Here is a 57,671-nt window from a genome sequence, read left to right on the forward strand (position 1 = left end):
ATCCTTACGAGCATGGCGAATGTTACGTAACGGACGATGGTGCTGAGACAGATCTTGACCTGGGACACTACGAGCGTTTTTTGAACGTCAGCACCTCTCAGGCAAACAATGTTACAACGGGTCGGGTTTATCATAATGTTATTACAGCTGAAAGACGTGGTGATTTCCTTGGAAAAACAGTTCAGGTTGTTCCTCACATCACCGACGAGTTGAAAAGAAATATGATGTTGCTGGGTCAAACTGGTGATTATGATATTGTTATTACTGAAATTGGTGGCTGTGTTGGTGATATTGAGTCACTACCTTTTCTGGAAGCTGTTCGTCAGATCAAATTTGAACTGGAACAACACGACACATTAATTATTCATCTGACCCTTATTCCGTATTTGAATTCTGCGGGTGAGTTGAAAACGAAGCCAACGCAGCACTCAGTAAGAATGTTGCAGGAATCGGGTATTCAGCCGGATATTCTCGTTTGCCGTACAGAACATCCTTTGCCGACAGATCTTCGCAAGAAAATTGCTTTATTCTGTAACGTTCAGGTTAATTCGGTTATCGAAGCGATGGATGCTGATACAATTTATGCTGTGCCGTTGTTGATGTTGAAGGAAAGACTGGATCAGCGTGCATTGTATATGCTTGACATTTATAATGATAAAGACGTTGACCTTGATGCCTGGAAAACCTTCCTGTCTCGGCTAAAAAATCCGATTGATGCCATCAAAATTGGTTTGGTTGGAAAATATGTAGAGTTGCATGACGCTTACAAATCTATTGTTGAATCATTCATTCATGCAGGTTCTGCCAATGAGTGTAAAGTGACAATTGAATGGATACATTCTGAAAGCCTTACGCCTGAAAATGTCATAGATAAACTTTCCGGGCTGGATGGTGTATTGGTTGCTCCTGGCTTTGGAGAACGTGGTATTGACGGTAAAATCGAAGCGATTCAATATGTTCGTGAAAATGGAATTCCTTTCTTCGGTATTTGTTTAGGTATGCAAATGGCAGTTATTGAGTATGCCCGTAATGTCATTGGTTTGGAAGGCGCGCATTCTGTAGAAATGGATGCTTCAACAGAACATCCGGTAATCAACCTGATGGAAGATCAGAAAGATGTGGCTAATATGGGCGGAACGATGCGTTTAGGGGCCTATCCATGCCGTTTGAAAAAAGATTCTCTGGCTAACCGTATCTACGGAAAACTGAATATTAAAGAACGTCACCGTCACCGTTACGAATTCAATAACAAATATTTGAAAGCATTCGAAGAGAAAGGACTTATGGCTACTGGGATCAATCCTGACAATAATCTGGTTGAGATGGTGGAACTTCCGGGACATCCTTTTTATATAGGCGTGCAGTTTCACCCTGAATTGAAAAGTACCGTTATGAACCCGCATCCACTGTTCGTAAATTTCGTCAAAGCGGCACTTACATATTCGTTAGAAAAACGTGCGGTTGTCTCCTGATCTGATCTATTCCTCTAATCAGGAAAGCCAATCAGGAAAAACTTATTACCTTTGCCCTCCCGAAGAGGATAATATCTCAATAATTTTTAGTTTAGAATGGATAAAAATTTTGTAATCGGCTTAGTACTTATAATGCTAATGCTGGTCGGCTATCAGTTTCTGGTTCCAAAACCAGTTGAACCCGCTCCGATAGCCCAAGTGAATTCGGACTCTGCCAAGGCTTCCACAGCACAAGCAGCAATTAAAGCAGATACCGCGCGGACAACCGTATCAGGCGATACAGCCGTAGTTGAGATTGCTCCCCAAGACCTGGTTATCGAAACCACAGATTCCCGTATTGTTTTCACAAATAAGGGTGGTGTTTTGAAAGAAGTTATGTTGAAAAAATACAAAACTTATGACAAAAAGCCGCTTTATCTAATTGTTGAAAACCACAATAAATTTCAAATTAACTTCCCAACGCAAACAGGGAATGTAAATTTGGCTGATCAGTTTTTCACGACTTCTTCGAAAGCACAAACACTTTCTGCGAAGGATTCCGCAATAATTACTTACCGTACCGATTTAGGTAAAAATCAATTTGTTGAGCAAACTTACGTGGTTCATGGTGCAGGGTATGTAATTGACTATGGTATCAAATCCAATAGTCTTGTTGCAGGTGATAAGTCAATACAGCTTGACTGGAAAAATGATCTTCTGAAACTTGAAAATGATATGACTGAAAACCGCAAGGCGATAACAGTCAATTATTATACTGACGGACTGAACAGTTTATCACAAAGCCCAACAGCTAACGAAGAAGCCAAAGCGGAAGATCCAGTGAAATGGTTTACCATTAAGCATAAATATTTCCTTGCAGGTTTGATTTCTGAAAAGCACCCGTTTACGAATGTTGATGTTAAAACGGAGGTAAATGTCAATGACACGACGATCGTGAAAACTGCGAATGTGGCTGCATCAATCCCTATGTCGGCCGTTCAGAAGAACGAAGCAAATTTTCACTTCTACATTGGACCAAATGATTATCATATCGTTCAAAAAGTTCAGGCTGAGAATTTTGAAGAAAACGTTTATCTGGGATATGCGTTCCTGAAACCTATCAATAAGTACTTCCTGGTTCCATTATTTAACTTTTTGGAAGGGTTTATTTCTAATTACGGTCTTTTAATCATCTGTCTTGTATTGTTTGTAAAAACGCTGCTAACGCCGCTTACTTACAAATCATACATTAGTATGGCTAAAATGAAGCTTCTTGCTCCTGAGCTGGAAGAACTTAAGGCCAAAAATCCTGACGACGCCGCAAAACAACAGCAGGATCAAATGAAATTGTATCAGGAAGTTGGGGTCAGTCCGCTAAGTGGTTGTATACCAGTGCTTGCGACCATGCCAATTCTGTTCTCGCTCTTTTTCTTATTCCCGAACCTGATCGAGCTAAGGCAGCAATCTTTCCTTTGGGCTGGTGATTTGTCAACCTATGATACTTTTATTAAACTTCCGTTTGCGCTTCCTTTTTATGGAGATCACGTGAGTTTGTTCACGATCATGATGACTATTTCAAGTATCGGGTATGCATATTACAACAACCAGATTACTCCGAACCAGCCTGGTCCGGTTAATATGAAAATGTTGAGTTATATCATGCCGCTGATGTTCATGTTTGTTCTTAACTCGTTCCCTGCTGGTTTGACTTTTTACTATTTCGTTTCCAATGTTGTTACAATCGGACAGCAATTACTGATCAAAAAGTTTGTGAACGAAGATAAAATCAGAAATATTCTTGAAGAAAATCGCAAGAAAAATGCTTCGGGAGAGAAAAAACAAACTAAGTTTCAGAAGTATCTTGAAAAATCGTTACAGGCTGCTGATGAAGCTAAAAAGAAACAAGCTGACTTAGAAAAACGTACAAAACGTAAATAACAAGGCATTTTACCAATAGCGAATGGGCAATGTTTCTTAATGGAAACATTGCCCGTTTCTTTTTCCCTTTAAACGGTTTTCGTAATTTGACCCACCAAATTAATATGCCTGATACGCCGATGAGATTTTCCATTTTGTTAATACTATTCATTCTTACAGGTCTGAGCGACTTTTCAATGGCTCAAACACCCGCTCAAAATGAAACGAAATATAAAGCTGCTGTTTCTGATGTTAAAAAAGGAGCATATAATATAGCCATTGAAAAGCTGGCACCTTTAACCAGCACCAACATTCAGGCTCCGTATTCGCCGTATGCGCATTATTATTACGCCTTATCCGCCTATAATCTTAAACGATATAGAGAAAGTAAACAGATGCTTCTGCAACTGATCAGCCGTTATCCCGCCTGGAACAAGGTAAATGATGCCTACTATCTTCTTGGAGCGAACCATCTGGCGACGGAACAGTACAAGGAAGGCCTGGGATTTTTGCAGCGAATTAAGGATTCTTCATACAATAAAGATGTCCAGGCGCTTAAACAGCATTATTTTGGAGAAATAAAAGACCTTAACAAATTGAAGGAAATTCAGAGACAATTTCCTGATGACCGTGACATTGCAATTGAGTTAATTCAATTTATCGATCGTTCTCCTACGTCAACAAAAACGGATGATTTACAGGCAGAGCAGTTGATAGCCGAATTTAAAGTAAGCAGTAAGGAAAAAAAATCTACGAATGCGGACGGTCCGCAGAAGAGTATCCCGAAAACAGAGGGGCAATGGGAGAAAGGATATTTCAACGTTGCGGTTATGTTGCCTTTTCGGTTGGATGAATTTAGTACTTCTAAAAGACGGACCAACCAATTTGCTTACGATTATTATCTGGGGCTCGTGCAAGCGCAGAAAAAATTGGACACGGAGGGTATCAAAATAAATTTGCTGGCCTATGACGTCACAAACGAGGCAAAATCTATGAATGGAATCATAGGTAATTCTGAATTTCAACAGTCTGACCTGGTTATCGGCCCGTTGTATCCAAGTACTTTTGACGTAGCCGCCGGATATGTAACAAATGCCAATATGTTTATGCTCAATCCTTTGTCAACAGACGCAAGCTTGTTGTCCCGTGGAGAAAATATGTACCTGGCGCATCCTTCGATACAGTTTCAGATTCAAAAAGCTGCGGAATGGATGAAGTCTGTCGCGCCGGGACCTGCGGTAGCCATCTATTACGGAAATAATGCGAAGGATTCTGTGATGGCTTTTTCTTATGCAAACGAGATTAAACTGCGTGGCGGCCGGGTTTTGGAGATATTAAAAATAATTTCTGACCGTGAATGGCTTGAAAATAAAATGTCACAATTTGCGACAACTAAACCTTCACACGTTGCCGTATTTGCTTCCGATGGAAGTTCAGGTGCTACGGTACTTGATGTTTTAAATGCAAGAACATTAACGACAGTTCCCGTGCTGGCTAATTCTGCCAGTTTCAATTTGCAGCAATCCCGTCTGGGTAAATATGGTTCGCGGCTTTATCTGATTGAAACGGATTATATCGATCGTGAGAAGGATCAGGTTCGGGAATTTCAACAGGAGTACTGGGCAGCAACAAATACTTTCCCGTCTTCTTATTCTTATCAGGGATATGATCAGTTGTTATTTTTTGGACGTATGCTCGCCAAGTACAAGGATGGTCTCAAACGCGGTTTGGAGATGAGAAAGTATGATGACGATTACCTTCTATCAGGGTTCGACTATACAAAATCACGTGAAAATCAGATCCAGCCGTTATTAAAATACAGTGGCACAAAATGGGTGCCGGTTAGATAATTAAATTATGAATATTTCAACAAGTCAGGCGTTATTTGAAAAAGCGCAAAATTTTATCCCGGGTGGTGTTAACTCGCCCGTACGTGCCTTTCGCGCGGTTGGCGGTTCTCCTGTTTTTATAAAATCTGCAAAGGGGCCGTACATTTATGATGAAGACGATAATGAATATATCGAATTAATTAATTCCTGGGGCCCGATGATTCTTGGTCATGGCCATGAATTAATTCAAAAGGCCGTTTCTGATGCGATTCAGCATTCTTTTTCCTTTGGCGCGCCGACCAGACGGGAAGTTGAAATGGCTGAGCTGATCACTTCTATGGTTCCGTCGATCGAAAAAGTTCGTATGGTGAATTCTGGTACGGAAGCGACCATGTCGGCTATTCGTGTTGCAAGAGGATTTACAGGTCGTGATAAAATCATCAAATTTGAAGGATGTTACCACGGACACGGGGATAGTTTTTTAATTGCTGCGGGAAGTGGTGCTGTAACTTTTGGAACTCCGGATAGTCCTGGCGTTACAAAAGGTGTCGCAAACGATACGCTAACGGCTCCGTATAATGATCTTGAAGCAGTGCAGAAACTGGTTGATGCCAACAAGGGACATATCGCTGCATTGATCCTTGAACCGGTTGTTGGTAACATGGGTTGCGTTTTGCCCGCCGATGGATTTCTGGAAGGACTACGTAAAATTTGTGACGAAGAAGGGATTGTGTTCATCTTTGATGAAGTAATGACAGGATTTCGTTTGTCAAAAGGTGGTGCGCAGGAGCGTTTCGGAATCAAGCCGGATTTAACCACTTTGGGTAAAATAATCGGGGGAGGTATGCCTGTCGGTGCTTATGGCGGGAAGGCTGAAATTATGAACTGGGTTTCTCCGCTGGGGCCTGTTTATCAGGCAGGTACACTGTCCGGTAATCCGATTGCCATGGCAGCCGGTTTAACGATGCTGAATTATCTGAACGAGCATCCCGAGGTTTATTCACAACTTGAACTATCCGGACATAAACTGGTCAACGGCTTCCGGAATTCGATGAAAAAATTAGGCTTGAATTACACGATCAATAACATCGGTTCGATGTATACTTTATTTTTTACAGAGCAGCAGGTAACCGATTTTCCGTCAGCAAAATCGTCGGATTTACCGCTTTTTGGTAAGTATTTTCATGCGATGCTGGACCGAGGAATATACATGGGCCCGTCACAATTTGAAAGTATGTTCTTGTCAACCGCTTTGGAAGACAGCCATATCGAAAGAATCATTCAAGCGAACGAAGAATCTCTTCGTGAAGTAATCGGCTAAGCGATGCGGAAATATTCTGTCATAATTCCTGTATATAACCGTCCTGACGAATTGCAGGAATTATTGACTTGTCTTTGTACACAATCGTACAAAAATTTTGAGGTAATTATCGTTGAAGACGGTTCTAAAATCAAAGCGGATGATGTTGTCGAATCTTTCAAAAACCGTCTGGACATACATTATTTCTATAAAGAAAACGGTGGACAGGGTTTCGCGCGAAATACCGGTTTTGAGAAAGCATCAGGAGATTATTTCGTTCTCCTGGATTCAGATGCGCTGATTGAGCCGGAGTATTTGTCTATCGTTGATACCAAGTTAAATCTCGTATATGTTGATCTTTTTGGAGGGCCGGATACAGACCATCCGTCTTTTTCTCCCATCCAAAAAGCAATTAGTTATTCCATGACTTCCTTCTTCACAACAGGAGGGATCCGTGGAAAGAAAAATAACATGGGTGGAACATTTCATCCACGAAGTTTCAATATGGGACTTTCACGTGCGGTTTGGGAGCGTACAGGAGGTTTCTTGACCAGCAGGATGGGAGAGGATATTCTGTTTAGTATTGCTGCTTTACGGCTTGGTTTCAAATCTGCACTTATTCCCGAAGCATTTATTTATCACAAACGCCGAACGCAATTTGGTCAGTTTTTCCGCCAGCTGAAATTTTTTGGACGCGCGAGAATCAATATTGCCCGTTTTTATCCGGATGAGCTAAAACTGGTACACACTTTCCCGCTGCTTTTCACTATTGGTGTATGCAGTATACCTTTCTGGTTTTTTATTTTTAAGCCATTTTTTTATCTCGGCCTTGCAGGATTATCGCTCTACGTAATTCTTTTATTCAGTGATGCGCTTAAAGCAACAAAAAGCCTGCATGTGGCAGGTCTGAGTCTGATCGCTGCTTTTGTTCAGCTTTTCGGTTATGGCGTAGGTTTTATACAGGAAGGTTGGACGAGGATTTGGGAGAAAAAATCGCACCGTGAGACTGGTGCAGCCATTGAGTATCCATCATGATATAAAAAAAGAGACAGGATTTAGATTCTGTCTCTTTTCATTTTTAGCTATTTTTGGCAGAAATAAACAATTTCCTGGCTGGGCAGAGAATATTTCTTCACTTCCGCTGGTGTCAATTCATCCATTACGAAACGATCTTCTTTGACAGTGAACCCGCCTTTTTCCAGCTCACGACCGTAATTTCTTCCAAAAAGGCGAAGATGATCATTTTGCAGGAAGTGAATTTCGCGTTCCCTTGGATCAGTGATGGTCGGATCTTCATAGGTAACTTCATATTTCATATCCTGCGGCGATTGGATCAAAGCCCATCCACCAGGTTTCAAAACGCGGTGAAGTTCGCTCATGGCACGGATATAGTCGTCAACATGTTCCATGACGTGATTGCAAAAAGCGACATCGAATGTGTTGTCTGGAAAAGGTATATCATGAATATCCATTTTCACTTTCGCCAATGGGGATTCGATGTCTGCTGTAATATAATCAAGATTTTTCATCTGCTCGAAACGGTCAATGAAACAGTATTCGGGCGCAACGTGCAGCACTTTAAGGTCAGCTGTGAAAAAGTTAGTTTTACGTTTGAGGTAGAGGCCCATCAACCGGTGTCGTTCCAAAGATAAACAATGGGGACACAGCGCGTTATCCCGGCTTGAAGTATTCCGGCCATAAGGTAAAAATTTCTTGTAGTGGCTGTTGCAAACCGGGCATTCTACCTCATTTCCAATATAAAAAATACTCAGAAAACGGGCTACCCAATGGCCCACTAATTGCAGGTATGGACGAGGAATGTAACGTAAAACTAAACTAATGATGGCTTTCATTAAACCAATTGGTTAAAAATTAATAATTTTATGTTCTTATCAGGTAATAATCTCTTAAAATGATTCCAGCAGTTAATCCAAAGCCTCCGGGCAAACAACTTATTAAAAGAATGTCAACGCGCACCAAGTGGCTGATACTGGCTCCTGTGGGACTTGTTTTATTCAGTTGTGGCCTTATGGTACTTAACGAAGCTGTGCATCAGCGTCGCGTCGGAGAACCAACGCAGGTTTGGGTTTTGCTTGGGCTTTACAGTCTTGCATTAATCAACACCGGGCTGATTTTCTTCGGAGAAGCTCTACGATTTCGTATACTACTTGATGTTCGCCGCGAGACGAGAAGGAGCATGCGACAACTATTGCGTAAAGTCAATGCCAAATCGGTTCGTAAGGAGCCGGCACGAAAGAGCAAATCCGACAAAAAAACAAAAAGCCCTACCAAAACAGATTGACAGGGACTTGTTGATAACATAGTATCGGAGAGGCGTTTGATTATTGCTTATTAGCTTCAAACTGTGCTTTGATAGCCTCAACGTCGACATTTCTTACTTCTGGCTTACGCAAAAGGTTTTTGATTGTTGCTGTACGATTATTTGCCACAGCTTTATTTCTACGACTTTTACGTTTTAATTCCGTAACTCCCATTTTAAAATTATTGTTTTGTGAAAGAGCCGCAAAATTAAGGAAATTTGCGTAAATAAAGTAGTAAATAGTCATAAAAATTGCATAACCTCTCTAACTTTACGTTTTTAAATGCTGATTGTATCGCTTTAATTTCCGCTTGATTTCAATTCAAAGTATGGAAACCTCCGATGAAAGTTGAAATGAAGGAACTAAACAGCTGCAACAGCCATTGACTATTTGAAAGATTAAGAATTAAATGAGTAAACCAAGCCTTGCCCGCGGCACCCGTGACTTCGGTCCCGAAAAAATGGTGAAACGCACCTTTATATTTGATACCATTCGTCGCTCTTTTCAACGTTATGGTTTTCAGCCACTGGAAACTCCGGCTTTTGAAAATCTGTCCGTTTTGATGGGGAAGTACGGCGACGAGGGAGACCAGCTTCTTTTCAAACTTTTGAATTCCGGCGATTTCAGCGGGAAACTTACTGATGCCGATTGGAATGCTGGATACAAACCTTTAACAAGCAAAATCTCCGAAAAGGGACTGCGTTATGATTTGACAGTTCCTTTTGCACGTTACGTGGTGATGAACCGAGGAACTTTGGTGATGCCTTTTAAAAGATATCAGATCCAGCCAGTCTGGCGGGCTGATCGTCCGCAGAAGGGAAGGTACCGGGAGTTTTATCAATGTGACGCAGATGTTGTTGGAACGGAATCACTTCTTTGTGAAGCTGAGATTGTCATGTTGCTTCATGATATTTTACCGCAGCTTGGTATTGAAGATTTTACTGTAAAAATTAATAATAGAAAGATTCTGACAGGAATCGCTGATATGATTGGCGCGCATGGGCAGGAGGGAACGCTTTGTGTCGCGATTGATAAGCTTGATAAAATTGGAAAAGAAAAAGTCGTTGACGAATTGCGTGAGCGTAATTTTTCCGAAGAAAGCATAAATTTACTTGATCCTGTTTTTTCTTTGACGGGCGGAGAGAATCCGTTTGCTGATTTGAGAACGTGGCTTGCTTCTTCTGAAATTGGCTTGAAGGGAATAGACGAACTGGAACAGGTTTGGGGCATGGTTGACTCGCTTGGCCTAAAAAATCCGAAGATCCAGTTTGATGTAACCCTTGCCAGAGGTTTGTCTTACTACACCGGGGCCATTTTTGAAGTAAAAGCAAATAATGTCCAGATTGGAAGTATTTGTGGAGGCGGAAGGTATGATAATCTGACAGGCACTTTTGGTGTGCCAGGTATTTCCGGCGTCGGAATTTCCTTTGGAGTCGACCGGATTTATGACGTCATGGAAGAATTAAATCTTTTTCCTGAAAATCAGACGATCAGCACCAAGGTAATGATCTCTAATTTTGATCAGGATGCTTTTAACTATGGCTTATCCGTTTTACCTAAACTACGCGAAGCTGGTCTTAATGCAGAAATGTACCCTGATTCTGTAAAATTGAAAAAACAGCTGGATTATGCCGACCGAAAAAATATTCCATTTGTGATCCTGATCGGGTCGGATGAAATGAATACAGGACAGCTGACTTTGAAAAATATGAAAACCGGAGAGCAGCAAAAGGGATCAATTGAAGCGTTGATTGCCGCTGTCATTTAATTAGTAAATAATCATTAGATTTTAAGCTGACCGTCAAACGCCCCAGCCCATTTTTTAAAAATCATGAATAATATATTACGAATTGCAATTCAAAAGTCAGGAAGGTTAAGTGAAGATTCTTTGAAACTGATCAAGGAATGCGGTATTCGTTTTGATAACGGAGCTGGAAAACTTAAAACTGCTGCAACTAATTTCCCTGCTGAAATTTTATTCCTGCGTGACGACGATATCCCGGGTTATGTGGAAGATGGTGTTGCGCATCTTGGAATCGTTGGCGAAAATGTTTCGGAAGAATCTGATAGAAATGTTGATACAGTTCATAAATTGGGTTTTTCCAAATGCCGCCTTTCGATCGGTGTTTTAAGAGAGCATGATTATGCTGGTGTTCAGGATCTTGAAGGGAAAAGTATTGCTACTTCTTATCCAAAACTTTTAGGTAAATATCTTGCTGAAAATAATGTAACTGCGCAGATTCACGAAATCAGTGGATCAGTGGAAATCGCACCAAGTATTGGTCTGGCTGATGCCGTATGTGATATCGTGAGTTCAGGAAGTACGTTGCTGAGCAATGGTCTGAAAGAAGTTGAAACGATCTTCAAATCGGAAGCGGTAATGATCGCCAGCAAACATCTGACTGCGGAGCAACAGCAGTTATTGGATCAGCTTTTGTTCCGTATTAAATCTGTACAGGTTGCAAAAAACAACAAATATATTCTATTAAACTGCCCGACAAATGCAGTGGATGAAATCACTAAATATCTTCCTGGTATGAAAGCGCCGACGGTGATGCCTTTGGCAACTGAGGGTTGGTGTTCGATTCATTCGGTGATCAATGAAAACGATTTTTGGGAAAATATTGAAAAAATAAGACTGGCAGGTGCCGAGGGAATTTTAGTGATTCCAATTGAGAAAATGATTCTTTAAAAGGCTATTGGCTGTCGGCAATCGGCTTTCGGCCTGGCGATGAATAATAAATCAGTTATGAATATAATTTTTTATCCTGAAAGAAGTGAATGGCCAGCGCTTTTGACGCGGCCGGTTCAGGATTCTCTGGCTATTGAAGGAAAGGTTTTGCCCATTCTTGATTTAGTAAAAACAAAGGGAGATGAAGGTTTGCGTGAACTGGCGAAAAAATTCGATGGGATTGATCTAACAGATTTCGCTTTTTCGCAGGAAGAATTTGATGCTGCGGAAGATCAGCTGGATGAAACTCTGAAAGCAGCGATTCGTCAGGCTTATCAAAATATATATACTTTTCATAAAGCGCAGCTTCAATCAATCGAAAAGATTGAGACGATGCCGGGTGTTACCTGCTGGCGTAAAAGTGTTGGTATTGAGAAAGTTGGGATTTACATACCTGGTGGCACGGCTCCATTATTCAGCACTGTGTTGATGCTTGGTATTCCTGCGCAACTGGCTGGTTGTAAGGAAGTTGTTTTATGTACACCTTCAAATCATCCTGCCATTTTATTCGCTGCAAAACTGGTTGGAGTTACTTCGGCATTCAGAATTGGAGGTGCGCAGGCGGTTGCTGCTATGGCTTATGGTACGGAAAGTGTTCCAAAAGTATACAAGATTTTTGGGCCAGGAAATCAGTATGTAACCACGGCAAAGATGCTGATCAGTAAGGAAGGTATTGCGATTGATATGCCGGCCGGCCCTTCAGAAGTGGCGGTTTATGCGGATGATTCTGCTGTGGCGTCCTTCGTAGCGGCTGATTTATTATCCCAGGCTGAGCACGGAGCGGATAGTCAGGTGCTTTTGGTATCTACGAGTGAAAAGTTTTTAGCAGAAGTAAATGAAGAACTTTCTTCACAGCTGGAACAACTTCCTCGCCGCGACCTTGCATCTCAATCCATCGCAAACAGTAAGGCGATTTTAGTTAACTCGACTTACGAAGCAATTGACATACTGAACGATTACGCGGCGGAACATTTAATTCTGAGTGTGAAGGACGCTGAAACTGTGGCGGACAAAATTTTCAACGCTGGTTCAATTTTTCTTGGTAATTTCACACCTGAATCTTGTGGAGATTATGCATCCGGAACCAATCATACCTTACCAACGAATGGGTATGCGCGTGCATACAGCGGTGTTTCGGTTGATAGTTTCGTGAAAAAGATAACTGTTCAGCACATCACCGAAACAGGGATTCGTAACATCGGCCCGACTGTCGAGGCGATGGCGGAGGCTGAGTCTTTAGATGCCCATAAAAGGGCAGTGAGCATCCGTTTGGCTTCGTTATTGTAAAATATAAAATTCGATATTTATAATAACAGGAAAAATGTCGTATATTTGGAGGACTAATTTCTGGTCTTTTAAATATTGAAAAAGATGACAGCATTTATGGTTAATGAGCGTTTGGGAGGCTATACGGTCCTTAAACATTCAGTGAAAAATGATTTTGATCTTGCATACCTTGCAGAAAACGGTATTCCAAAAGCAGCGATTCAGCATCTTGCTGATTCCGTTGGTCTGGAATTGAAGGATATTATTTTACTTCTTCCCGTAACACCAAGGAATTTGCAGCGCTATAATGATACGGATCTGTTGAGCAATGTGGTCTCCGACCATCTGATTGCTTTGGCAGATCTTTTTTCAGTGGGTACCCGCGTTTTGGGGAGAGAATATTTTCTGGATTGGCTGAATCGTGAGATTTTAGTGCTTGGTAATGAAAAACCGATTCAATTCCTTCGCACGCATGCGGGGATCGAATTGGTAAAGACAGAACTGGGGCGGATTGAACACGGGATTTTTGCATAAATGGAGTTATTCAGGATAACCAGGTCAGAATATCAGAATGACCTGACTGGCATAGGAGCTTATTATCACGGTGGTCGCTGGAATACTCCACAGAATTCGATGCTTTATACATCATCACGCAGGTCTCTGGCTATGCTTGAAATAATTGTGCATTGGCAACAGCCCATACCTCCAAAAGGTTATGTAGTGGTAGTCATATTTGTACCGGATTCTGTATCGATTATAAATCTAACTTATCCGATTCGCGAATGGTATGAGGATCAGCAATGGAGTAGAGAAGTAGGCGATACGTGGCTGCAAGGAAATGAGTCATTGCTGATGAGCGTACCATCTGTGATTGTTCCGGCTGAGAAAAATTACCTGGTAAATCCCGCACATCCTGAGGCCGCTCTGATGAAAGTGATTGATCTGGAACCGTTTCAGTTTGATAAAAGATTGTTTTAATTAATAATGAGATGAAGCCGGAACTGCTGGCAGGAAGCTCTCAAATAGTAGTACTAATGAATAATTCTTTCGACCTGAAATCGGTCATTCGCCCCCACATTTTAACGCTGGCTCCATATTCTTCCGCACGTGACGAATACACGGGGCATGTCGGTATATTTCTGGACGCCAATGAAAATCCTTACGGATCCGTGACGGCTGAACATTATAACCGATATCCTGACCCATATCAGGCTGAGATCAAGGCGAAATTAAGTCCGATAAAAAATATAAGTACCGAAAGGATTTTTCTGGGCAACGGAAGTGACGAACCAATAGATTTGTTAATTCGTGCCACTTGTACGCCTGAAAAAGACCATATCATTATTTTACCGCCGACCTATGGCATGTATGAGGTAAGTGCGTCTATCCATAATGTTCAGATAGATAAAGTTTCTCTAACCTCAGATTACCAAATCGATGTAGAAGCTGTTTTAAAGGCAATCACGCCGGATACTAAAATTATCTGGGTTTGTACACCGAACAACCCGACAGGAAATGTGATGCAGGATAATGCCATTGAAACGCTTTTGACAAATTTCAACGGGCTGGTTGTTGTGGATGAAGCCTACGTGGATTTTACCGATACACCGTCGTGGATAGGACGTTTGGATGAGTTTCCAAATCTTGTCGTTTTACAGACTTTTTCCAAAGCTTGGGGACTTGCCGGCCTGCGTGCGGGTATGTGTTTCGCATCTGCGGAGCTGATCAGGATTCTGAATAAGATCAAGTCGCCCTACAATATCAGTCTTCCGGCGCAAAAAGCGCTTCTGGAAGGTTTGGAAGCGGAAGAAAAGAAAAATGAGATGGTTAAAGAAATTCTGAAAGAAAGGGCTTCTTTACGTACGATGCTGGACAATTTATCGTTGGTGAATAAAGTATTTCCATCCGATGCTAATTTCCTGCTTGTTCACTTCGACGATGCAAAATCTGTCATGGCTTATCTGATCGATGAAACGATTATTGTCCGTGACAGGTCACGCGTTCATCTCTGTGAAGGCTGCCTTCGTATTACCGTCGGTACCGCAGAAGAAAATGAGGTTTTAGTGGAATCTTTAAAAAAATATCAGCAAAATATCGTAATTGCATAAAACACAAAAATTCATCACATCAACTAACAATACCCCGCACCAACTATTTAACTATGAAGAAATTAGCACTTATTCTAACTTTTACACTTTGTTTCGGTTTAGCTCAGGCGCAAGACAACAACTGGGCTGTCGGTTTTAAATTAGGAGAACCAACCGGGGTTAACATTCGAAAATATTTCAATAATATCCACGCGATCGATGTGAATATAGGAACGTACGGTGGCGTCTTTTCAAATGACCGGGATTACAGGAGTGGAAGGTATAAAACGACTGGTTTAGCAATCCAGGTTCATTATTTGTGGACAACGCCACTTTTTAATTCAGAAGCTGTTCGGATTTATTATGGTTTGGGTGGACAGGTTAACAGCCGTAATTATTATCCGGACAACAAAAGACTTATTGCCGCTCCAGGTGACCGTGAAAAAACGATTTCTCTTGGTGGATCAGCGATCGGTGGTGTAGAATACTTCATCCCGAATAACCGGATTTCGGTATTTTTAGAAGGTGGTACTTACATTGAATTATTACCGAGACCATTTTATTTGAGTCCGAATTTATCAGCAGGTATACGCTTCAATTTGTAATCAAGATAATACCGTCATATCGCATAATAAGAGCAGGCATCCGCCTGCTTTTTTTGTAAATTGGTCAAAGCATTTTCAAGTGCTACATTTACTTCTCCAAAAGTATATCCAACGTGTTCAAAGTATATAGCTCCTCGGCGGGTTCTGGTAAGACCTACACACTTACCAAAGAATATCTGAAACTTGCCCTTCATTCCAATTCGGATACATATTTCAGGCAGATTCTTGCTGTCACTTTTACCAATGCCGCAGCAAACGAAATGAAGGAACGCATACTGCTTATGCTGAGAACATTTTCAGATGCGATGACGTCCACAACAGCAGAGCATCCAATGCTCCGTGATGTAGTTACCGAATTATATCCGGTAACCTTGACGGACCCGGCGTTGTATGCAGGAGCAAAAGAGCTGATTTCGGTAAGGGCACAACTTGTTTTCAGGCAGATACTTCATCGTTATTCGGATTTTTCGGTCATGACGATCGATAAATTCACACAACGGCTGATCAGCAGTTTTACGGATGAGCTTGGGATTCCCTTCGTTTTTGAGACCCAACTTGACGGGACTTTGCTGGACGAAGCGGTGGATCGTCTACTTGCCAGGATCGGGCAGGAAGGCGAGGAAGTTTTATCCGATATTGTTGAAAAATATTATCGGGAAAAGGCAGAAGAAGGGAAGAGCTGGGCGTCTTTGCCTGCACAGATACGTGAAACTGCCGGTACGCTGCTAAGCGAACAAAGTTATTTACAAATGCAGCGCGTTTCAAATTTGCAGATGGGCGACTGGGTTGCGATCCGAAATCAAATGCGTGCGTTTGTGAAAGGTAGGGAGGAAGCTATAAAACGTTTGGCAATGAGCGGTTTTGAGCTGATCGTTAATGAGTTTTTGGTAGATAAGGATTTTTACCAGGGAGCGAGAGGAATATATGGTTATTTCAAGGATAGAAGTGAAGGTAAAAATACCTGGACGGCTCCCAACTCCTACGTTAGCGGAAAAACGATTGGGGAAGAAAACTGGTATGGCGCAAAAACTGCTGCCCCGATCAAAGATAAAATTGAATCCATCCGCGCCGAATTGGAGAGATTGTATCATGAAATTGAAAATATAAGAAATGGTGAATCGCAGAAAATAATTTTATATCAACAACTAGAAAGACATCTTTATAATCTGTCGCTGCTGGGAGAAATAAGGAAGGAATTTGATGCACTTTTACGACAAAATAATCAGGTTCATATTTCAGATTTCAACAGAAGAATTCTTGAAATCGTCGCGAAAGAACCTGTTCCCTTTATTTTTGAAAGGCTGGGAGAAAAGTATAATCATATACTGGTTGACGAATTTCAGGATACTTCCAAATTGCAGTTTGCCAATTTGCTTCCATTGATCGAAAACGCTTTGGCAGACGGTTATTTCAATCTGATCGTCGGTGATGCAAAGCAATCAATTTACCGTTTTCGTGGTGGAGATATGGATTTGATTCTTCATCTCGCTCAAAATCAGGTGATGGCGCTCGTCCCGATTTTAGGAAATAATGTTTATAATGAAGAAAGATTATGGAGCATTGACAGCCAGTTGGAAATTGATCATTTGCGAACAAATCGTAGAAGTTATCGGGAAATTACAACCTTCAATAATCAGTTTTTTGGATTTATTTCAGATACAGTTGGTGAGGAATTTCCATTAATCAAGTCGGTTTACGACGAGAATTTCAAACAGGAAATTCCGGATGGAGTAAAGGATGGCGGGCACGTGCAACTCGAATTTTTAGATATGCAGGAGGGTGCGGATGAATTTTCGGAAGTTGAAACGACAAATGACGCGATTGTCAAACGAAGTTTGGAATTGATCACAGAACTCCGGGAAACCGGGTATCAGTGGAGAGATATTGCGATTTTATGCCGGAAAAAGAAAGAAGCAACTTCGCTGGCCAATGCCTTAAAGGAAATTGGTTATCCGCTTATTTCGGATGATGCGTTGTCGCTGGGTTACTCGCGCTCAGTTCATTTTGTAATTTCTTTCATGGAAGTTTTACATACCGATCAGCGTTTGAAGCGGTATGAGGCGGCTTATTTGTTTCATCGGGTTATTAGAAAAGAAAATCCGACTGCGCAGGAACATGAAGCCCTTCGCGAACTTTGTATCTTCAAAGGACTGGATAGTTTTCTTGCTTATTTTGCAAAATATGGCATAGAACTGACAGCTTTCCGGATGCGGCAGCTGACTGTTTTCGAATTAAGTGAGTTGCTCATGCAAACTTTTGGATTGTTTGAAAACAAAACCGAAAATGAATATTTATTCAGGTTCCTCGATGTTGTTCTGGAATTTGGGACGAGGAGAAGTAATCACCTGGGTGACTTTTTGCAACATTGGGAAACTGCAAAAAATAAACTTTCAATCACCATTCCGTCGGATACTGATGCGCTCAGAATCACGACGATCCATAAATCCAAAGGGCTTGAATATCCCGTTGTTATCGTTCCTTATGCAAACTGGAAAGTAACGCCGAACGCAAAATTGGATCGGTTGTGGATTGATCTGGAAGATATTTCCTACGATGAACTAAGTCTCGTTGAAAAAAGTGAGGAGATGACCGCGGGCAAAAAACTGAAAAGTTCGCTGGTTTCCGTTGTCAAAGATCTTGATAATACGCTGGTTGCCGGTCAGTATCAGGACGAGAAAACGCGTACTTTGGTTGAAAATTTAAATCTGCTTTACGTCGCTTTTACCCGCCCGGTGCAACGTCTTTATGTTTTATCAAAACGTGAAAAAAACTGGAACCAATCGTCTCAGGTTAGCAACTGGATGCATGATTTTCTTTCGCAGGAGAATTTTGAGCCAGCTTACAACGAGATTGAAAGCAGGTATGTTCTTTCCCAGGGAGATGGGGATTATTTTCACGCACATGCAAGAAACAATTCAGAAAGTTTTATTATCGATGATATCATCAGCAACGATCGAACAGATTCGTTACGACTTCGGAGAATGGCTGAGCGGATTTTTGACGTTGAAACTTTCGAGCGAAAAAAAGATCATCTTCAAAAAATGCGTCATTTGCTGATCACCATGAATCGTGTCAAGGATTTGGGTGACGCGGCGGGTCAGCTGGTGCGGGATGGTATTGTAACACGTGAAGAAGCGAAAAAACTCTATTTTCAACTGACTGATTTATTTAAAAATGAGTCGTTGAAAGATCTTTACAGCGATGAGGTCAAGATCCAGGTGAACAAAGAGTTGCTGCTACCGGGTGGAAAAATGCTTCATGTAGATCGAATCGTGCAATTGCCGGACGAAAGTTATATATTCATGAGTTTTGTGGCAGGTATCGGAAGTGACCAGTCGCGACAGCATCTAAAAAGACTTGTTAAGGTTTATATGGCTGACGGAAAATCTGCCGCAGCTGTTTTGATTACCCTGGAAAATGACGGAATCGAATGGATTTTGTAAAAATGCTATCTTGAAATGAACATTGAAATAACAGAAATTGATCAGAACGATGATTTCGAATTGGCGTTAATCATCCGGAATACCTTAAAGGAATTTAAGGCTGATAAGCCGGGAACTGTATTTTACGACGAGAGTACCGATCATTTAAGCGATCTCTTTAAGGTTGATAACAGTAAATATTTTGTAGCAAAAAGCGAAGGAAAACTTTTGGGCGGCGCAGGAATTTTTCCAACGGAAGGTTTACCAGAAGATACCCTGGAATTGGTTAAAATGTATCTGATACCGGAAGCCAGGGGGATAGGTTTAGGGAAAACACTGATTGAAAAATGCATTGCAGCAGCGAAAAGTGAGGGATTTACAAGGATTTACCTTGAAACCATGCCAGAACTCGACAAGGCTGTTAAAGCTTACGAAAGGTTGGGTTTTACGTTGCTCGATAGCCCGTTAGGCAATAGCGGACATCATTCATGTGAACTTTGGATGTCCAAAGAAATATAGCGGATCACGGTGTAAACGAATAATTTAAGGTCAGTTGGAATACTTTTGATTCTCCGGAATTAAAAACGGCTTCTCCACGTAAGCCGGCAAGCTCGTTTGTTCCACTTCCGGCAATAACTTTTCTGGTAGAATTAATTACTCCGTTCTCAAAAACGCCTGAGTGTTCCAGCACAAAACTACCACTTTTCCCGGCTAGTGTTCCTGTAAATCTTTCCAACCCATACAGCGTCGCTTTTTTATCATGATGATAATTTCTTAATTCCATTATTACACTCTCTCCGGACAACTCTCCTTCATAAAAAATAAAAAATTTACCGGTGGTTAATTTTTGTCCATTATCAATTTTACTGAAAGATTCTTCGTATCCATCAGTTATATGGAAAACAGCGGAGGCAGATAATGTCATCTTAAATTTTTTTTGGTGTTTCTCAAAAATAGCAGAAATCAGATATAGTTGTTAGAATTTTTTTATAATCAAAATAGCAGAAAAAAAGATATCATAGATAAATTGAATAATTCTAAGATTTCTCATTGTAAAAGCCCTGTCCGTGTAATACAGCTCGATACGTAGAAAGTTTTCTACTGTATATGTAGTGAAAATGAGACAAAAGTTAGTTCAAAGATTTTTTTTTATAGATATTCACAAATATTTTTAAATATCAGGGTTTTCAACGCTTCGTTTCTCACACTCAAATATGCGGTTTTCCTTTCAAAAGCAAGTATTTATTGGTATTGTCGTATCCATATTTCTTGTAATAATCGTAGGTTACACTTCTTATAACGCAATCGTTTTACAACAGGAAAATACAAGCCGTGTAAATCATACCCGAGAGGTGATCGGGTCGTCCATGGAGGTTAGAAATCAGCTTTTAACTGCTGAAACGAGCCTAAGGGGTTTTGCGATTTTAAAAAACAGAAATTTTGAGCGAACCCACCAGATTGCCTGTGAAAATACCTGGGAGCAATTTAAACTGCTCCAAAAACTAGTCGTTGACAATCCAGGTCAGACCGCCCGACTGGACACATTAGCCCCTGTTTTAAAAAGCAGGCTGGACTTGATGGCAAGGCAATTCGAGATGCTGAAAACGGGGAATTATTCTTCAGATTCCCTGACGGCCATGGTCTTAGGGGGGCAGCAATTATCTGCCAGACTTAAACTTTCCTTTGACAAGATTGAAGATATAGAAAATGGCTTACTTGAAATACGTGAGAATCAGTTAGCGCTTAGTTCGACGAAGGCAAAACAGGTAATAGTAGTCGGAACGACCGTTTTTCTGCTTGTAATTTTTGTGTTATTCTATTTCATCCGCAAAACTTATCTCGCTCAGCTCAGTTCTGAAAAGGAGACGATAAGGGCTAATCAGGAGCTTGAAGTCCTGGCAATTGAAGACAGACGGAAAAACTGGATTTTATCGGCAGCTGTCGAAGTTGGTATTGTTATTCGTGGAGAACCGAAGGAGGATGAACTCACGCAAAACTTTCTCAATCGTGTGGCTGAGGTTACTCAGGCTGCGACTGGCGTATTGTACATGGTTAACCGCATCGGAGATACCTGGGATCTGGCGGCAACTTATGCGGTAGATCGCCATATTAATTTGCCCGAATGTATCACGAAGGAAAGCGGGGTTTTGGGACAAATAATACAGGAAAAATTAGCTTTTAAACAACTTGAAGTTGCGCCTGGATATCTGAAAATTAATTCCGGTCTTGGTGGAACGGCTCCGGATACAGTATTGATAAAGACCTTAATGCAGGCCGGGAAAGTTGTCGCGATTCTTGAACTTGGTTATCTGGGAAAACCGGATGACAATGTCAGTAAATTACTTGAACGAATTTCTGATGGCGCTGCCATTGCGTTTACTGCGGCGCGTGAAAGACAGCTGATGACAGAGTTGCTTGAAAAAACCCAAATACAGGCGGAAGAGCTTGAAAGTCAGCAAGAGGAGCAGAGGGTAACAAATGAGGAGCTGATCCGACAAACTTTACTTTTACAGGTTTCAGAAGAGGAACTTCGTGTGCAGCAGGATGAGTTAAAACAGATTAATACGGAGCTTGAAGAGAAAGCCTTCCTATTGGAAGAACAAAAAGATACGATTGAAGAAGCGCGCGACCAAATTCAGCGAAAAGCTGATGAACTCGAAACCACCGGAAGGTTTAAAAGTGAATTTCTGGCAAATATGAGCCACGAGCTCCGGACGCCACTGAACAGTATTCTGATTCTGTCGAGAATCCTGTCAGAGAATAAAGCAGGTCGTCTGAATGAAGAGGAGCAGAAATTTGCATCGGTCATCAATAATTCTGGAAATGACCTGCTGACGCTTATCAACGATATTCTGGATTTGGCAAAAGTTGAAGCCGGTAAGATAGAATTGCATTCAGAGGAAGTTGATACGGGTTATTTGCTTTCTGAAATCAGAAATACTTTCCAAAAAATGGCAGAAAATAAGGGCCTTACTCTGGCCCTTGTTAAAGGCGGAAACTGTCCTGAAAAATTATTTATTGACCAAATAAGGTTGGTGCAGATTCTGAGAAACCTGCTTTCTAACGCAGTTAAATTTACTTCCGCTCCTGGTACCGTTTCTTTGATCGTTTCAAAAGTAAGTGACCACCTAATTTTCGAAGTGTCTGATACGGGAATTGGAATTCCTGAGAACAAACAAAAAGCAATTTTCGAAGCATTCCAGCAGGCTGACGGATCGACGAGCAGGAAATATGGCGGTACCGGACTGGGACTATCAATAAGCCGTGAATTGGCCAATCTGTTCCAGGGTTCTATTTCTTTGAAAAGTGACGTTGGCAAAGGGTCGATCTTCACACTTTCCATCCCGATCCGGAATAATCCCGACAGAGCCGGGCTTACAGATGATATTTTAGAGCCACGGGAATCGGTTGAAATAGTTAAAAATGAGCTGGAAGAGCCAGTTATCAGCATAAGGAGAGAAGGAGGGAATCGGTTACTATTGATCGAAGATGATCCGGTATTTGCTGATGATATGGCTAATAAGGCGCGTGAAAGTGGCTTTGAAATTGTTGTTGCTGAAACGGGTTATGAAGCTTTACGAATTGCTCAGACATTTAAGCCCACAGCGATTATTCTGGATATGCATCTTCCTGATCTTTCCGGAGATGAAGTTTTAAAGGCGTTGAAATCCGACACTGAAACACGGTTAATTCCTGTACACACTGTCTCTGCCGGTGATGAAAGTCTTGCCAAAGTACTGAAAGAAGGCGCAATTGGTTTCATGCAGAAGCCAGTCGACAAACGGTCGGCGGAGGTGATTTTCGATCTATTAAAACTGGAAGGAGCAAATCTGGACAAGAAAAGAATTCTTTTGATCGAAGACGACGCTTTTCAAAGTAAACATTTTGGTGACTTTCTTGAAGACAATAATCTGTTTGTATTATATGCTTATTCTGGTAAAGAGGCGATTTCAATGCTTTCAAGAGAGATTGTTGATGGGATAATCCTTGATATTCGCCTTTCTGATATTAACGGACTAGATCTTCTTGATCAAATCAAAGCAGTTCCAAAATGGGCGACATTACCAGTTGTGGTCAACACGGCCGAAGATCTGTCCCAGGAAGATCTTACGCGCGTCATGAAATATGCTCACCCGGTGGTTATGAAGACGCGGAAATCCAATGATCGTTTGCTGGATGAAGTGAATCTATTTCTAAAAAAAATTCAGCTGAAAGCATCACCCTCCATTCAAAATCCTTCATTCAGTAATCCTGTCGTTCATGCCGAGCGTGTTTTTGTCGGGAAAAAAGTGCTTTTGGCTGACGACGATATGCGGAATATTTTCGCATTGAGTGCGGTTCTGGAGGAGGCTGGTTTTGCGATCACCATTGCAACGAATGGTCGCGAGGCACTGGAAAAACTCTCGCAGGAAAAAGACATTGATCTCGTTTTAATGGATGTGATGATGCCTGAAATGGATGGTATTGAAGCAACGAAGATGATCCGGAAACAAGGAAAATGGAATAATGTTCCGATCATCGCCGTCACTGCAAAAGCGATGCAGGGTGACAGGGAGCTTTGTCTGGCAGCGGGCGCAAATGATTATATTTCTAAACCGGTTGATATAGATAAATTATTGTCGTTAATAAAAGTTTGGCTGCATTCCGCATGAATATAGTTACCCTAGAATATGACGAGCTGGAATCTTTAATAGTGAAGGTCAGAGAAATTTCGGGTTTCGATTTTTCCGGATATGCACGGCCGTCATTGCTGCGCCGGGCGTCCAGATATCTGGCGAAACATACCATGAGCCTCACCGAATTGACCTCGCATATCGAGCTGGGAGGGAAAGCGGTTTATGATTTTATTCAGGAGTTGACGGTAAATTATTCTGAAATGTTTCGGGATGCTGAGTTTTTCATAAAGTTACGATCAGAAGTTTTCAGTTATCTGGAATCTTATCCTACAATTCGGATCTGGGTTGCAGGATGCGCTTCCGGAGAAGAGGCATATTCCCTTGCGATTTTGCTCGAAGAAACGGGAATGTATACTCGTTCATTGATTTATGCGACTGACCTAAGTGAGCGGGTGCTGTGTTCCGCTCGTCAGGGCGTTTTTAGTTTGGGTAACATGCGCACATTTTCAGAAAATTACCTCCTGTCAGAAGGCAAAAAATCTTTATCTGATTATTATCACGTGGCTTATAATCAGGCTGTAATGGTTCCTGATTTAAGAAAAAACATCGTGTTTTCTTTGCATGATTTGACAGGCGACGGCGTTTTTAATGAGTTTCAAATGGTTAGTTGCAGGAATGTGATGATATACTTTAATCTTGAACAAAGGCAAAAAGTTTTCAAACTTTTATACGAAAGTATGGCCATGTTTGGTTTTTTATGCCTTGGAAAGCGGGAGACCTTGCGGTATTCTGGTTTCGAAGAAAATTTCAGGATAATCGATATACATTTGAATATCTATCAGAAAATAAAATGATGCATAAGCAGGATGAGTCATTTAGTTTGGTACTGATTGGAGGCTCGTCGGGAAGTTTTTCAATTTTTGAAGAGATTTTGAGACTATTAGATCGACCATTGCCGTGCTCGGTCGTATTTGTGTTGCACCGGGGGAAGTCGAGTCTGTCTGAATTACCGCAATTGTTCAGGTCCTACACGCCACTTCAAATGGAAGAGCCTCAGCATTTAGATCCCATTGTCAAAAACTGCATCTATTTTGCTGTACCGGATTATCACTTATTAATAGGTCCAGACGGGAGATTTTATTTGGATAGTGATGAAAAAGACTTTTTCTCCCGTCCTTCGATTGACGCCACATTTGTTTCGGCCGCTCAGTCAGGAATCAAAATCAGAGCCGCAATGCTGTTTTCAGGTGCCAGCGAAGATGGTGCTATTGGGATGAAACAAATTGCTGAGAAGGGTTTTAAGACTTATGTGCAGGATCCTTTGACAGCGGAGGTTGCACGAATGCCTGCTGCTGCGATCCGGCTGTTTGGCAAACATTATATTTTGAATGAAAATTTTTTTGAAGAAATCAGCAGTATACTTTACAGTTACTCAACGTAAATATGGAAAATACTAAAATTCTTTTGCTTGATGACAAGGAGGAAAATCTGATTTCTCTAAAAGCGATATTAAATCGCGATGACATAACGATTTTCGCGACAACTTCGCCAAACGAGGCCCTTCGGATTGTCTGGGAAAATGAAATAGCAGTGGCCCTGGTTGATGTCCAAATGCCTGGAATGGATGGTTTTGAGTTTGCGGAAACTTTGGCTTCTAACCTGAAAACCAGAGAGATTCTGATCGTCTTTGTAACGGCTATTTCCAAAGAAACGACCTATGCCGTTCGCGGACTGAAAACCGGTGCAATCGACTATTTATATAAACCGCTTGACCCTTACATAACAAACGCAAAGGTTGATTCGCTGATACGTCTTGCAACCAGTCAGCGGGAAGTTAGGGAAAAGAACAGGCTGCTGGAAAATTATGCCACAATTGTGACGAACTCTCCGGATATTATCTGCACGGTCCAGGCGGATTCTGGCCGGATTTTGTCAATAAATCCATCGGTCAGATCTATTCTTGGGCTTGATCCTGAGAAGTTGATTAATATATCCATGCTCGATCTGCTGGTTGAACCGATGCGGTCAGGTTTACAAAGTGTTTTGATCAATCAGAATTATTTGAGCGGAGATACGATTGTTGTAGAGGATCAGTTTTTTGGAAAATTCCGTCAGCCGGTTTGGCTGGAATTACGGATTATGTATAAAAACAGGTTGCTTTTTATAAATCTGCATGATATAGAAAAACGAAAGGCTCACGAACTCGCGCTGGTCGAAGCAAGGAGTCTTGCAGACAAGTCCAGAAAGGTGAAAGAAGCATTTCTGGCAAATATGAGTCACGAAATCAGGACACCTCTCAACGGAATAATCGGGATAGGGAATCTTCTGGAAGCTACCGAACTTAATAATCAACAGAAGGAATTGCTGGAAATGCTGCTGCATTCTTCTGGTTCGTTACTTAATATTCTGAACGACATTCTTGACATATCCAAAATCGACGAAGGTAAATTCTCTATTCTTCCGACACCAACAAGTTTGACTCAGGTTGGGAAAGGCATTGTTGATCTGATGCGTTTCAAGGCAGATGAAAAAAGACTGCAAATGTCACTTCTGGTTGATGATGAGATTCCTGAAAGTGTACTTATTGACGGAATGCGCCTGAACCAGATTCTAATGAATTTGGTTGGCAACGCTTTAAAGTTCACACATGCAGGATACGTAAAATTGAAAATTGAGCACATAGGTATGTCCGGAGAGTTGCATGAAGTCAGATTCGCAGTGGAAGATTCAGGAATCGGGATCTCGGAAGACAGGATTTCAAGGATTTTTTCGGCTTACGGCCAGGCATCCATCGAAACCACACACCATTACGGAGGAACAGGTCTTGGATTAACGATTTCCCAAAAATTGGTTTTGTTGATGGAAAGCGAGCTAAAAGTAACCAGTCAGTTTCAGAATGGAAGTGAGTTTTACTTCACTTTAATGCTGAAAGACGCAAACCAGAAACAAATAGTAAAAAAGCCGGTTGTATCCTTCAAAAGTCTGGAACCATATTTTGGGAAAAAAGTTTTGGTTGCCGAAGACAACCATATCAATGCAATGCTGATAAATAAATATTTGACGACTTGGCTGATAGATACGACGCTGGTTGTCAATGGAAAAGAAGCTGTTGATGCAGTCCAAAATCAAAATTTTGATTTGATCATTATGGATACACGAATGCCGGAAATGGATGGATTTCAGGCAGCCCGTTATTTGCGTGTCGAAATGAAGGTTTCCACTCCGATTTTGTCACTTTCTGCCACTGTACTTGAAGAGGACCTTCGTCAGGCTATTGAGTCCGGGATGGATGATACTTTATCCAAGCCATTTGAGCCCGTAAAACTGCACGAGAAAATCGGAAAGTTGCTGATGGCTTAGGTATACGGATTAACAAAAACAGCTTCTTCGTTCAAATGAAAAAATATGATTCTCATCCAGATTTTATAAATGCAACGAATTTTCTAAATTATTCGTAATGATCTTAAATTGATTTCGTTTTAATAATTGAAATTCAGTGTATATAAATAGCAAAATGAGAAGTAGAAAAAATAGCTGGTGTCTCATCGCCCTGGCGGTACTGGCGGGATGTAGTTCTTCAAAAACTGTACCGTATGAATCAAAATGGAATGCACCGTTTACTTATGTCGATGAGATAAAGCCGGATCAGAAGGACCAGGCATCAAGGTTAGCCTATGGGATCATCAACGATGAACATTATTTATATCTGACCATGTCGACACGCGATCCGTCCACGATTCAGAAAATTTTGGGTAGTGGTTTGAAAGTATCTTTCATGCCTGAGGGCCAGAAAAAAGATGGATATTCTTTGCTATTTCCGGTCGTTATGAAAGAAGACAGAAAAGCACTTAAAAGAATCGATACCGACCTGCCGAACAGCCTCGGACTAGATCTGCTGATGGATTCTTATAACAAAGAGGCAGTTTGGAAAGATAAGCAAGGTGAGCGTTTTATCAACCTTGTTGAAGCTGACGGAAGCATCAAATCGCATATCGGCATGGACAAAAATGGCGAACTTACTGAACAGATTGCCATTCCTTTCAGCCTTATTTCCATGAATCCAAAGGAGTCGTCAAACCTGGGTATCAGCATTAAAATTGACGGAGCATCTTCGCGATCCGGCTTTTCACCAAGAATCGGAATCGGTCTTGGTGGCGGTATCGGAATGGGTGGTGGCATGGGAGTAGGGATTGGTACTGGCAACGGATCCCGTTATGGAGCAGATGACCGTGGCGTAGATATCAGACTTTCTGTGCAATTGGCACGTGGAAATGGCTGATCTTCTTTAACGTATTGAACAATAAGCCTGCAGGTCTGTATCTGTGGGCTATTTTTTTGTAGACGCCTTGAAATAATATACGTAATACTAAAAACTTGCCAACTACAATCTTTATAGAATATTTTCGGAAATTCACCTCCATGGAGGACGATAATCCCTGAAAAGTACGTTAATTTGGATATAAAAGATTTGGAGTGAAGAACAGAAACATAAAAAAATATTACAGCTTCTTAAAGTTTAGGCGAGACTTTACAAGATTCAGCATCGATAAGGTTAAGAGTTACGAAATTGTAATGTTTTGGCTGAAAAGTATGTTGACCCGTAGCCAGTTTTTGATTTTATCGGGTATTCTGGTGGGATGTACGGCCGGAATTGCCGGGGTGGTTTTGAAATCCCTTGTGCACTATATCCACTACGTAATTACCTATAAAGTTCATTTTGAAGATCAGATTTTATTCTATCTAATCTTTCCATTCCTGGGAATTGTGATCACCACCATTGTTGTCAAGCTCTTTTTTCATGGCCTTGATAAAAAAGGTATTCCGGTTATTCTGCACGAAATTGCGCAGAATTCCAGTAATGTTTCTTCGGTTAAAATGTATTCACAGATCGTCCAGAGTGCCATTACGGTGGGTCTGGGTGGATCCGCTGGTCTGGAAAGCCCCATTGCAGTAACAGGCGCAGCAATAGGTTCTAACTTTGCCAAAACCTATAAACTTGATTATCGGGAACGAACTCTGTTACTCGCCGCCGGTGCAACAGCCGGTATCGCTTCGGCTTTTAATGCGCCTATCGCAGGGATGATGTTCGCATTTGAAATATTACTTACTGGCGTCGTTTTTTCAGATTTCATTCCACTTGTCGTAGCGGCTGTTTGCGGCAGTTTAATTTCCAGGATTCTTTTGAAAGAGGAAGTCCTGTTTCAATTTCATACCCGCGGAGCGTTTGATTATCATAACCTGCCCTTCTATCTGATTCTGGGCATACTTTGTGGATTTTATGCGAGATACTTTCTCGTCATTGCAAGATACATTGAGGAGTTTTTTCATGCATTAAAAATGTCCAAGATCCAAAAGGCCATGACGGGTGGTGCCGTTTTGTCTTTTCTTTGCGTGCTATATCCGCCCTTGTTTGGAGAGGGTTATGATACGATCAAGTCCTTTACCAACGGAGAAATTAAGGATGTAATTCAAAACAGTTTTTTTAGCTTCATTGGTTACCGCGAATGGGTGATTATTGTATTTGTGGCTGTGGTATGTCTGTTGAAGGCATTTGCGTCATCTATCACGATACAAAGCGGAGGAAATGGTGGAAATTTTGCGCCTTCACTGTTTGCCGGCGGATCATTAGGTTATGTTTTTGCATTATTATGTACTCAGGCAGGAATCCCGGATATTCCTGTTACAAATTTGATATTGGTAGGGATGGCCGGCGTAATGAGCGGCGTACTCTATGCACCACTAACTGCGATTTTTCTTATCGCAGAATCAAGCTCCGGATACGATTTATTTATTCCACTAATGATGGTGTCAGTGATCTCGTTTTTAATGGCGAAATGGTTTTCACCCATATCACCGGATCTGGAAAAAATGGCTAGCCAGGGAAAGATCTTCACCAGAGAGCATGACAGGAATCTGTTGTCGCTTTTGCGTACGCTGGATCTACTGGATAAAGATGCACAGGTTATCAATGATAAGGCAACTTTCGATGAGCTTCGTCAAATTCTGGAAAATGGCAAAAGGAACCTTATAGCCGTTTTAAGTGATGATCTAACGCTGGTAGGCATTATAACACTGGATGATCTTCGACCTGTTTTGTTTAGTAAAAACTTTGATGACACGCTTACCGTAGCGACGCTCATGAAAGAACCAAAAGCGGTTATTGTCGAGGATGACTCAGTGGTTGTTGTCGCTAAAAAATTCGATGATACCGGTTTATGGCATCTTCCGGTTGTGAAAAATTCAGGCAGATTTGCAGGATTTATTTCGAAGTCAAGTGTCCTGAACAGTTACCGTCAGCTGCTGCAAGCACATTCTGTTTAGGGGAATATTTAACTGCTGAGGTAAGAACATAATTGGCTTATATTCTATACTGTATATTCATTCCCTTGTTTAATATTTACCATGCTTATCTTTTTCCCTCGGGGCTGAAACAAAAATCCCCGGCAAACGCCAGGGAATTTTACAAATATTTTCTCACCTCAAATACTGATGGTATTTGATAGATTACAAAGGTCACAAATAAAGGTTTCTTAAATAATGACCTTGGTCATGATATGGTTTTCCAGAGTTTTTACCTCGTTCTAGTAAATCAGCTGTTTTTGTATGCCGCAGCAAACTGAATTGCAAATTCCTGCAACGATGTCCGGGTCGTATTTTCAGTAGTTCGAACAAAGTCAGCGAGATAGGCACCTGAATTTAATCCTTCAAAAAGTTTAATGTACCCTTCCGCTATCTGGGGAGGCACACCCGCTGCGATCATCCCGTTTTTTGCATCCTCATCCGGATATTGAATATATTGAAGACCTGGTAAATCTATTGCAGCGCCAAGTATTTCTGCAACCTCATCCATCGTATAGTCCTGTGCGCCTCCCACGAAAGTCTGAGAAAAACCTTTGAAATTCAATTCCAAAAGATGTTTGACCGCCTCATCAGCGATGTCCGTGGTATTTGTAAGCGGAATCTTCAGATCTTTCAACAAAGCGTCTCCAAAAGTGCCAAGCCCCTTGATCTGAGGAATATAAGCGAAAAGGTTTTCCATGAAATATCCCGGTCTGAGTGCCAGAATATTCAGATCCTTAACATTTTGTAGCTGCTTTTCCCACTCACCAAGTCCGCTCACCGGACCTGCTCCAAAGGGAGAAAGCTGTGATCCCATTGAACTGAGAACCACTACATTTTTCACATTGGCATTTTCCAGTGCGTTAGTAATATTAGTGCCGATACGACGCTGAAATACTCGCCACGATTCTTTAATATCCCAAATTGGTGGAATAAGTGCATAGACTGCATCCGCACCTTCAAAAGTTTTAGTCAGAAAATGCTCATCCGACAAATCACCGATTGCTGCTATTGCGCCTTTTTCAACCAACGTGCGGATATTGTCTGGTTTTCTGGCAATGGTTACAACTTCGTGTTTTGCTTCCAGTAACTTTTCTGCTACAATTTTTCCTGTGTGCCCGCTGGCACCCGTAATTACATATTTCATCACATTTGAAGTTTACATACATACAAGTTGGTATGTATATTGGTAAAAAAATTATTGTTTATAAAAATTTAAAACTTGAATGAGTTGTCCGATACAGCTTCTAAAATGTTCATAACTATTGAATGATTTTCCAATGGTGTAACTTCCTTCCAATGAAGCCAATATGAAATAAGCAAGTGTATCAGGATCTGTTACCGGCTTGATCGTTTTATTCTCAATTCCAACTTTCAAGGCAGCCTTAATTAATTTGTGCTCGCTGTCAAGTATTGCAGAAAGGCGCTTACTAAACCCTTCGTCCAACGGCGACATTTCCTGAATAAGATTGTTTAGCGGACAACCCAAATGAATTGTTTCCTGCGTTGAATAGGAAGCAATAGTACTTAAAGTCTCAGCAATGGCATCAATAATGTGTTTATCCTCCTGAATCAGATTGCCCCAGGCCTTGGTATAGTCAGGAGCAATGAGCTCATCGACAATGGCATACCCGACGTTTAGCTTATCCTTGAAATAATGATAAAATGCGCCTTTTGTAATTCCCATTTGAGCAATCACTTTATCTGTCCGCAATCCCTGGAAGCCATGCAGGCGCATTGCTTCGTAATTTTTTTTCAGAATTTCGCTTCGTGTATCTAACATAGTACAAACGTACATACTTGTTGGTATGTATCCAAATTTTCTCTAAATTTTATTTTTTGCGAAAGTAGTAATATTCGATTGTTGTCATCCTTGTATCAAGGATTTGTTAGTCACAGTGTTGCCAGCCGTTGTTTTCCATGTAATTTAAAACATGAGCTATGGAATTAAAAGTTAGTCTTTTACCAGTTATCTTATCTGTAAATCTTTTGGTTGATCTATTTTCATGATCAGCCCGAAATGTTCCTCACCCGACCCCGGAGGCGGACCGTAATTGTTTGCCAGGTCAAAATGAGTAACCCCTTGTCAAAGGCTGTGGTGAGTATGGATCGGTAACTTTCATAGACGCACACGCCACTGAAATTATCCCAAAAACTGCCGAATATGGCCGAAAGTTTTAGCCCGCTTTTGCCACACGTGCGACGAGTCATCTGCTCGTAACGGGTCGTGTTAGCTAAATAAGTCATTGTGTTTTGAGAAAAGGAATTAAAGAGTAAATCGATGTGAAAAGATAGCCGTTTTATTTCAGCCTTTGAAATGGAGTTGGGTACTGGCCTCGTAAACGATCGAAAATGCCCCGATTTTAATACGTTTTAGCCACCAATTCATCGATTTTGTTAGAAAATCCATACATTCTTTATAGATTCACGATTCAATCAGATTTTCGCAAAAAGATTGTTTTTGAAGAACTGACGCAAGTAATTAGCCATCAGCATTTATTTATTGTCCCTTCCCGGTATGGATTTATTTTTAGTAGTTTTTTTTCTGATTCAGTTTATCCGTCAACGACTAAACACACCGCTCCTCCATCACGGGTGGGACAAAAAATTACTGCTTGCCCGATCTATTGCAATAGGTTTGGTAGCAGCATTCTGGATTCTGAATAAGTCTCAAATTGTACAATGGCTATGGTACCCATTAGTGGTTTATATTCTTTATGTGATCTACAAAGAGAAGGACTTTGAGTCCATACGCAGCACCGTTCAATCAATATATCCCTATGTAATCGTTAGTTTTCTGGGAGAGCTTTTTGAGCTTGTAGCAGAAACTCAGTACAAAAATTACCGGAATTACTTCGAAATAGCCAAGGGCTTTTCCTTTTTATGGATGCTCGCGCTTTGGTTTAACTTTCGGAAACAGCAAAAGATTCTGGAAAAAGAACGCGAAGAACAAAAGCGAAGGGATGAAGAGAATGAAGCTAAAAAAGCGTCACTCGAATATCTGGTGGCTGAGCGTACGCAGGAGCTGACAATTCAGACGATGGAACTCCAAAAGGCTTTGGATGAATTGAAGGCTACACAAAACCAACTAATTCAAAGTGAGAAAATGGCATCCTTGGGTGAGTTGACAGCGGGAATTGCCCATGAAATTCAAAATCCTTTAAATTTTGTAAACAACTTCTCGGAAGTATCTGTGGAGCTTTGTCAGGAGTTGGAAGAAGAGATTAACAAGACAGAAATTCCGGATGCGGATAAAGAATATATTGCCGGAATTATCAGCGATTTAAGCCAGAATCAACAAAAAATTACGCATCACGGCAAACGCGCGGACTCGATTGTGAAAGGAATGCTGCAACATTCGCGGACTTCTTCTGGCAAAAAAGAGCCTACGGATATCAACGCGCTGGCCGACGAGTATATGCGTCTGGCATACCACGGGTTGCGGGCGAAAGACAAGGAATTTAACGCGACCTTGACAACTGATTTTGACCCGACGATTGGAAAAATTGAGGTTATGCCCCAGGATTTGGGCCGGGTTTTTCTCAATTTATTTACTAATGCATTTTATGCAGTTGCTGAAAAGAAAAAGCTGAACAAGGATAACCCGGCCTTTGAAAATTATAAACCGGAGGTGAAAATTACGACGAAATTGTTTGGCGGGAAATTGTACATCCGTGTTTCGGACAACGGAACGGGTATGCCGGAAAGTGTTAAATCCAAGATATTTCAACCATTTTTTACAACAAAACCAACCGGCCAAGGAACTGGACTTGGCCTTTCGATGAGTTATGATATTGTTACCAAAACGCATGAAGGAATCCTGGACGTGAGTTCTAAGGCGGGTGAAGGAACGGAGTTTAAGATTACGCTTCCTGTATCCTGAATTATTTATTTTAAGTACAAAATACCTAAAGATGAAAATACTGGTTGTGGACGATGAGCCGGATGTGAAGGCACTTTTCGAACAGCGTTTCAGAAGAGAAATTCGTAATGGAGAATTTCAATTTTCCTTTGCTTTTTCAGGAGAAGATGCAATCCAGTATCTGGAAGGACATGCTTCGGAGATTGTGATGATACTCTCCGATATTAATATGCCCGGGATGAGCGGCATTGAACTTCTGAAAACAATTAGAAAGGATCACCCGATGGCGCCGCCGATTGTGATGATGATCACGGCTTATGGCGACACTGATAATTATGAACAGGCTATGAAATTTGGTGCAGATGACTTTTTGACGAAACCGGTAAATTTCACAGAGCTGAAACAAAAATTACAAGAAAGATATGAAGGCTAAAATCCTGGTGGTTGATGACGAACCTGACTTACAATTACTTATAAAACAAAAATTTCGCAGACAGATCCGGGAGCAGCAGTACGAATTTGTATTTGCTGAAAACGGTGAAGCTGCGTTAAAAATGCTGGCAGAACATCCTGATGTTGATATGGTTCTGAGCGATATCAACATGCCGGAAATGGACGGTTTGACTTTGCTTTTAAAGTTGAGTGAACTAAGCCCTCTGTTAAAATCTGTGATCGTTTCAGCCTACGGCGATATGGAAAATATCCGTACTGCAATGAATAGGGGAGCTTTCGATTTTCTTTGTAAACCTATTGATTTTCAAGATCTTGAAGTTACAATGGAGAAAACTTTGAGATATGTTGAGCAGCTTCGGGATACTTTAAAGGCGGTGCGGGAGAATGATATTTTGCGTATGTATGTAGATTCTTCGGTACTTCAGTTTATGACGCGTGGCGCTTTTGAAAGTTCTCTTACATCAAGTGAAAACATTGAAGCATCCGTTGTTTTTATGGATATGTGCGGGTTCACTTCGATTTCAGAACGGGAGCCGGCTGATCACGTCGTCAGGATGATCAATAAATATTTTGACGTGATGGTGAAGGAAATTCTTGCCCACGGCGGACTGGTTGACAAATTCATGGGAGACGCCGTGATGGCTGTTTTCAAAGGTGAGTATCATCTGGATCGCGCGATTGAGGCTTCTCTTGCAGTCAGAAATCAGATCAATACCTTCAAAGAACAATTGCATAACCAGACGGAATACTTTCCTAATGTGGCCATTGGAATTAATTCAGGGGAAATGGTAAGCGGAAATATCGGCTCGGCTACCTTGCGACGGCTGGATTATACCGTTATTGGTGACGCGGTCAATGTGGCGCAAAGATTACAGTCTGTCGCAGGGCCAGGGCAAATTGTGGTCCCGGATTGGGCTTATGAGAAGATCAAGGAAGCATTTCAATGTCAGCTTATTGGAGAAGTAAATCTAAAAAATAAGCAGAAAGCGATGCAGATCTATGAAGTGCTTGAATAATGATTTGTCTTTTTACTACAATGGAAACTGAAAAGGCTGAAAAATATATTCTCGATTTGTTGGACAAAAACCTTTCTCCAACATTGTATTATCATGGTCTGCATCATACACTGGATGTCGTTAATCAGGTATTGATCTTGGCACATCAAGAAGGTGTGAAAAGCGAGGAATCGCTGCAACTTTTGAAGACGGCAGCATTATTTCATGATTGCGGCTTCGTAAATACCTATAAAGATCATGAAGAAGAAGGATGTCGGATTGCCAGATCCGAACTGCCGTTGTTCTCCTATACAAATGAAGAAATCGATCAAATTTGCAGTATGATCATGGCTACAAAAATACCGCAGTCTCCCAAAAATAAGCTCGAAGATATCCTTTGCGATGCAGACCTTGATTATTTGGGACGCAGTGATTTTGAACCTATCGCTGCGAGCCTTTTTGAAGAATTGAAAAGCAGACAGATTATTGAAGATGAAAAAAGCTGGAACATTGTCCAGGTCAAATTTTTGGAATCACATCATTATCATACCAATTCCGCCCGAAATAAAAGGGATAGATCAAAACAGAAAAGGCTGCAAGAATTGAGGGAACAGATCTAGACCGTCGCTCTCATTTTTTCATTTTGAACCCGGATACGCTGACATAGGATCCTGAGAACGTTGCGTAAGATCTCATCACGTTCCTCCATTAACTCGAAAAAATCTTCCTGATCTACTCGGAATAAAAGGACGTCAGATTCTGCTACGGTTGATGCTGATCTTGGTTCAGTATCAAGCAATGCAAGCTCTCCAAAAATTTCACCTTTATCAAACAAAGCAAGCTGTTTGGGACCATCGTAAATTCCAATTTCGCCGGAGTAAATAATGAACATACTGTCGCCTGCATCACCTTTTGCAAAGATTTCCTGCCCTTCCTGATAAATTACTTCCTTCATGATAGGAGCGATAGAACTTAATACATTTTCCGGAGTTTGAGAAAATAACTTTGTATTTTTTAATACAATAACCCGCTCCATTTCAGATATTTGCTGAGAAGATTCCGTCGTGTGGTTCATATTATTTTCGTGTTGACTGTGATATTTCTGTGATGGAAATTTTAAATAGGCTGCTCTCGCTGCATCTCTTAGCAACCTGACGTGGTGATTCAGGAACACGTCCAAATTTGTTATTTCGGTATCCGGAGTCCAGCGGTCGATGGTGAGCGCTATCGTCCATGTGGTAAAATACTGTTCTTTTTGCGTTAATACGTAATCCACAAAATTCTGAGGATTTTCCTGGACATTCAGGTACTGGCGCAGTGCTTCCATTTTCCTTAGTAACGGAATTTCCTCAAACAGTGCTCGTAAACAGGGATATAATTCTCTCGGAAGCAGGCTTTCCACCATTTCCAGCGAATTTGCCCTTTTTTCCTGCGAAGCATGTCGGATTCCCTTCCAGGCATTTTGTATCGTATCCCTGTCATACAAGACCGAGAACAAATAGAACAACCTTTGATTGACCTGTAACAGCTCGTAATGCAAAGAAGAATTCCAAGTTGGATTTCCGTTTCCGGGATCCATTGCGTTCAAGATCTGATAAGCGTGAAGCAGCTCAATGTCTACAAAATTTCTTACCGTATTTTTCTGATCAGAATCCAGGGCGTAAGACAGCAGGGAACGCAATGCGGCGGTGTGGAGTCTTAACGAAGGCGCATGGGGCTCACCCTTTGATTGGTAAACTTTTGTAATAAATTTAAAAAGGACAGGCAAAAGTTCACTGTTAGGCTGCTTTTCCGCTGACTTCAAAAATGAGTAAATATCTTTTTCAGAAGTCGATTCATTCAGCCATTCCTGTAATATTGCAGCTCCGGATTGACCAGATTTTATCAGTGAAAGACTTGCTGTTTTTGACAATTTTCCTGAAAGAAAAACTGTCAGTTCACTTATCAGATCACTATTACAGCCAGTACCGATGACTTCGATAGCACGCTTTTGAATTTTCTCACTCTTGCTTTTCAGCGAATTCTTAATCTGCAATTTGAAAGCTTCTACATCCATCGCTTCCACGCAGTCGAGGGCAGTCAGCTGCGAATCGATATCACCGGATGCAAACAAATTATGTATAGTCTGGCGCACCAGCGTAGGTGATTTTTCAGTCTGCCTTGCACCAAGCACGGCGCCTCTCACAATATCCAAATCAGAATGTGACAAATATTGAGCGAGTTTGTCGCTTGTCATATTATCAGAAGCGCATGCGATTTGCACGGCGAGCGTCTGGCAGGGTGTGTTTGGCTCATTTTCTATGTAGGAATAAAACGATTCCGTCGGACTGTAAATTCCCGTTTCCACCAAGGCTTCAAGCGTTTTCAGGCGGACAATTTCCGACGGGTTTTTTAATAAAAAATCAACATTCTTATAAAAGGATGAAGGTTTATTCTTCACCAACCAGGCGATCGCGTTAATCACCTCTTCTTTTTTCTCACTTTTAAGATTTTCCTTAATAATGGGCAAAGCTTCTCCGGGAGAAGCCATCTCACCGCTTTTAAGAAATCTTTTACTGATTGCACTCTTTAATTCCAGTACATACTCAGCATAGGCTTTTCTGAAAATGATAAGTGCCGCGAGGGAAAATAACAGGGAAAGATCGAAAGTAAGACTGATATTGGACCACTCCATGGTATAAACAGTCCAGAGCAAAACCCCGGCGAGCAGCATACCCAAGGGTTCGTAAAGCCCTTTGGCAAGTGTATGTCCTTTCAGACGATTTTTTGTAGAAAGTGGCTGGAAAAACACCAGAAAAACCGGATCAAAAAGTGTTCTTCTTATTAATTCAAAAAGCAAATATGCGATGCAGTAATAAACCAGCAGCGAAGGTTCGTCCGTTCTGAAATAGGAAGAAATGATGAGCCCGAGCGATATTAAAACCGTTGTCAAAGGAAGTAGATAGAGTGTTATTTTTACACCGAAACGCTCTACAATTTTTCCGGAAAATAACATTTTTACAAATGTTGAAATAACGTACGTGGCTGTTAAAAGCGAACCAACGAAGATAATGGTGTCGTGCTGGCTGTGAAATTTGTATTTTACGTTAACAAAAAAATGATATTCAATCCATGTCGCCGCTGCTGCTATAGCCACGGTGCCAAGGCAAAGTGCCGTAAGGAGCCTGTTTCCGCCAAAATATTTCTGAACAAATTTTGAATCAGAAAATCCTGATTGTCTTGGTCTTGCGTGATGTGGATTTGGAATATCCGTGTATTTGAATGTCAGTTTTTGAGTATAAAATGCAAGAGCAAAACACAACAACGAGACTGTAAGCAAAATCATTAACACAGATGGCGAATGAATCAATACGGCAAGCACAGCACCCAGTGCTTTCGCAGGCATATCGCCGGAGCCGATTACGCTGAACATTCTCTTGCTTTGTCGTACGTCAAAAACAATCGCAGACAATCCCCAGAATTCAAGATTAATCAGCAAATAAATCACCCTGTATCCGACCATGATCGCGATGGCTGTTGCCACGCCGTGGCCTGCCCACAATAAAACCATGACCACCAGTACCAGAAATAGTGACGACAACATGGTTCCAAGACTTAGCTTTTCAAGTGCGAGGTGATGTTCGTAATGTTCGTAAATCTGCCCTGCTGCCATGACGGCCAGCGCAGCGACGATATAGGCGATCGGAAGGGAATATTCCGGATGATTTTCTAGCAATAAAATATTAGCGGACACATAAACGAGTGTTGTCCCGACATTAATAAAAAAGTTGTGAAAGAAGAAAAGAAGCGTTTGTGGGTTAATCGTACTATTTAATCTACTTTTTTTAATGGCTGATATCATAATTTATCGGAAAGCTAGCGTCACTCATGTAAAATAAACACTAATTATTCCTTTTAAAAACTGAAACCGTTCAGGATATCATGAAATTTGCAGAAATTTGAAAATGCATGCCCAATTTGAATTTTAATTTACCCGACTATGAAGATTGATTTTAAGCGGATTGACCACGTGATGCTCTGTTTTCCGGAAGGAAGAGAAAAGGAAGCAAGACAATTTTATGAAGAGGTTTTAGGTTTGGAAGAAATTATTGATCCGGAACGGCCTCATTTGCGTGGCGCGATTTGGTATCAAATGGGGAATATCCAACTTCATTTAATGACGGATCAGGGAAGTAATGCTTCCGAACGCCATCCGGCTTTTGAGGTGACTAATCTGGAAGAATGTCGCCAGTTATTGGAAGGTCACGGAATTCTGGTTAAAAATCTGACACCGATCATCGGCCGGACACGGTTTTCGTTCAGAGATCCTTTCGAAAATAGGATCGAGTTGCTTCAATACCATAATTAGCTATTGGGTTTTAGCTTTTAGCCGGAGCTGTTTTTGGTTTCGTAAAAATAAAATAAATGCCGTTTGATTTTTGTCAAACGGCATTTGTCATTTTTCATGACTAACTCCAAAGACGATCGTGAGAGCGTTTGTCGTTCCATTGATCGGTTGGCGCGAAGTAGCTTTTGTCTTTTGGAGACAAATGTTTCTTCAATTCTTCATCCACCAGCTCGATTCCCAGTCCGGGCGCTTGTAACGGGACGTTTGCATATCCCTTCTCAATCAGTTTCCTGCCATCTGTCGTTTTAACGATATTTTCCCACCATGGCACATCCACCGAATGGTGTTCCAGAGCGAGGAAGTTTTGAGTCGCAGCCGCACAGTGAACATTGGCCATAAAACTTACCGGCGAACCTGCGAAGTGCATGGCCATCGCAATTCCGTGATCCTCGGCATAATCTCCGATACGTTTGGTTTCGAGAAGTCCGCCGGAGGATGCCAGATCCGGGTGAATAATATCCACCGCCCGCGCTTCGATAAGTGGCTTGAAACCTTCTTTCAGATAAATATCCTCGCCGGTCAATGTTGGTGTTTCAAGAGCTTCCGAAATCTGTTTCCATTGGTCAGTATATTCCCACGGCACCATATCTTCAAGCCAGGCCAGTCTGTATTTGTCCAGCGCTTTTCCCAGACGAATGGCATTATTCAAATCAAAGTGTCCATAATGGTCGGAAGAAATCGGTATCTCGTAACCTACGATGCCGCGAACATCTTCCACTACTTTGGCCATTTGTTCTAAGCCTTGCGGAGTGATCTGGATGGCAGTGAATGGGTGTTTAGTATTTGCATAGGAGTGGTAATCACCAGACCATTGAGAAAATCCTCCGCCCCAAACTTTATTATTAACCACGCCGCCGACAGAATTTTTCAACATCCCGATTGAAATATCCATTTTCAGCCAGGTGTATCCCTGTGTTTCAGTACGGAATTTTATCTTTTCTTTAAATTCGTCCAGATTGTCAGATTCCGGCGTGTCGGCATATAATCTAACTTTATCGCGATAGCGGCCGCCGAGCAATTGCCAGCATGGAACGTTGTAGGCTTTCCCGCAAAGATCCCAAAGTGCCATTTCAATGCCGCAAACGCCACCAGCCTGGCGGCCATGCATACCAAATTGTTTAATGGTTTTGAAGAGCATCTCAACGTTACATGGATTTTCTCCTAAAAGCCTGCTTTTCAGCATTAAAGCATAACGTTCGTCGGCTCCGTCACGCACTTCTCCCAAACCGTAAATTCCCTGGTTGGTATCAATACGGATAATAGGTGTGCGCCCTACGTTTTGGAGTACACAATATCGGATATCGGTAATTTTTAATTCGGATGGTTTTGAAGCACGGTTGACCTTCGAAGTTGCCTGAGCGACTGTGTCTTCGATCGACATGGACATAAAACTGCCCAAGGCAATGCCGCCAACTGCCGATTTTCTCAAAAAGTTACGGCGACTGTCTTTGGTAGCCGGGTTGTTGATTTCTGCCTGTACAGCCAGCTTTTCGGCCTTTTCAACTTCCTTATTTGAGGTAATAATCTGGTTTAAGATACTTTTCATAATTAAGATATTTAGGATTTATTACAATAGGCTGATCGCTGATTACTAACAGCCAGCAGTTGTTTAATAATTACGTTCTTTCAAATAATCGTCAAGCTCTTTTTTTGTCATCGGTAACCGGCCGGGATAGGCATTCACCCATTTCAGGAAATCCTTTGAAATAGCATCTGTCCATTTCGTATCAATTTCGCCCGGTGTATATTTTCCTTCTCTCAGTCGCTGATGACCGAATTCGTCGCGAAGCGCCGTTACCTCTGATGTTATCACCAGATCTTCAACCAAATGGGCGGGAATAAAGATGGTTCCATACTTTTTAGCTAGTACTACGTCACCCGGTAACACAATGGCCCGGCCGATCCGGATTGGATAATTAATACTGGTCAACATCATTTGTTGTATATAAGAAGGATCTGAACCCTTCATCCAGGCGTTGTAACCTTTTATTTCGCTAAGTCCTTCCACGTCGCGAACGGAACCGTAAAAAATTGTCCCCCGTTTTGATTTGGCATAGATCGAATTTCCAAGATTATCGCCGATCAGGGTTCCATCGGCTATTTTTCCATAACCGTCAGCTACGTAAACGTCACCGTTCGTCAACACATCAATCGGCCAGGAATTGGTGCCGCCTGCTGGATTTCGACCCTCTTTCTTTCCGGTTTCTTTAATCAGATCCTGCAAATCGGGACGGAGTGGCATATATTGAGCGGTTACTACCCGCCCGGTCATGGCACTATCCGGATGAATCAAGATCCAGTCGCCCTCATACTGGTTTTGATATCCTTTGTTTCGCAATACGCCCCAGGCCTCTTCGATTGAGATGTTTTTCAGCCTTGCCAGGATCGCATCCGAAACTTTCGGTCTGCCATCTGCCGAACGCTCACCTTTCCAGGTGGAGGTCATGGCTTTAATCTGGTCGACATTGGGAGCGATTGGTTGGGCATTGGACAAAAAGGAGAGCAGCAAAAACGCTGGTAGCAGTTTTGTTTTTTTGAACATAAGAAAATTAGGTTAAGAAGAACGTAGTTGATCAGAATACTGCAAGCGACGGATCAGATCGCTTGCAGTGGTATTTTGGCAAAAGATTTATTTATCCCAAAAGATAGGTGTACCGAGTTCGTCAGGGCCCTGGCGCGCTACGGCAGCATTGTAATTTACTGTGTTAACTGATTTTTCGACAACAGGGTATACCAAACGGCGGATGAAATCTTTAACCGACGGATCAGCTCCGGGATATGGATTTTTTGTCAATCTTGGGAAACCGCTTCGTCTGAAATTCGCCCAGGCTTCTGAACCATTCAGGAATGAAGAAACCCAGTATTGTGTATTGATCTGTTCAAGAGCGGTAGAAGCTGAAAAAGGATTTGCAGCAAGATAGGCATCCTGGCTTGCAGCCGGTATGGCGGCTGACGGATCATATTGCGTCATTTGGTTCATATGTGCCTTCACGCCTGACTCGTATAAAGCCTTTACATCACCCGTGATATAACCTCTTTGTACTGCTTCTGCAAGGAGAAGTTGTGTTTGTGAGTAGGTGATGAAAAATTCCGCTGCATCAATTTTTCCAAGCGTCCGGCGGTTTAGTTGTGAATACTTAAATGCCGCGCCGCTTTTCCCTGGATAGTTTGGTTCGGTCAGAATACTTGATTCGTTATATCCGTATGGAGCTCCTTGCTGACTGGCGGGTTGCGTGTCTTCTTTTCCGGCAGTCGCGAGCGGATTGGCAGGAAGTTCGTATTTCACAGCAATAACTCTGCTGCGTGGATCATTCGTCGTTTTCAGATAATCTACAAATGGTTTTCCCAGATAAACATTTCCACGTTCCGTTCCCTGGAAAAAGTTTGCGTTTGGACTGTTAAATGTACTGTTAAAAGCAATAAGCGCATTGTCAGTATTAGCAGTCATAACACCGCCGTTCGCAGCATCAACTGCTTTCAGTACATAAGTTTTTGCCTTTGTCTCGTCAATTTTAGTATAACGCATCGCAGCTCTCAGCAGCAGGGAGTTGCCCAGTTTTTTCCATTGCGCAATATTTCCCTTGTAGAACAGATCACCGCTTTCAATGTTTTTTGTTGCATCAAGAGCCTTTGTTGCTTCGTCCAGTTCTTTTAGAATATCATCGTAAATCAACTTCTGGTCATCATATTTTGGAAGATTTATTCCATCTGAATAACCTTTGCCAGCGTCAAAATAGGGAACATCGCCATAGGTATCCACCAAAACCATAAATACATAAGCGCGCCAGATGCGGGCCATCTGATAAATATTTGCTCTTAAAGGATTATCCTGTGTTAATCTTAAAACGGTTCCCAAAAGATTCACAGGCCCATTTCCCGTACCTGTTCCCAAATATAGCGCATTGAAATTCGCACTGGTGTTCGGGTCGAAAACGATATTATGATTTCCACCTTCCAACACGCCGGTGTAGGGGGTATTAATTTGCTGGACAATCTCACTCTGGTAATGAAAAGTGGCCAGTGCTGAACTGAACTGTGCATTCGAGAAAAGATAAGCCGGGTCTGTCGTTGTTGCCAGTACCGGGTTTTTATTCACGTCTTCAAAACCGTTGTCGCAGGAGGTCGCTCCAAGGAAAAGGCTTATAACTGTCAGGTATATATGTATCTTTTTCATATCTGTCATTAATAAAAGTTATAGCTTGATATTCAAATTGATTCCATAACTTCTTGTGGTAGGAAGCGTATGCGTTTCGATTCCTTGCAGGTTATCCGATGAAGAAACCTGAGCTTCCGGGTCCAGGTTATCAATATGTTTCCTGATTAGCCAAACATTATTGACCATCGCAGAAATGTTCAAACCTTTGATGAAAGATTTGTTCACATAACGTGACAAATCATAACCAACTGAAAGCGTTCTCCAACGAATGAAGTTGCCGTTGTAGATGAACGGTGTAGCGATGTTGGTGCTGCGGTAAGCTGTGTAAAACTGCTGTGCTTCAACACGTTTGTCGTTAGGGCTGCCATCGGCATTAACTGCATCGAACAAAACACCACCGTCGCGCCCAACCAGGGATGGTTTTGATAAACCTTCACGCAGGAAGTTCAGATTGGAGTTGGACATTATTTTGTAACCCGCTTTGAAATCAACTTGTGTGGATATGCGGAAACCTCTGACATTGATCGTGTTCAGCCACGCACCAACCCATTTTGGAATGGCACTTCCGAAGGTGGTAAGGTTCCCCTGCTGAGGCAGACCGCCGGCAGTAATAATTCTGCCTTGTTCATCTCGTTTGTAATCAAATCCGCGAAGAGATGCCAAAGGCTTACCAACCTCGTGCGAAACAATTCCAAAAAATTCACCTTGTCCCACATCAAAACGCTGCTGTTCCTGAGCAAGCTCAATCACTTTACTGATGTTGTAACTGGCATTGAAACTGGTTTCCCAGGAAATATTTTCAGTTCTAACCGGAACAATCGTTAACAGAAATTCAATTCCTTTATTTTGCAGTTTACCAATGTTAACTTTCGTTCCGGAAAATCCTGACGTATTGGAAACACCTACGTTTAAAATTTCGTCAACCGTGTTTTTGCGGTAAACCGACATATCCAAATTCAGTCTGCTGTCAAACGTCCTGAATTCAAGACCCATTTCTATTTCCTTTACTTTCAATGGACGCAAATTTGCGTTAGGGCTGATGTTACTGGAAATGTTTCCAAGTGCCACACCATTAAATGGATTTGCATTGACTGCATAATAAAGGTTGTTCGAATAAGGATCCGTATCACCTCCAACTTCCGCGTATGCTGCACGAAGTTTACCATAGTTCAACCAGTTTGGCAGTTGCGCAAATGCCTGGCTGAACACAAAACTACCGCTCACAGAAGGATACAAATAACTGTTCGATTCCGGATTCAGTGTTGAGAACCAGTCATTTCTTCCTGTTACATTCAAATACAAGAAGTTTTTGAAGGACAACTCGGCTGAACCGTAAATTGAATTCACCTTCTTTTTGCTGTAATTATAATTCGGGTTTTTCACCTGGCCATTTCCAATCGTGTAAAGATCACGCACGTAGAAGTTGGTTACGGCAGTGGACACATTATCACTTACCTGAAGCAGCTGGTTCCCTCCAAGTGTTACATCAATGCCGAAATCGCCAAAAGTTTTATTTGCTCCGATCAGGAAGTCCAGATTCCGTTCGCGAAAAGTGGATATATCCTGATAGTAATAGCCGTTAAAACCAGTCGCCACCGCGCCGATCGACCGTGTACCGGTAGGACGATTGTAGTTGTATGGTCGGGTAAAATAGTCCTGCCCGATACGCCCCTGAACGTAGAGCCATTTGGTGAATTCGTAACGTACAGAAGTATTTCCGAAAATTCGGTCACGTCTTACATTTTCAAAACGGTCGTAAGCGACCCAGTATGGATTGTTCCTGTTTGTAAACCGGGAAAGAGGCATTTCGTTTCCATTTGCGTCTTTACGGTTTTTCAGCCAGTCGGCATCGATACTGGTCGCCAGTGTATAAATTGTCGTATTGGCATTCATATCCTGAATCCCGATCTGAGGAGGGTTTTTGTTATATTCGTTAGAATAATTTGCGTTAAGCTGAACAGAAAGTTTGTCTGTAAATTTATAATTCAGACCGAGGTTAAAAATCTTTTTATGATAGTCAGAATTTGGTACGATCGCGTTTGCATCCGTATTTGCAAATGACAACCGGAAGTTTCCTTTTTCATTTCCCCCAGAAAGTGCTACAGAATTTGTGAAGCTTGTTCCGGTACGATAAAAATCTTTGATACGGTCTCTGTTTGGCGAATAAGGCTGCATGGAACCGTCGAATTGTGGAGCCAGCGCGCCGTCCATTTTTTCTCCGAAAGCAAATACACCTGAGCTCTGGGCTTCCGCCACCGTTGTCGGGCGCTTGCCAAATTCTCCCTGTCCATATTCGTATTGAAAATTCGTATAGTCAAGTGCCTCCTGGGCCTGAAAGTTTGAATTTATCTCTACACCAATGCCTGCGCTTTTACTGCCAGTTTTTGTGGTAATAATAATCGCTCCATCCTTTGCACGGAATCCATAGAGAGCTGCCGCCGCCGCACCTTTCAGCACAGTCATGGATTCGATATCATCCTGATTGATACTTTGAAGGCCATCTCCCGCATCCGACGAACCACCTGTCGGGTTTCCTGTTCCGTTTCCTGACGAACCACCTGCTGAAACGCTTGTATTATTAATAGGAACTCCGTTTACAATGATAAGAGGGGAATTGTTACCGCCAAATGAAGATTGACCGCGGATACGGATTTTGGTAGATCCGCCAGGACCGCTCGCAGGTGGTGACACATTCAGACCCGCAACTTTTCCCTGTAAGCTATTCCCAAGATTCGTTGTGCGATTGTTAGTGATTTCTTCTGTATTTACCGTTGCGGTTGAATAACCTAGTTTTTTTGCATCACGTTTAATACCCAATGCAGTCACTACTACCACTTCGAGATTTCTAACGTCTGGCTTCAGGGATATGTCAACCGTGGAGCGATTACCAACGGGTACTTCTTCCGGAATATATCCAACATAAGAAAAAATCAAAATCGCATTATCATCAGGAACGCTAAGTTGGTAAGTTCCTTCGGCGTTGGTAGCTGTACCGACTTTGGATGCTTTCAACACAACACTTACACCTGGCAGAGGATCACCTTTTTCATCAGAAACTTTACCTGTTATATTTCTGTCGATGGCTGTATTTCCGGCGGCTTCGCTATTTAAACTGCTTGGCGTATTGACTCCTTTTACCAGAATCACCTGTTTCCCTTCTAGTTTATAACCCAGGTGCATCGGACGTAAAAGCTCATCCAGAACGTCAGAAAGAGGTTTTTCAATGGCTTTGATGGTGACCTTTTTCTGTGTATTGATAATGGCTGAACTGTAAGTAAAACGGATCTGAGTCAACTTGTTCAGCTTGATCAGGACACTTTTCATATCCTGGTTATTTACCTCAATCGTTATTTTCTGATTCAATATTTCCTGAGCATCTACGACCGTTGCGGATGCGATACTTGAAAAGATATAGGCCAGCAATAATTGATAGAATGATATTTTCATAAGTCTACACATAAGCCGAAGCACGTGTCGGTTTTTTTTCATAATTTTGGTTGTTTTGTTCAGTATTCGTAAAAAAAATTGGACAAAAAAATCCCTGAACATCTTTTTACGGATGATGCTGTGGAGCGTAGGGGACGCTTTTGAGTCGGTGGTGGCGCAATCACCACTGGCTCAACATTTCATAAGGTTGTCGAAGTTTAATTCATAGGCACGAGTAGCATTTTGATTATGGAGTACTGGGTTTCAATTTTAAGATTGTTCCTTTTCTAACGTAAACATCCTTTGCTGTTAATGATGATCTGGCCATCGACCACTTCATAAGTCGCACCGATTGCCTGGCATATTGCGTTCATGCGTTGTTTCAGCGTTTCTTCCTTGAAAATGGTACTGATCGGGCAGCCTGCCAGCGTTTCCGTATCAAAGACGATCTCGATTCCGTACATTTCTCCTAGTATCCGCAAAACTTCTGCAACAGGTTGGTCATCAAAAACAAGTTCCTGGCTTGTCGTCGACAGGGTAAGCATATCGGGATTTTCTACGATTCCTTTTTCCAACCGGCTGTCTTTCCTGTTGAAAACAACCTGCTGGTTTGGACTTAAGATAACTCCAGCAACTTCCCGGTCATCTTTGTCTGATAAGGTTGCGTAATCTTTCTCCGGATAAACTGATACTTTACCCGATTTGACTACAACCATAACGGTATTTTCTGAATCCACAGCCTTGATCAAAAAGCTGGTGCCCAGTACCTTGGTCACCGTTTCATTTGCGAATACCAGGAACGGTTTTGTTGGGTTTTTAGCTACATCAAAAAAGGCCTCACCTTTAAGATATACTTTCCGGGAATCCCCCTCGAACTTATTTGGAAATCTTAAACTTCCACCTTTCATCAGGGTAGCCACACTTCCATCACTCAACAGAACAGTTAATTCTTTGTCGAACTTGTTGGTTTTAGTGATCATCTCGACATCGACCATCGCAACTTTTTGATCACGCGACTTTTGAGAATAGAAAAACCAGCTTAAACCTGAGATTAGCAGCAATATCGCCGCAATTTTCCATAGCGGATTAAATATGGAGAGCCGGTTTTTACTCGTTTGTGTTTCGGCCAGTTCTACCAACATACTTATTTCCTGCTCGACTTGCTCATCGGTTAGGTTATGACTATACCGCTCGTAAACAGTCAACAGCAGCACTGTTGCCTGATTGATTGTGCTCACCTTAACCGGGTTTTGTTTCATCCAGTTATCCCAGAATGTGACCATCTCCTCGGAAGGATCAAGAATCCACTGACGGAAATGCTCATCTGCGGCAAATTCTTCGACGGTGTACTTACGATAATCAATCATAAAATCTTAGCAATAAATAATTTTAGGTTCAGGATTTTGCTATTGAAATAATGCAATTCAAAGTTCTCATTGCAATATTTATAATCTTCTCACTATGTAAGTCATAGTTTTGATTCGTGATAACCAAAAAAGTTAAAATATTTTTTGAAATAATGATATTAAGTGTCAGCGCCGCTGATAATCAGTATAGAAAGATTGAAAGAAGTGCCCAGAAGAATTCAGCAGGCATCCATATTTCCTTGATTTCTTTGATGGTACGGTAAAGAAGATTGGAAACGCTTTGCCGGCCAAGATTCATGACATGAGAGATATCTTCGTTTTCAAGGTTTTGATAAAAACGGAGGTAGATAATTTCCTGCTGACGTTTGGACAGGCGGGAAATTATGGTATTAAGTCTTTTGATCTGATGTTTTAAATGCTCGTTTTCAATAATGTGTGACTCGATTGAAAGATCGGCCCCATCTGCGTCGAACGATAATTCTTTTGGTTCTTTGAACCGTTTCAAACGAACACTTTCTTTGATAAGTTTATGCCGTAAAGCTTTGAGAAGGTAGGATTTTACAAAAGCAGTCTCCGACAGAAATGTTCTTCGTTCCCATAATTCCAGATATAATTCCTGGATACAATCACGGATAAATTCTGAATCGGATGAAAACTTTGTGGCGTAATTGTACAGTGCCCGATAGTGCATCTGCGATAATTCTCCGAAAGCTACGGCGTCGCCTGACTTAAATTTAAGCCACAAACTGACGTTAACGTCGGTTGAATTTGAGGATATGTCTACTCCATTATTCAATTATGACAGATAGATATTGTTTAATTAAATCAGCAAATTATCACATTAAAGACAAGTCATATCTTTATCTCCTTTCTATTTTAAGTATTTAAAAGAAAATTTCAGAAATGATTTCGGAAGAGACGAAACATAAGTAAAACAGCCCGCAGAAATACGGGCTGTTTTTGAATTACTTTACAACTTTCAATTTTCCCTGCATTAAGGTATAATGTCCAGGGAATGTGCAAAGATATTGGTAGGTACCTGCTGTTTTTGGAGCAACAAAATAAATCGATTCTGATTTTTCCGGCTCAACGATGTTGGTATGAAAAAGCACTGCATCAGATTTTGGAACGTAATTCATTTCAGTTCCTTTCAACCCAAGATTCAGACCAGCTTCACCGACGGCGTTGGCAGTGCCAGGCTTGGTAATCACAAGGTTATGAAGCATATCGTCATTGTTGTTCAGGTTAATTCTGATACGGCTTCCGGCCTTTACCTGAATTTCTGTAACGTCAAATTTCAAACCCGGAACCGTTCCGATATTGATAACCTGATCAGGTCCGTTCGTCCAGGAAGCGGGCATTTCCGTTACGCGTTTTGCAGAATTTGTTTCCGTAGTTTTAGCATCCGTAGCCGCCGCTGTATGCGCACTGTGGTCCATAGCCGGTTTTGTGCTCGCCGTATATTGTGAAGCGGTTAAAGTCGCGCCACCCGCAATTTCATTCAAAGTATAGTATCCGAAATTATGAAGCAACGACAAACCATCTTTCGACTGAACGCCTTCTGCTTTCACTTCGTGGATATATCCTTTTCGCAATGAAGCAGGGTCAAGAACAATTCTTGCACGCAGTCCGTCGTCGGAAACTGATATTCCTTTTATTACCAGTTCGTTGGCATTGATAATCGGACTTCCGTAAATGTGGTGATACTTGTAGGTGAAACTATTCAATTTATAAGAATCAGATTTCGAAGCCGTCGCTTTGTCAACAGGAGATGTAAAAGTTACCTCAAATCCGTCCGGCATCGAATGGATGCTTTTCATTTCGAATGGCATTTGACCCGTCCATACCAGACGCTGAATACCAAAATCTTCTTTTCCGGTTGCAGACCATCCGCGGCTGGTTTGTCCAACAAACATAGAGCCGTCAAGTCCCCAGACCATACGGATAATTCCGGATTCAAAACCCTCGCGGAAAGGAAAACACGCGCCCTGATATACGCCGTTGACCTTTTCCATGTCTACGCGCATAATTTTACTATGTCCCTGGTCGCCTACAAAAAGCTGTCCCTGGAATGGCCCAAAAGCGCCAGCTGTTGTATCTTCTTTAAAATCAGAAGTTGAAATACCCATCAAAGTATGCGGAAACCAAACTGCCGGAGGTTTAATACCAGGCACTTTTTTCGCTACATCATAAAGTGGTTCTCCTGTGTCAGGAATATCTTCCGGTTTCAGTTTTACAGGAGAACCCGGCTCACTGCTCCAGCGAAGTCCAGCCACATTTCCTGCAAAGTCACCTTTTTCAAGATGCGTCATACGACCTGAACCAACCCAGTCGCCCTGATTTTCAGTGTAAAAAATATCACCTTTATAAGATCCGAATCCAGCGGGGGAACGCAAGCCTGTCGCATAAGGCGTAAGGGAACCGTCTTCACCCAATTTCAACATCCAACCTCTCCATTTTGACTGGCTCGCTCCGCGTCCAACCCAGTCAAGGTTGAGCGTTACAAGCATCTCGCCGTTTGGCATTGGAATTGGACCATAAGAATATTGGTGATAATTTCCTGATAATGGCCAGCGGGCGAAAGAATCATAAACATCCGCAACTCCGTCCTTATCGGTATCAACGAGCCTGGTCACTTCACCACGCTGGGAAAGCAGAATATCTTTTCCTCTATAAAACAAACCCAGTGGTTCGTGAAGACCGGATGCAAAGCGGTGAAAAGTAGGTTTTCCGTCGCCTTTCATGTAAGGGTTTCCGATCATCCAAACTTCTCCGCGGCGCGTAGAAGTTGCCAGTCGGCCATCAGGTAAAACAGCCATTCCGCCCACTTCCATCTGGATCGTTTTGGGGATCGGCATCGTGATGATACGATAGTAGTCGTCTTCGGTTTTTGCTTTGTTCTGTGCCTGAGCAGCCAGACAGCCAAGAGAAAGCAAACTGGTTATTACTATATTTTTCATTTACTTCTATTATAAATTTTTAAGACAAAAGATTAAATGCAACTACCAGAACATGGAATAACTTGCCGAACCAGAAACAGGCAGCAGCAACTCCTGATTATCTCCGGAAGTTCTCAGTACAACTTTTGCTTTTTTGTCAATCTGAATATAATAACGGTCATCCACCTGATACAGTCCTTTTTCTACCATCTGGATGTTCTTGCCGGAAGCGAGAAGAGAATATAATGATCCCGAAGGACTGCCTTTTACCTCAATGGTGCGGTTAATTGCTTCCGTTGAAGCTGTGATATGGTCACTTACGGTTGCTGATGCAATGGCATAACGTATGGACGGGAAACCTTGTGGATCCAGTGAATATCCCTGATAGTTTACATTTGCAGAATCCGGCCATGCAGACTTATCATTTTCAAGCATGGCGATACTGCTTTTTCCGGAAACGGGCACTTTAAGACCGGCCGGTTCAAGCAGTTGAGGCTCGCCGCGTTCGTACCACATTTCAGTTACGTTGGCAAACTGACCTTTCCAGGCCTGAACCAGAGCACCCCGATTTAAATCCATCGTATAACTCCAGCCTGTCGGGCTTCCCACAGAAAGGCAATGCGTGCGTTTGTATTTTTCGCCCGGTAAAAGAATGAAGGAACGAACCATTTCAGGGCGTAATTCAGGCGTCACGCCGATGTATGGCTTGGGCTCTGGTTCTGGTAACGAGGAAAGGATATGTAAATCGTACTGCCGAATACCCGGTTTTTGAACACGAAGCCCTAATGCCGGCTGGCGCCAGGGGAAACGTGAATAATGGATTTTAAAACGATGCGTTCCTTTTGTCAAATTTGCAGTCCCCACGTGTGATTCCTGAGAAGTACTCTCACCGCCCTCTACAATCGTTTTTCCGTCAATATCCAACGTTAAAATTGGTCCTGAATAGATCGTCGTGAAAACGTAGTCTCCGTCTTCTTCGGCAACCATTTCACCTTCATATACCAAATGGAATTCGCGCATACCATTGGTAACTTCCTGCGTCAAACTTGTTGTTTTGCCTTCCTTATCAAGTTTTGAATATTCCTTTGCGTCCCATTTGTCTGAGTATAATTTATAACTCAGGTTGGATAAAGTCAGAGGTTTAAGATCGTTCAGAAGCTGGTAGCCGATGTTACGGAATGCGATCGTACCCTTTGTTACTTCCAGTCCGATCGACTGCGCCTCGGTTATAGATTTGGAAAGTGGCAGGTAAACACTTTCAAGAACGATCACATCATTTAATTTTAAAGAATTTAAACGGGCTGAATTTTTAACCGTTGATACCGAAGCATCGTAAGCCAGCTCTATACTTTGCCAGAGTCCCGGAGCTTTTGCCGCGTTTTGCGTAGGAAATTGTCCGATAAAACCGGATGTCAGTGCGCTTGGTTCCTTTTGCTTGTTGTCAGCCAGGCGAATCCGCTGGCCTCCCGGAAGAATGATATTGCCTTCCGCCCCTGGCGAAAAAATAAATTCTGCGTACATGCGAAGATCCTGTGCTTTTATCTTGGTATTGATGGCCGTTCCGGCCGTACCTATCAAAACACCCTCCCCATTCTGCGTTTTGGCAGATTCATTTTTTGCCGGATGAATGGATACGCCGCCTTTTACAGCCCAGTTCGAACCACTATTTTCGAAGGAAGAAAGGTCTTTTAGAGGTACCGGGGAATAATTTCCTTTTCCCGTTTGGGCAGATACCGCGAGCGGAAAAGCCAGGAGAAGGAGACTGAATTTTTGTATGATTGAACGCATTTTAAATATTAAGTGTAATGTTCACATTTAAAAAGCGAATTACGGGGTTTTTTACTATTATATTGTGATTTATTATTGATTTTTTTGAAGGAGGAAATTATCTGTCCGGACATTTTTATTACCTGCGAAAGTAAGGTGTCAGATCCGCATTGGATCAGAAAGTCTCCTACTTAAAATAACAGATGCAATTACATAATGCTAAGGCATCATCGGTTTTCATTTCGTAATGCATGTGTTCGGCGTCCACCTCGTAGTCTAGTTCCAGTGTCTTACCATCCTGGGAAAGTTTACCTGAAATGGTTATAGGTTGGTCAAAAACGTCTTCTTTTGAATACTGAGTGTATCGGTTATACTTTCCTTCTACGGTAAACTTCTGATTTCTCCTCAAATCAAATTTGGGGATTGAAACCCACTCACAGCATCTTCCCTCATGTTTGTACCCGGATTCGTTTTCAACAAAATTCGAGCAGCCGTCATACCAGAAGGTAGGTAAAGCGAGTTCCTGGACGGTTTGGGAATCTGATTTGCAGGAGTTAGCGCACAGTATTACTGCGACAAGTAGAATAACGAGATTTTTCATGTAGAGATACGTTGAGGATTTAGCTCAAAATTACGCAATTACTGATTATATTTAAGACAGTTAAGGGAATTAATTCTTGTAATCTTTATGCAGGGTCACATAAAAGTGTACATTATTAATTCAATATATCTGCCTTAATCACAACCACAAAAACATGCTGCGGTAGGACCTCCTGCTTTTAGCGCAAATGTTTTTGAAACATCTTGTCCCTTGAAACTTAAATCCAGTGATTTCCTGTCTTCGGAGATTTTGCCTGAGACAGTTACGGCGGATTCGTGATATCCGGCGCCGGTGAAAGTGAAATATTTACCAGGAGCTGAGAAGGAATTGTTCTTTTTCAACTTAATTTTTGAAACTGTGACATAGTCGCAGCAAATGCCAGAGAGCAGAAAACCTCGATTATCTGGTTTAAAAGACACACAAGCCTCCGACCAAATCTCTGTTGGTGCAATTTCCATTTCTGTCTTGCAGCTATCAAATATGATCAGTAATAAAAAAAGGATCGGTGTTAACTTCATGGTGTAAAAGTTCAGGATTGCATTTTCAAACCAAAAACAGGACAATTTCCAGCGAGAATTGGTTGGAAATACGCAGCCGTTAATATCTGAAAATAAATACCTTTGGAAAAGTCTCACGCAATAACCATGATATCTTTCCGACACGAAGTATTTTTTGAAGTGGCTAACCACCTGAGTTTTACTCGGGCAAGTCAGGTTTTAAATCTGAGTCAACCTGCCATAAGCAGGCATATTAAAGCTTTGGAAGAACGGTATCGAACGAGTCTGTTTGAAAGAGTTGGCAATAGTATCAGATTAACGGTTTCCGGAAAATTATTACTGGATCATGTGCGGCAGGGGAAAGAAATCCAGATCAGGCTGGATTATGCGTTAAGCACACAGCAGAATGAATACAACGCAAAAGGAGAATTGCGTCTGGGTGCCAGTACCACCGTCGCGCTTTACATTATACCAGAAATTTTATCTGCTTTCAGGCAGCGTCACCCAAATGTTAAAATCACTTTATTGAACCGGAATTCGGAGAATGTGCTGAAAGCATTGGGAAATAACGAAATAGACCTGGGCATTATCGAAGGTCAGACAAAAACGACCGCTGTCAGTTACCGCTACTTTCTTTCCGATGAAGTTATCGCCGTTTGTTCTCCAAAAAGTGAGTTGTGGTCACTCAACTCCATCCCGCTCTCGCATCTAAAGAATTATCCTGTTGCTTTAAGAGAGCGCGGTTCCGGCACTTTGGATTCTGTAAAGGCAGCGCTCGAAGCTGTGAATATGAAGCTGTCAGATCTTCGCAATAATATTTCCCTGGGGGGAACTGAGGCTTTGAAAAACTTTCTGTTGGTAGATAATTGCCTTGGATTTTTACCCTTGCGTTCGGTTCAAAAGGAATTGATGGCGGGAACATTAAAACAGATATTTATTGACGGGTTAAGCATCCGTCGACAGTTCTTTTTCATTCAACGCCATGGGTCCGAAAGTGATCCATTTGCTCAGGCATTTGTTCGTTTTGCGCTGCAAGGTCATAATGAAATGTTATAGCGTATAGTAAAATAGCATTGGTTTTGATATGATCGTGCGTATACTTTTGTCTAAAAGTTACGCTGAAAAATCATGCTTCCCACGACAATTCTTACTTCTCACCTGACGCATCTTGAATGCGCTGTCAGCAAAGAAAAATTTGACCATAAGTTGATTCAAACCTTCTGTGAAAATGAAAAGGAGGGGTGGAAAGCGCCACTTTATGCGAAATATGATTTCAATGAAAAAGTTGACAAAAATGTCCTGGTAGATCGCATTTCTTCTCTTTGGCGATATTTTGAATTTCTTCCTGTACTGGATGCGGCTAACGTGGTAACCCTCGGCGAGGGAATGACACCTTTGTTATCGCTTGAAAATCTTGCGAAAAGCATCGGAATAAATAAATTGTTATTAAAAGACGAATCCCTAAACCCGACCGGCTCATTTAAAGCGCGTGGGCAGGCTGTGGCAGTTTCCAAAATGAAGGAGTTAGGTATAACAAAATGTATAGTCCCAACTGCCGGAAATGCTGGAGGTGCTTTGGCCGCCTACTGCGCTAAGGCCAACATCGAAGTGACCGTTGTTATGCCAAAGCACACGCCTGAAATATTCAAACAAGAGTGCAGATATTTCGGTGCGGAGCTAATTTTGGTTGATGGCTTGATTAACGACTGCGGAAAATTAGTGGGCCGGATCAAAGCTGAAAAAGGTTCCTTCGATGTTTCAACAATGAAGGAGCCGTATCGTCTGGAAGGAAAAAAGACGATGGGTTTTGAAATTGCGGAGCAAATGAACTGGACATTACCAGATGTTATTTTTTACCCGACGGGCGGAGGAACAGGGCTTATCGGTTTGTGGAAAGCGTTTCATGAAATGAAAGCGGCAGGCTGGATAACGGGCAAATTTCCAAAACTTATTGCCGTGCAGACAGAAAATTGTCAGCCTATGGTATGGTCATTTGAAGGAAAACACAAAAACGCGTCCGCTTACCAGGCCAAACCGTCCATGGCGAATGGGCTGGCTGTCCCGTCTCCCTTCGCAGAACGCCAGATAATGGAAGTACTTTTCGAGTCAAAAGGTTTTGCGATTTCTGTGTCTGAGGATGAATTGCTTGCAGGTGTTAAAACGCTGGCCAGAAAAGAAGGATTATTTGTTGCGCCAGAAGGAGGAGCGCTGCTGCCAGCAATGAAAAGAGCGCTTGAAAATAAGTGGATTAGCCCAGACGAAACAATTCTATTGTTAAATACCGGCAGTGCTTATAAGTATGCCGAAAATTTAATCTAACTGAGTTTATATATCATTTTCACTTTCTACTTTTTTATTTGTCACGTATATACAGATATGTTTATGCTAAAATTTGTAATCCAGATCCCGTTTTTAGACAATTAAGTAAAAAAATAGTATATTAAATTGTAAACAAAGAGTAACTGTTTAATTCTCTAAAATTTTGAAATAATTTATCTAACGTATTGGAATTCAAATATTTATAATTAGTTTGACAATGCGTCGCTTTTAGTCGCTATCTTTTAAAAAGTTTACATATACTTAACATTTCTTCAACATTGGGTTAATGTTCAGGTTTTACCTTTGGACTTTTCAAAAGTAAAACCAAAACGTTTATGATCCATTTGTTTACCAATCTCAAATCGGTATTCCTTACTATTCTGTTTATGTGGTCGTTGCAGGCTATGGGACAGATAAGCGTAAAAGGAAAAATTACCGACAAGGCAACCGGTGAGGCCATTCCCGGTGCAAGTATCGTTGTGAAAAGTACGAGTATCGGTACAGGTTCCAATGCAGAAGGGATGTACGAACTCTCAGTTCCTGATGCAAATGCTACGTTGATTTATTCTTTCGTTGGTTTTGCTACGGAAGAAGTTCCTTTAAAAGGCCGGTCGGTGATTGATGTTGTATTGTCGGTAGATCATCGTCAGTTAAATGAAGTTGTGGTAACAGCTTTGGGTATCAAAAAAGATGTCAGAAGAATTGGTGTTGCCATTCAGACCGTTGACGGTGCGTCTACAATAAAAGCGCGTGAGCCTAACGCGATCAACGCACTTGCGGGTAAAGTAGCCGGGCTTACCATCGGAGCAAGTTCAGAATTGTTGAGAAGGCCAAACATTAATCTGAGAGGTAATACAGACGTTTTATTTGTTGTGGACGGTGTTCCGATAAACTCTGATACCTGGAATGTTAGCCCTGATGATATCGAAACATATTCCGTTCTAAAAGGTGCAAGTGCTTCGGCCCTTTACGGTTTCAGAGGAAAAAACGGTGCGATCCTGATCACTACAAAAAGGGG

General features: G+C 41.8%; 45 protein-coding genes (2 of these 45 only partly in view). 29 read left to right on the forward strand and 16 right to left on the reverse strand.

All coding sequences use genetic code 11. The features are described from left to right. The 5 genes from AC1XUO_RS07660 to AC1XUO_RS07680 form a co-directional block, all read left to right on the forward strand. On the forward strand, nucleotides 1–1,472 hold the 3' portion of the coding sequence (locus tag AC1XUO_RS07660) for a CTP synthase (RefSeq protein ID WP_483329182.1). The gene continues 175 nt to the left of window position 1, outside the view; the window shows 1,472 of its 1,647 coding nt (coding positions 176–1,647); its start codon lies off the left edge, out of view; its stop codon occupies nucleotides 1,470–1,472. Between the two features lie 96 nt (nucleotides 1,473–1,568). Then, nucleotides 1,569–3,389: a membrane protein insertase YidC gene (yidC, locus tag AC1XUO_RS07665; RefSeq protein ID WP_483329183.1), complete on the forward strand. Its 1,821-nt coding sequence runs from the start codon at nucleotides 1,569–1,571 to the stop codon at nucleotides 3,387–3,389. Between the two features lie 119 nt (nucleotides 3,390–3,508). Then, a complete protein-coding gene (locus tag AC1XUO_RS07670) occupies nucleotides 3,509–5,218 on the forward strand; it encodes an ABC transporter substrate-binding protein (protein ID WP_483329184.1) in 1,710 nt (569 codons plus the stop codon). A gap of 7 nt (nucleotides 5,219–5,225) precedes the next feature. Beyond that, the gene (gene hemL, locus AC1XUO_RS07675) at nucleotides 5,226–6,518 is read left to right on the forward strand and encodes a glutamate-1-semialdehyde 2,1-aminomutase (RefSeq protein ID WP_483329185.1); all 1,293 of its coding nucleotides are present in this window, start codon (nucleotides 5,226–5,228) and stop codon (nucleotides 6,516–6,518) included. A gap of 3 nt (nucleotides 6,519–6,521) precedes the next feature. Further along, nucleotides 6,522–7,532, forward strand: a complete 1,011-nt coding sequence (locus tag AC1XUO_RS07680) for a glycosyltransferase family 2 protein (protein ID WP_483329186.1) — start codon at nucleotides 6,522–6,524, stop codon at nucleotides 7,530–7,532. 47 nt (nucleotides 7,533–7,579) lie between these two features. On the opposite strand, the gene AC1XUO_RS07685 is transcribed toward AC1XUO_RS07680, so the two are convergent. Further along, on the reverse strand, nucleotides 7,580–8,350 hold the full coding sequence (locus AC1XUO_RS07685; protein ID WP_483329187.1) for a methyltransferase domain-containing protein: 771 nt from the start codon (nucleotides 8,348–8,350) through the stop codon (nucleotides 7,580–7,582). 59 nt (nucleotides 8,351–8,409) lie between these two features. Between AC1XUO_RS07685 and AC1XUO_RS07690 the strand changes: the two genes are divergently transcribed. Next, nucleotides 8,410–8,799 (forward strand): hypothetical protein, encoded by a 390-nt coding sequence (locus AC1XUO_RS07690; RefSeq protein WP_483329188.1) that lies wholly within the window; start codon nucleotides 8,410–8,412, stop codon nucleotides 8,797–8,799. Nucleotides 8,800–8,839: 40 nt separating this feature from the next. Here the strand turns inward: AC1XUO_RS07690 and AC1XUO_RS07695 are convergent, their stop codons facing one another. Further along, on the reverse strand, nucleotides 8,840–9,064 hold the full coding sequence (locus tag AC1XUO_RS07695; protein WP_483329576.1) for a hypothetical protein: 225 nt from the start codon (nucleotides 9,062–9,064) through the stop codon (nucleotides 8,840–8,842). Nucleotides 9,065–9,227: 163 nt separating this feature from the next. Here AC1XUO_RS07695 and hisS point away from each other — a divergent pair, with 163 nt between their 5' ends. From hisS to AC1XUO_RS07740, 9 genes are all read left to right on the forward strand, one after another. After that, nucleotides 9,228–10,586 (forward strand): histidine--tRNA ligase, encoded by a 1,359-nt coding sequence (gene hisS / locus AC1XUO_RS07700; RefSeq protein ID WP_483329189.1) that lies wholly within the window; start codon nucleotides 9,228–9,230, stop codon nucleotides 10,584–10,586. A gap of 63 nt (nucleotides 10,587–10,649) precedes the next feature. Continuing rightward, nucleotides 10,650–11,510, forward strand: coding sequence for an ATP phosphoribosyltransferase (gene hisG, locus AC1XUO_RS07705; protein WP_235152702.1), 861 nt, complete (start codon nucleotides 10,650–10,652; stop codon nucleotides 11,508–11,510). A 57-nt stretch (nucleotides 11,511–11,567) separates the two neighbouring features. After that, nucleotides 11,568–12,836, forward strand: a complete 1,269-nt coding sequence (hisD, locus tag AC1XUO_RS07710; RefSeq protein ID WP_483329190.1) for a histidinol dehydrogenase — start codon at nucleotides 11,568–11,570, stop codon at nucleotides 12,834–12,836. An 84-nt stretch (nucleotides 12,837–12,920) separates the two neighbouring features. Further along, nucleotides 12,921–13,349: an antitoxin Xre/MbcA/ParS toxin-binding domain-containing protein gene (locus tag AC1XUO_RS07715; RefSeq protein WP_483329191.1), complete on the forward strand. Its 429-nt coding sequence runs from the start codon at nucleotides 12,921–12,923 to the stop codon at nucleotides 13,347–13,349. Beyond that, nucleotides 13,350–13,793, forward strand: coding sequence for an RES family NAD+ phosphorylase (locus AC1XUO_RS07720; RefSeq protein ID WP_483329192.1), 444 nt, complete (start codon nucleotides 13,350–13,352; stop codon nucleotides 13,791–13,793). An 11-nt stretch (nucleotides 13,794–13,804) separates the two neighbouring features. Beyond that, complete coding sequence (gene hisC / locus AC1XUO_RS07725; protein WP_483329193.1) at nucleotides 13,805–14,923, forward strand: histidinol-phosphate transaminase; 1,119 nt, start codon at nucleotides 13,805–13,807, stop codon at nucleotides 14,921–14,923. Nucleotides 14,924–14,976: 53 nt separating this feature from the next. Further along, the gene (locus tag AC1XUO_RS07730) at nucleotides 14,977–15,507 is read left to right on the forward strand and encodes a hypothetical protein (protein ID WP_483329194.1); all 531 of its coding nucleotides are present in this window, start codon (nucleotides 14,977–14,979) and stop codon (nucleotides 15,505–15,507) included. A 113-nt stretch (nucleotides 15,508–15,620) separates the two neighbouring features. Beyond that, a complete protein-coding gene (locus tag AC1XUO_RS07735; RefSeq protein WP_483329195.1) occupies nucleotides 15,621–18,950 on the forward strand; it encodes a UvrD-helicase domain-containing protein in 3,330 nt (1,109 codons plus the stop codon). Nucleotides 18,951–18,965: 15 nt separating this feature from the next. Further along, entirely contained in the window at nucleotides 18,966–19,448 is a 483-nt protein-coding gene (locus AC1XUO_RS07740) for a GNAT family N-acetyltransferase (protein ID WP_483329196.1), read from the forward strand. Nucleotides 19,449–19,452: 4 nt separating this feature from the next. Here the strand turns inward: AC1XUO_RS07740 and AC1XUO_RS07745 are convergent, their stop codons facing one another. Further along, entirely contained in the window at nucleotides 19,453–19,854 is a 402-nt protein-coding gene (locus tag AC1XUO_RS07745; protein ID WP_483329197.1) for a DUF3224 domain-containing protein, read from the reverse strand. A 289-nt stretch (nucleotides 19,855–20,143) separates the two neighbouring features. Between AC1XUO_RS07745 and AC1XUO_RS07750 the strand changes: the two genes are divergently transcribed. The 6 genes from AC1XUO_RS07750 to AC1XUO_RS07775 all read left to right on the forward strand — a co-directional run bounded on the left by AC1XUO_RS07750 (nucleotide 20,144) and on the right by AC1XUO_RS07775 (nucleotide 29,866). Next, complete coding sequence (locus AC1XUO_RS07750; protein WP_483329198.1) at nucleotides 20,144–23,581, forward strand: response regulator; 3,438 nt, start codon at nucleotides 20,144–20,146, stop codon at nucleotides 23,579–23,581. Next, nucleotides 23,578–24,399 carry a CheR family methyltransferase gene (locus tag AC1XUO_RS07755; protein ID WP_483329199.1) on the forward strand — a complete coding sequence of 274 codons (822 nt, stop codon included), beginning with the start codon at nucleotides 23,578–23,580 and terminating at the stop codon, nucleotides 24,397–24,399. Before AC1XUO_RS07750 ends, AC1XUO_RS07755 begins: the two co-directional genes overlap by 4 nt. Then, the gene (locus AC1XUO_RS07760; protein ID WP_483329200.1) at nucleotides 24,396–24,986 is read left to right on the forward strand and encodes a chemotaxis protein CheB; all 591 of its coding nucleotides are present in this window, start codon (nucleotides 24,396–24,398) and stop codon (nucleotides 24,984–24,986) included. The genes AC1XUO_RS07755 and AC1XUO_RS07760 overlap by 4 nt, the downstream gene beginning before the upstream one ends. Nucleotides 24,987–24,988: 2 nt before the next feature. Further along, complete coding sequence (locus AC1XUO_RS07765) at nucleotides 24,989–26,905, forward strand: response regulator (protein WP_483329201.1); 1,917 nt, start codon at nucleotides 24,989–24,991, stop codon at nucleotides 26,903–26,905. 154 nt (nucleotides 26,906–27,059) lie between these two features. Further along, nucleotides 27,060–27,824, forward strand: coding sequence for a hypothetical protein (locus AC1XUO_RS07770; protein WP_483329202.1), 765 nt, complete (start codon nucleotides 27,060–27,062; stop codon nucleotides 27,822–27,824). Nucleotides 27,825–28,135: 311 nt separating this feature from the next. Beyond that, the gene (locus tag AC1XUO_RS07775) at nucleotides 28,136–29,866 is read left to right on the forward strand and encodes a chloride channel protein (protein WP_483329203.1); all 1,731 of its coding nucleotides are present in this window, start codon (nucleotides 28,136–28,138) and stop codon (nucleotides 29,864–29,866) included. Between the two features lie 268 nt (nucleotides 29,867–30,134). Here AC1XUO_RS07775 and AC1XUO_RS07780 read toward each other — a convergent pair whose 3' ends face one another. Both AC1XUO_RS07780 and AC1XUO_RS07785 read right to left on the reverse strand, forming a co-directional pair. After that, nucleotides 30,135–31,031: an NAD(P)H-binding protein gene (locus AC1XUO_RS07780; RefSeq protein ID WP_483329204.1), complete on the reverse strand. Its 897-nt coding sequence runs from the start codon at nucleotides 31,029–31,031 to the stop codon at nucleotides 30,135–30,137. Nucleotides 31,032–31,082: 51 nt separating this feature from the next. Beyond that, nucleotides 31,083–31,667: a TetR/AcrR family transcriptional regulator gene (locus tag AC1XUO_RS07785; RefSeq protein ID WP_483329205.1), complete on the reverse strand. Its 585-nt coding sequence runs from the start codon at nucleotides 31,665–31,667 to the stop codon at nucleotides 31,083–31,085. A gap of 735 nt (nucleotides 31,668–32,402) precedes the next feature. Here AC1XUO_RS07785 and AC1XUO_RS07790 point away from each other — a divergent pair. From AC1XUO_RS07790 to AC1XUO_RS07805, 4 genes are read left to right on the forward strand one after another with little or no spacing between them, the layout of a single operon-like run. Then, nucleotides 32,403–33,767, forward strand: a complete 1,365-nt coding sequence (locus AC1XUO_RS07790; protein ID WP_483329206.1) for a sensor histidine kinase — start codon at nucleotides 32,403–32,405, stop codon at nucleotides 33,765–33,767. A 31-nt stretch (nucleotides 33,768–33,798) separates the two neighbouring features. Next, on the forward strand, nucleotides 33,799–34,179 hold the full coding sequence (locus AC1XUO_RS07795; RefSeq protein ID WP_235152722.1) for a response regulator: 381 nt from the start codon (nucleotides 33,799–33,801) through the stop codon (nucleotides 34,177–34,179). Continuing rightward, nucleotides 34,169–35,215 (forward strand): adenylate/guanylate cyclase domain-containing protein, encoded by a 1,047-nt coding sequence (locus AC1XUO_RS07800; RefSeq protein ID WP_483329207.1) that lies wholly within the window; start codon nucleotides 34,169–34,171, stop codon nucleotides 35,213–35,215. The genes AC1XUO_RS07795 and AC1XUO_RS07800 overlap by 11 nt, the downstream gene beginning before the upstream one ends. A gap of 20 nt (nucleotides 35,216–35,235) precedes the next feature. Next, on the forward strand, nucleotides 35,236–35,814 hold the full coding sequence (locus AC1XUO_RS07805; RefSeq protein ID WP_483329208.1) for an HD domain-containing protein: 579 nt from the start codon (nucleotides 35,236–35,238) through the stop codon (nucleotides 35,812–35,814). Here AC1XUO_RS07805 and AC1XUO_RS07810 read toward each other — a convergent pair. Further along, nucleotides 35,811–39,035 carry a cyclic nucleotide-binding domain-containing protein gene (locus AC1XUO_RS07810; RefSeq protein WP_483329209.1) on the reverse strand — a complete coding sequence of 1,075 codons (3,225 nt, stop codon included), beginning with the start codon at nucleotides 39,033–39,035 and terminating at the stop codon, nucleotides 35,811–35,813. The two genes, AC1XUO_RS07805 and AC1XUO_RS07810, sit on opposite strands and share 4 nt — an antisense overlap. 138 nt (nucleotides 39,036–39,173) lie before the next feature. Here AC1XUO_RS07810 and AC1XUO_RS07815 point away from each other — a divergent pair, with 138 nt between their 5' ends. Continuing rightward, a complete protein-coding gene (locus AC1XUO_RS07815) occupies nucleotides 39,174–39,542 on the forward strand; it encodes a VOC family protein (RefSeq protein WP_483329210.1) in 369 nt (122 codons plus the stop codon). A 100-nt stretch (nucleotides 39,543–39,642) separates the two neighbouring features. Here the strand turns inward: AC1XUO_RS07815 and AC1XUO_RS07820 are convergent, their stop codons facing one another. The 10 genes from AC1XUO_RS07820 to AC1XUO_RS07865 all read right to left on the reverse strand — a co-directional run bounded on the left by AC1XUO_RS07820 (nucleotide 39,643) and on the right by AC1XUO_RS07865 (nucleotide 54,355). Beyond that, nucleotides 39,643–41,127: a mandelate racemase/muconate lactonizing enzyme family protein gene (locus AC1XUO_RS07820; RefSeq protein ID WP_483329211.1), complete on the reverse strand. Its 1,485-nt coding sequence runs from the start codon at nucleotides 41,125–41,127 to the stop codon at nucleotides 39,643–39,645. A 63-nt stretch (nucleotides 41,128–41,190) separates the two neighbouring features. Beyond that, complete coding sequence (locus AC1XUO_RS07825; protein WP_483329212.1) at nucleotides 41,191–42,123, reverse strand: RraA family protein; 933 nt, start codon at nucleotides 42,121–42,123, stop codon at nucleotides 41,191–41,193. Between the two features lie 87 nt (nucleotides 42,124–42,210). After that, nucleotides 42,211–43,755 carry a SusD/RagB family nutrient-binding outer membrane lipoprotein gene (locus tag AC1XUO_RS07830; protein ID WP_483329213.1) on the reverse strand — a complete coding sequence of 515 codons (1,545 nt, stop codon included), beginning with the start codon at nucleotides 43,753–43,755 and terminating at the stop codon, nucleotides 42,211–42,213. An 18-nt stretch (nucleotides 43,756–43,773) separates the two neighbouring features. Continuing rightward, nucleotides 43,774–47,226 carry a SusC/RagA family TonB-linked outer membrane protein gene (locus AC1XUO_RS07835; RefSeq protein WP_483329214.1) on the reverse strand — a complete coding sequence of 1,151 codons (3,453 nt, stop codon included), beginning with the start codon at nucleotides 47,224–47,226 and terminating at the stop codon, nucleotides 43,774–43,776. Between the two features lie 224 nt (nucleotides 47,227–47,450). Then, nucleotides 47,451–48,530, reverse strand: a complete 1,080-nt coding sequence (locus AC1XUO_RS07840) for a FecR family protein (RefSeq protein WP_483329215.1) — start codon at nucleotides 48,528–48,530, stop codon at nucleotides 47,451–47,453. 181 nt (nucleotides 48,531–48,711) lie between these two features. Beyond that, nucleotides 48,712–49,326, reverse strand: coding sequence for an RNA polymerase sigma factor (locus tag AC1XUO_RS07845; RefSeq protein ID WP_483329216.1), 615 nt, complete (start codon nucleotides 49,324–49,326; stop codon nucleotides 48,712–48,714). Nucleotides 49,327–49,495: 169 nt separating this feature from the next. Then, entirely contained in the window at nucleotides 49,496–51,490 is a 1,995-nt protein-coding gene (locus AC1XUO_RS07850) for a plastocyanin/azurin family copper-binding protein (RefSeq protein ID WP_483329217.1), read from the reverse strand. Nucleotides 51,491–51,532: 42 nt separating this feature from the next. Continuing rightward, nucleotides 51,533–53,257 (reverse strand): family 16 glycoside hydrolase, encoded by a 1,725-nt coding sequence (locus tag AC1XUO_RS07855; protein WP_483329218.1) that lies wholly within the window; start codon nucleotides 53,255–53,257, stop codon nucleotides 51,533–51,535. Between the two features lie 166 nt (nucleotides 53,258–53,423). Next, nucleotides 53,424–53,837: a hypothetical protein gene (locus AC1XUO_RS07860; RefSeq protein ID WP_483329219.1), complete on the reverse strand. Its 414-nt coding sequence runs from the start codon at nucleotides 53,835–53,837 to the stop codon at nucleotides 53,424–53,426. Between the two features lie 134 nt (nucleotides 53,838–53,971). Then, nucleotides 53,972–54,355, reverse strand: a complete 384-nt coding sequence (locus AC1XUO_RS07865) for a hypothetical protein (RefSeq protein WP_483329220.1) — start codon at nucleotides 54,353–54,355, stop codon at nucleotides 53,972–53,974. A gap of 126 nt (nucleotides 54,356–54,481) precedes the next feature. Between AC1XUO_RS07865 and AC1XUO_RS07870 the strand changes: the two genes are divergently transcribed. The 3 genes from AC1XUO_RS07870 to AC1XUO_RS07880 form a co-directional block, all read left to right on the forward strand. Next, nucleotides 54,482–55,390 carry a LysR substrate-binding domain-containing protein gene (locus AC1XUO_RS07870; RefSeq protein ID WP_483329221.1) on the forward strand — a complete coding sequence of 303 codons (909 nt, stop codon included), beginning with the start codon at nucleotides 54,482–54,484 and terminating at the stop codon, nucleotides 55,388–55,390. A gap of 72 nt (nucleotides 55,391–55,462) precedes the next feature. Beyond that, nucleotides 55,463–56,653: a threonine synthase gene (locus AC1XUO_RS07875; RefSeq protein WP_483329222.1), complete on the forward strand. Its 1,191-nt coding sequence runs from the start codon at nucleotides 55,463–55,465 to the stop codon at nucleotides 56,651–56,653. Between the two features lie 335 nt (nucleotides 56,654–56,988). Continuing rightward, nucleotides 56,989–57,671, forward strand: partial view of a SusC/RagA family TonB-linked outer membrane protein gene (locus tag AC1XUO_RS07880; protein ID WP_483329223.1) — the start only. Its footprint extends 2,554 nt past the window's final position; 683 of the gene's 3,237 nt are visible here — the first part of the coding sequence; it begins with the start codon at nucleotides 56,989–56,991; its stop codon lies beyond the right edge, outside the window.

This window comes from Dyadobacter sp. HNCC25DJ186 (assembly GCF_056895235.1).

Coding starts and splice junctions, on each gene's coding strand:
- yidC (WP_483329183.1), top strand. CDS start 1,569: ATGGATAAAAATTTTGTAATCGGCTTAGTACTTATAATGCTAATGCTG.
- AC1XUO_RS07670 (WP_483329184.1), top strand. CDS start 3,509: ATGAGATTTTCCATTTTGTTAATACTATTCATTCTTACAGGTCTGAGC.
- hemL (WP_483329185.1), top strand. CDS start 5,226: ATGAATATTTCAACAAGTCAGGCGTTATTTGAAAAAGCGCAAAATTTT.
- AC1XUO_RS07680 (WP_483329186.1), top strand. CDS start 6,522: ATGCGGAAATATTCTGTCATAATTCCTGTATATAACCGTCCTGACGAA.
- AC1XUO_RS07685 (WP_483329187.1), bottom strand. CDS start 8,350: ATGAAAGCCATCATTAGTTTAGTTTTACGTTACATTCCTCGTCCATAC.
- AC1XUO_RS07690 (WP_483329188.1), top strand. CDS start 8,410: ATGATTCCAGCAGTTAATCCAAAGCCTCCGGGCAAACAACTTATTAAA.
- AC1XUO_RS07695 (WP_483329576.1), bottom strand. CDS start 9,064: ATGACTATTTACTACTTTATTTACGCAAATTTCCTTAATTTTGCGGCT.
- hisS (WP_483329189.1), top strand. CDS start 9,228: ATGAGTAAACCAAGCCTTGCCCGCGGCACCCGTGACTTCGGTCCCGAA.
- hisG (WP_235152702.1), top strand. CDS start 10,650: ATGAATAATATATTACGAATTGCAATTCAAAAGTCAGGAAGGTTAAGT.
- hisD (WP_483329190.1), top strand. CDS start 11,568: ATGAATATAATTTTTTATCCTGAAAGAAGTGAATGGCCAGCGCTTTTG.
- AC1XUO_RS07715 (WP_483329191.1), top strand. CDS start 12,921: ATGACAGCATTTATGGTTAATGAGCGTTTGGGAGGCTATACGGTCCTT.
- AC1XUO_RS07720 (WP_483329192.1), top strand. CDS start 13,350: ATGGAGTTATTCAGGATAACCAGGTCAGAATATCAGAATGACCTGACT.
- hisC (WP_483329193.1), top strand. CDS start 13,805: ATGAAGCCGGAACTGCTGGCAGGAAGCTCTCAAATAGTAGTACTAATG.
- AC1XUO_RS07730 (WP_483329194.1), top strand. CDS start 14,977: ATGAAGAAATTAGCACTTATTCTAACTTTTACACTTTGTTTCGGTTTA.
- AC1XUO_RS07740 (WP_483329196.1), top strand. CDS start 18,966: ATGAACATTGAAATAACAGAAATTGATCAGAACGATGATTTCGAATTG.
- AC1XUO_RS07745 (WP_483329197.1), bottom strand. CDS start 19,854: ATGACATTATCTGCCTCCGCTGTTTTCCATATAACTGATGGATACGAA.
- AC1XUO_RS07750 (WP_483329198.1), top strand. CDS start 20,144: ATGCGGTTTTCCTTTCAAAAGCAAGTATTTATTGGTATTGTCGTATCC.
- AC1XUO_RS07755 (WP_483329199.1), top strand. CDS start 23,578: ATGAATATAGTTACCCTAGAATATGACGAGCTGGAATCTTTAATAGTG.
- AC1XUO_RS07760 (WP_483329200.1), top strand. CDS start 24,396: ATGATGCATAAGCAGGATGAGTCATTTAGTTTGGTACTGATTGGAGGC.
- AC1XUO_RS07765 (WP_483329201.1), top strand. CDS start 24,989: ATGGAAAATACTAAAATTCTTTTGCTTGATGACAAGGAGGAAAATCTG.
- AC1XUO_RS07770 (WP_483329202.1), top strand. CDS start 27,060: ATGAGAAGTAGAAAAAATAGCTGGTGTCTCATCGCCCTGGCGGTACTG.
- AC1XUO_RS07775 (WP_483329203.1), top strand. CDS start 28,136: ATGTTGACCCGTAGCCAGTTTTTGATTTTATCGGGTATTCTGGTGGGA.
- AC1XUO_RS07780 (WP_483329204.1), bottom strand. CDS start 31,031: ATGAAATATGTAATTACGGGTGCCAGCGGGCACACAGGAAAAATTGTA.
- AC1XUO_RS07785 (WP_483329205.1), bottom strand. CDS start 31,667: ATGTTAGATACACGAAGCGAAATTCTGAAAAAAAATTACGAAGCAATG.
- AC1XUO_RS07790 (WP_483329206.1), top strand. CDS start 32,403: ATGGATTTATTTTTAGTAGTTTTTTTTCTGATTCAGTTTATCCGTCAA.
- AC1XUO_RS07795 (WP_235152722.1), top strand. CDS start 33,799: ATGAAAATACTGGTTGTGGACGATGAGCCGGATGTGAAGGCACTTTTC.
- AC1XUO_RS07800 (WP_483329207.1), top strand. CDS start 34,169: ATGAAGGCTAAAATCCTGGTGGTTGATGACGAACCTGACTTACAATTA.
- AC1XUO_RS07805 (WP_483329208.1), top strand. CDS start 35,236: ATGGAAACTGAAAAGGCTGAAAAATATATTCTCGATTTGTTGGACAAA.
- AC1XUO_RS07810 (WP_483329209.1), bottom strand. CDS start 39,035: ATGATATCAGCCATTAAAAAAAGTAGATTAAATAGTACGATTAACCCA.
- AC1XUO_RS07815 (WP_483329210.1), top strand. CDS start 39,174: ATGAAGATTGATTTTAAGCGGATTGACCACGTGATGCTCTGTTTTCCG.
- AC1XUO_RS07820 (WP_483329211.1), bottom strand. CDS start 41,127: ATGAAAAGTATCTTAAACCAGATTATTACCTCAAATAAGGAAGTTGAA.
- AC1XUO_RS07825 (WP_483329212.1), bottom strand. CDS start 42,123: ATGTTCAAAAAAACAAAACTGCTACCAGCGTTTTTGCTGCTCTCCTTT.
- AC1XUO_RS07830 (WP_483329213.1), bottom strand. CDS start 43,755: ATGAAAAAGATACATATATACCTGACAGTTATAAGCCTTTTCCTTGGA.
- AC1XUO_RS07835 (WP_483329214.1), bottom strand. CDS start 47,226: ATGAAAAAAAACCGACACGTGCTTCGGCTTATGTGTAGACTTATGAAA.
- AC1XUO_RS07840 (WP_483329215.1), bottom strand. CDS start 48,530: ATGATTGATTATCGTAAGTACACCGTCGAAGAATTTGCCGCAGATGAG.
- AC1XUO_RS07850 (WP_483329217.1), bottom strand. CDS start 51,490: ATGAAAAATATAGTAATAACCAGTTTGCTTTCTCTTGGCTGTCTGGCT.
- AC1XUO_RS07855 (WP_483329218.1), bottom strand. CDS start 53,257: ATGCGTTCAATCATACAAAAATTCAGTCTCCTTCTCCTGGCTTTTCCG.
- AC1XUO_RS07860 (WP_483329219.1), bottom strand. CDS start 53,837: ATGAAAAATCTCGTTATTCTACTTGTCGCAGTAATACTGTGCGCTAAC.
- AC1XUO_RS07865 (WP_483329220.1), bottom strand. CDS start 54,355: ATGAAGTTAACACCGATCCTTTTTTTATTACTGATCATATTTGATAGC.
- AC1XUO_RS07870 (WP_483329221.1), top strand. CDS start 54,482: ATGATATCTTTCCGACACGAAGTATTTTTTGAAGTGGCTAACCACCTG.
- AC1XUO_RS07875 (WP_483329222.1), top strand. CDS start 55,463: ATGCTTCCCACGACAATTCTTACTTCTCACCTGACGCATCTTGAATGC.